General features: G+C 72.7%; 52 protein-coding genes (2 of these 52 running past the window's edge). 33 read left to right on the top strand and 19 right to left on the bottom strand.

The annotated features are described in order from the left end of the window. On the bottom strand, positions 1-1,373 hold the 5' portion of the coding sequence (locus tag D1350_RS04330) for a coiled-coil domain-containing protein (protein WP_125774264.1). The gene continues 184 nt to the left of window position 1, outside the view; the window shows 1,373 of its 1,557 coding nt (coding positions 1-1,373); the start codon lies at positions 1,371-1,373; its stop codon lies off the left edge, out of view. A gap of 298 nt (positions 1,374-1,671) precedes the next feature. On the opposite strand from D1350_RS04330, the gene D1350_RS04325 reads away from it, so the two are divergent. The 3 genes from D1350_RS04325 to D1350_RS04315 all read left to right on the top strand — a co-directional run bounded on the left by D1350_RS04325 (position 1,672) and on the right by D1350_RS04315 (position 5,409). Then, positions 1,672-3,366 carry a hypothetical protein gene (locus tag D1350_RS04325; protein ID WP_125774262.1) on the top strand — a complete coding sequence of 565 codons (1,695 nt, stop codon included), beginning with the start codon at positions 1,672-1,674 and terminating at the stop codon, positions 3,364-3,366. Continuing rightward, entirely contained in the window at positions 3,363-4,376 is a 1,014-nt protein-coding gene (locus D1350_RS04320; RefSeq protein WP_125774260.1) for a DUF8094 domain-containing protein, read from the top strand. Before D1350_RS04325 ends, D1350_RS04320 begins: the two co-directional genes overlap by 4 nt. 88 nt (positions 4,377-4,464) lie before the next feature. Beyond that, entirely contained in the window at positions 4,465-5,409 is a 945-nt protein-coding gene (locus tag D1350_RS04315) for a tetratricopeptide repeat protein (protein ID WP_125774258.1), read from the top strand. Positions 5,410-5,469: 60 nt separating this feature from the next. On the opposite strand, the gene glgB is transcribed toward D1350_RS04315, so the two are convergent. From glgB to D1350_RS04280, 7 genes are all read right to left on the bottom strand, one after another. Next, positions 5,470-7,662: a 1,4-alpha-glucan branching protein GlgB gene (gene glgB / locus D1350_RS04310; protein WP_125774256.1), complete on the bottom strand. Its 2,193-nt coding sequence runs from the start codon at positions 7,660-7,662 to the stop codon at positions 5,470-5,472. A 103-nt stretch (positions 7,663-7,765) separates the two neighbouring features. Beyond that, positions 7,766-8,146, bottom strand: coding sequence for a PIN domain nuclease (locus tag D1350_RS04305; RefSeq protein ID WP_125774254.1), 381 nt, complete (start codon positions 8,144-8,146; stop codon positions 7,766-7,768). Continuing rightward, the gene (locus D1350_RS04300) at positions 8,146-8,442 is read right to left on the bottom strand and encodes a type II toxin -antitoxin system TacA 1-like antitoxin (protein WP_125774253.1); all 297 of its coding nucleotides are present in this window, start codon (positions 8,440-8,442) and stop codon (positions 8,146-8,148) included. The genes D1350_RS04305 and D1350_RS04300 overlap by 1 nt, the downstream gene beginning before the upstream one ends. Positions 8,443-8,575: 133 nt before the next feature. Next, positions 8,576-8,998, bottom strand: coding sequence for a pyridoxamine 5'-phosphate oxidase family protein (locus tag D1350_RS04295; protein WP_125774251.1), 423 nt, complete (start codon positions 8,996-8,998; stop codon positions 8,576-8,578). A 27-nt stretch (positions 8,999-9,025) separates the two neighbouring features. After that, the gene (locus tag D1350_RS24040; protein WP_206074418.1) at positions 9,026-10,675 is read right to left on the bottom strand and encodes a maltokinase N-terminal cap-like domain-containing protein; all 1,650 of its coding nucleotides are present in this window, start codon (positions 10,673-10,675) and stop codon (positions 9,026-9,028) included. Further along, on the bottom strand, positions 10,672-12,597 hold the full coding sequence (gene treS, locus D1350_RS04285) for a maltose alpha-D-glucosyltransferase (RefSeq protein ID WP_125774249.1): 1,926 nt from the start codon (positions 12,595-12,597) through the stop codon (positions 10,672-10,674). Before treS ends, D1350_RS24040 begins: the two co-directional genes overlap by 4 nt. Continuing rightward, entirely contained in the window at positions 12,594-14,714 is a 2,121-nt protein-coding gene (locus D1350_RS04280; protein ID WP_206074417.1) for an alpha-1,4-glucan--maltose-1-phosphate maltosyltransferase, read from the bottom strand. Before D1350_RS04280 ends, treS begins: the two co-directional genes overlap by 4 nt. A 104-nt stretch (positions 14,715-14,818) precedes the next feature. Here D1350_RS04280 and glgP point away from each other — a divergent pair, with 104 nt between their 5' ends. From glgP to D1350_RS04260, 4 genes are all read left to right on the top strand, one after another. After that, on the top strand, positions 14,819-17,404 hold the full coding sequence (glgP, locus tag D1350_RS04275) for an alpha-glucan family phosphorylase (RefSeq protein WP_125774245.1): 2,586 nt from the start codon (positions 14,819-14,821) through the stop codon (positions 17,402-17,404). Positions 17,405-17,555: 151 nt separating this feature from the next. Then, complete coding sequence (locus D1350_RS04270) at positions 17,556-18,374, top strand: MHYT domain-containing protein (RefSeq protein ID WP_164545021.1); 819 nt, start codon at positions 17,556-17,558, stop codon at positions 18,372-18,374. 99 nt (positions 18,375-18,473) lie between these two features. Further along, positions 18,474-19,694, top strand: a complete 1,221-nt coding sequence (locus D1350_RS04265) for a cytochrome P450 (RefSeq protein ID WP_240643874.1) — start codon at positions 18,474-18,476, stop codon at positions 19,692-19,694. A gap of 52 nt (positions 19,695-19,746) precedes the next feature. After that, positions 19,747-19,893 carry a ferredoxin gene (locus D1350_RS04260; protein WP_240643907.1) on the top strand — a complete coding sequence of 49 codons (147 nt, stop codon included), beginning with the start codon at positions 19,747-19,749 and terminating at the stop codon, positions 19,891-19,893. On the opposite strand, the gene D1350_RS04255 is transcribed toward D1350_RS04260, so the two are convergent. Beyond that, positions 19,868-20,143: a DUF6725 family protein gene (locus tag D1350_RS04255; RefSeq protein WP_125774237.1), complete on the bottom strand. Its 276-nt coding sequence runs from the start codon at positions 20,141-20,143 to the stop codon at positions 19,868-19,870. The two genes, D1350_RS04260 and D1350_RS04255, sit on opposite strands and share 26 nt — an antisense overlap. A 112-nt stretch (positions 20,144-20,255) precedes the next feature. Here D1350_RS04255 and fdxA point away from each other — a divergent pair, with 112 nt between their 5' ends. The 3 genes from fdxA to D1350_RS04240 all read left to right on the top strand — a co-directional run bounded on the left by fdxA (position 20,256) and on the right by D1350_RS04240 (position 23,167). Beyond that, positions 20,256-20,573 carry a ferredoxin gene (fdxA, locus tag D1350_RS04250; protein WP_125774235.1) on the top strand — a complete coding sequence of 106 codons (318 nt, stop codon included), beginning with the start codon at positions 20,256-20,258 and terminating at the stop codon, positions 20,571-20,573. Positions 20,574-20,580: 7 nt separating this feature from the next. Further along, a complete protein-coding gene (gene dapC / locus D1350_RS04245) occupies positions 20,581-21,738 on the top strand; it encodes a succinyldiaminopimelate transaminase (protein WP_125774233.1) in 1,158 nt (385 codons plus the stop codon). Between the two features lie 115 nt (positions 21,739-21,853). Next, positions 21,854-23,167 carry a citrate synthase gene (locus D1350_RS04240; protein ID WP_125774231.1) on the top strand — a complete coding sequence of 438 codons (1,314 nt, stop codon included), beginning with the start codon at positions 21,854-21,856 and terminating at the stop codon, positions 23,165-23,167. 32 nt (positions 23,168-23,199) lie between these two features. On the opposite strand, the gene D1350_RS04235 is transcribed toward D1350_RS04240, so the two are convergent. Next, positions 23,200-24,174, bottom strand: a complete 975-nt coding sequence (locus tag D1350_RS04235) for a hypothetical protein (RefSeq protein ID WP_240643873.1) — start codon at positions 24,172-24,174, stop codon at positions 23,200-23,202. A gap of 103 nt (positions 24,175-24,277) precedes the next feature. After that, positions 24,278-25,225: a 2,3,4,5-tetrahydropyridine-2,6-dicarboxylate N-succinyltransferase gene (dapD, locus tag D1350_RS04230; RefSeq protein ID WP_125774229.1), complete on the bottom strand. Its 948-nt coding sequence runs from the start codon at positions 25,223-25,225 to the stop codon at positions 24,278-24,280. A 115-nt stretch (positions 25,226-25,340) separates the two neighbouring features. On the opposite strand from dapD, the gene dapE reads away from it, so the two are divergent. From dapE to D1350_RS04210, 4 genes are all read left to right on the top strand, one after another. Beyond that, positions 25,341-26,411 (top strand): succinyl-diaminopimelate desuccinylase, encoded by a 1,071-nt coding sequence (gene dapE / locus D1350_RS04225; RefSeq protein WP_240643906.1) that lies wholly within the window; start codon positions 25,341-25,343, stop codon positions 26,409-26,411. A gap of 73 nt (positions 26,412-26,484) precedes the next feature. Further along, the gene (locus D1350_RS04220) at positions 26,485-27,306 is read left to right on the top strand and encodes an LOG family protein (protein WP_125774225.1); all 822 of its coding nucleotides are present in this window, start codon (positions 26,485-26,487) and stop codon (positions 27,304-27,306) included. Further along, complete coding sequence (gene folP / locus D1350_RS04215) at positions 27,303-28,271, top strand: dihydropteroate synthase (RefSeq protein WP_125774223.1); 969 nt, start codon at positions 27,303-27,305, stop codon at positions 28,269-28,271. The genes D1350_RS04220 and folP overlap by 4 nt, the downstream gene beginning before the upstream one ends. Positions 28,272-28,394: 123 nt before the next feature. Further along, positions 28,395-28,562, top strand: coding sequence for a DUF3117 domain-containing protein (locus D1350_RS04210; RefSeq protein WP_125774222.1), 168 nt, complete (start codon positions 28,395-28,397; stop codon positions 28,560-28,562). Positions 28,563-28,617: 55 nt separating this feature from the next. Here D1350_RS04210 and D1350_RS04205 read toward each other — a convergent pair whose 3' ends face one another. Continuing rightward, complete coding sequence (locus tag D1350_RS04205; protein ID WP_125774220.1) at positions 28,618-29,190, bottom strand: O-methyltransferase; 573 nt, start codon at positions 29,188-29,190, stop codon at positions 28,618-28,620. A 164-nt stretch (positions 29,191-29,354) separates the two neighbouring features. Between D1350_RS04205 and sigE the strand changes: the two genes are divergently transcribed. The 7 genes from sigE (at position 29,355) to D1350_RS04170 (ending at position 35,512) form a co-directional block, all read left to right on the top strand. Continuing rightward, positions 29,355-29,963, top strand: a complete 609-nt coding sequence (gene sigE, locus D1350_RS04200; protein ID WP_420807797.1) for an RNA polymerase sigma factor SigE — start codon at positions 29,355-29,357, stop codon at positions 29,961-29,963. Continuing rightward, the gene (locus tag D1350_RS04195; protein WP_125774218.1) at positions 29,960-30,907 is read left to right on the top strand and encodes an anti-sigma factor family protein; all 948 of its coding nucleotides are present in this window, start codon (positions 29,960-29,962) and stop codon (positions 30,905-30,907) included. The genes sigE and D1350_RS04195 overlap by 4 nt, the downstream gene beginning before the upstream one ends. Further along, complete coding sequence (locus D1350_RS04190; RefSeq protein WP_125774216.1) at positions 30,904-32,292, top strand: S1C family serine protease; 1,389 nt, start codon at positions 30,904-30,906, stop codon at positions 32,290-32,292. The genes D1350_RS04195 and D1350_RS04190 overlap by 4 nt, the downstream gene beginning before the upstream one ends. A gap of 100 nt (positions 32,293-32,392) precedes the next feature. Then, positions 32,393-32,815: a twin-arginine translocase TatA/TatE family subunit gene (locus D1350_RS04185; RefSeq protein ID WP_125774214.1), complete on the top strand. Its 423-nt coding sequence runs from the start codon at positions 32,393-32,395 to the stop codon at positions 32,813-32,815. A gap of 64 nt (positions 32,816-32,879) precedes the next feature. After that, positions 32,880-33,962 carry a tryptophan--tRNA ligase gene (gene trpS / locus D1350_RS04180; protein WP_125774212.1) on the top strand — a complete coding sequence of 361 codons (1,083 nt, stop codon included), beginning with the start codon at positions 32,880-32,882 and terminating at the stop codon, positions 33,960-33,962. Beyond that, the gene (locus D1350_RS04175) at positions 33,959-34,585 is read left to right on the top strand and encodes a 2'-5' RNA ligase family protein (protein ID WP_125774210.1); all 627 of its coding nucleotides are present in this window, start codon (positions 33,959-33,961) and stop codon (positions 34,583-34,585) included. The genes trpS and D1350_RS04175 overlap by 4 nt, the downstream gene beginning before the upstream one ends. Before the next feature lie 15 nt (positions 34,586-34,600). Further along, positions 34,601-35,512 (top strand): YihY/virulence factor BrkB family protein, encoded by a 912-nt coding sequence (locus tag D1350_RS04170; RefSeq protein WP_240643872.1) that lies wholly within the window; start codon positions 34,601-34,603, stop codon positions 35,510-35,512. Between the two features lie 57 nt (positions 35,513-35,569). On the opposite strand, the gene D1350_RS04165 is transcribed toward D1350_RS04170, so the two are convergent. From D1350_RS04165 to sdhC, 4 genes are read right to left on the bottom strand one after another with little or no spacing between them, the layout of a single operon-like run. Further along, positions 35,570-36,331 carry a succinate dehydrogenase iron-sulfur subunit gene (locus tag D1350_RS04165; RefSeq protein WP_125774208.1) on the bottom strand — a complete coding sequence of 254 codons (762 nt, stop codon included), beginning with the start codon at positions 36,329-36,331 and terminating at the stop codon, positions 35,570-35,572. Beyond that, entirely contained in the window at positions 36,331-38,163 is a 1,833-nt protein-coding gene (gene sdhA / locus D1350_RS04160) for a succinate dehydrogenase flavoprotein subunit (RefSeq protein ID WP_125774206.1), read from the bottom strand. The genes D1350_RS04165 and sdhA overlap by 1 nt, the downstream gene beginning before the upstream one ends. A gap of 48 nt (positions 38,164-38,211) precedes the next feature. Next, positions 38,212-38,679, bottom strand: a complete 468-nt coding sequence (locus tag D1350_RS04155) for a succinate dehydrogenase hydrophobic membrane anchor subunit (RefSeq protein WP_125774204.1) — start codon at positions 38,677-38,679, stop codon at positions 38,212-38,214. Next, on the bottom strand, positions 38,679-39,062 hold the full coding sequence (gene sdhC / locus D1350_RS04150; RefSeq protein WP_125774202.1) for a succinate dehydrogenase, cytochrome b556 subunit: 384 nt from the start codon (positions 39,060-39,062) through the stop codon (positions 38,679-38,681). Before sdhC ends, D1350_RS04155 begins: the two co-directional genes overlap by 1 nt. Before the next feature lie 166 nt (positions 39,063-39,228). Between sdhC and D1350_RS04145 the strand changes: the two genes are divergently transcribed. After that, positions 39,229-40,368, top strand: coding sequence for a mannose-1-phosphate guanylyltransferase (locus D1350_RS04145; protein WP_125774200.1), 1,140 nt, complete (start codon positions 39,229-39,231; stop codon positions 40,366-40,368). A gap of 80 nt (positions 40,369-40,448) precedes the next feature. Here the strand turns inward: D1350_RS04145 and D1350_RS04140 are convergent, their stop codons facing one another. Further along, on the bottom strand, positions 40,449-42,200 hold the full coding sequence (locus D1350_RS04140) for an HNH endonuclease (RefSeq protein WP_125774198.1): 1,752 nt from the start codon (positions 42,198-42,200) through the stop codon (positions 40,449-40,451). 459 nt (positions 42,201-42,659) lie between these two features. On the opposite strand from D1350_RS04140, the gene D1350_RS04135 reads away from it, so the two are divergent. The 11 genes from D1350_RS04135 (at position 42,660) to deoC (ending at position 54,192) form a co-directional block, all read left to right on the top strand. Continuing rightward, complete coding sequence (locus D1350_RS04135; RefSeq protein ID WP_240643903.1) at positions 42,660-43,775, top strand: amidohydrolase; 1,116 nt, start codon at positions 42,660-42,662, stop codon at positions 43,773-43,775. A 170-nt stretch (positions 43,776-43,945) separates the two neighbouring features. Next, positions 43,946-45,034 carry a BMP family lipoprotein gene (locus tag D1350_RS04130; RefSeq protein WP_125774194.1) on the top strand — a complete coding sequence of 363 codons (1,089 nt, stop codon included), beginning with the start codon at positions 43,946-43,948 and terminating at the stop codon, positions 45,032-45,034. A gap of 182 nt (positions 45,035-45,216) precedes the next feature. Continuing rightward, positions 45,217-46,740: an ABC transporter ATP-binding protein gene (locus D1350_RS04125; RefSeq protein ID WP_125774192.1), complete on the top strand. Its 1,524-nt coding sequence runs from the start codon at positions 45,217-45,219 to the stop codon at positions 46,738-46,740. Then, positions 46,737-47,996, top strand: coding sequence for an ABC transporter permease (locus D1350_RS04120; protein ID WP_125774190.1), 1,260 nt, complete (start codon positions 46,737-46,739; stop codon positions 47,994-47,996). The genes D1350_RS04125 and D1350_RS04120 overlap by 4 nt, the downstream gene beginning before the upstream one ends. Further along, complete coding sequence (locus D1350_RS04115) at positions 47,993-49,285, top strand: ABC transporter permease (protein ID WP_170180910.1); 1,293 nt, start codon at positions 47,993-47,995, stop codon at positions 49,283-49,285. The genes D1350_RS04120 and D1350_RS04115 overlap by 4 nt, the downstream gene beginning before the upstream one ends. Before the next feature lie 4 nt (positions 49,286-49,289). After that, the gene (locus D1350_RS04110) at positions 49,290-49,691 is read left to right on the top strand and encodes a cytidine deaminase (RefSeq protein WP_206074416.1); all 402 of its coding nucleotides are present in this window, start codon (positions 49,290-49,292) and stop codon (positions 49,689-49,691) included. A 4-nt stretch (positions 49,692-49,695) separates the two neighbouring features. Then, a complete protein-coding gene (locus D1350_RS04105; RefSeq protein ID WP_125774188.1) occupies positions 49,696-50,994 on the top strand; it encodes a thymidine phosphorylase in 1,299 nt (432 codons plus the stop codon). 36 nt (positions 50,995-51,030) lie between these two features. Next, positions 51,031-51,963 (top strand): hypothetical protein, encoded by a 933-nt coding sequence (locus tag D1350_RS04100; RefSeq protein ID WP_125774186.1) that lies wholly within the window; start codon positions 51,031-51,033, stop codon positions 51,961-51,963. Between the two features lie 84 nt (positions 51,964-52,047). Beyond that, entirely contained in the window at positions 52,048-52,299 is a 252-nt protein-coding gene (locus D1350_RS04095) for a hypothetical protein (protein ID WP_125774184.1), read from the top strand. A gap of 43 nt (positions 52,300-52,342) precedes the next feature. Next, complete coding sequence (locus D1350_RS04090) at positions 52,343-53,488, top strand: adenosine deaminase (RefSeq protein WP_125774182.1); 1,146 nt, start codon at positions 52,343-52,345, stop codon at positions 53,486-53,488. After that, a complete protein-coding gene (gene deoC, locus D1350_RS04085) occupies positions 53,485-54,192 on the top strand; it encodes a deoxyribose-phosphate aldolase (protein ID WP_125774180.1) in 708 nt (235 codons plus the stop codon). The genes D1350_RS04090 and deoC overlap by 4 nt, the downstream gene beginning before the upstream one ends. Before the next feature lie 61 nt (positions 54,193-54,253). On the opposite strand, the gene D1350_RS04080 is transcribed toward deoC, so the two are convergent. Next, on the bottom strand, positions 54,254-56,953 hold the full coding sequence (locus tag D1350_RS04080) for a glycosyltransferase (protein ID WP_125774178.1): 2,700 nt from the start codon (positions 56,951-56,953) through the stop codon (positions 54,254-54,256). 265 nt (positions 56,954-57,218) lie between these two features. Continuing rightward, positions 57,219-57,328 carry the 3' end of a siderophore-interacting protein gene (locus tag D1350_RS04075; protein ID WP_125774176.1) on the bottom strand. Its footprint extends 721 nt past the window's final position, so 110 of the gene's 831 nt are visible here — the last part of the coding sequence; its start codon lies off the right edge, out of view; the stop codon is at positions 57,219-57,221.

Raw genomic sequence — 57,328 nt, 5'->3', positions numbered from 1 at the left:
GGCGGGATCGCGACCGGCCTGGGGGCGTCCGCGTCGTCCGTCGACGGCTCCGCCTGCGAGCCTTCGCCGACGACCGCGAACCGGGCCTGCTGGGCGGGGGTCAGCGCTGAGGGGCTCACCGGTGCCGCGAGGGCCGGAGGCTTGGCCCCGTCGGGCCCCGGGGTGCCGAGCAGCCCGCGCAGCTCGTCCAGGTAGGAGTTGATCGAGTCGTGCTGGCGCGTCAGGTCCTCCAGCTGGCGGGACGCGGCGCTGCGCTGCATCTCGGCCTCGGCCCGGGCGTCCGCGATGGTCTGGTCCGCGAACTCGCGTGCCTCGGCGACGATGCGGTCGGCGGTGCGACGGGCGTCGGCCACGAGGTCCTTGACGTACTGGTCGGACTCGGCGCGGACCTTCTCCGACTGCTCGAGGGCGACCGCGACCCGCTTCTCGGCCTCGGCGGCGTGCTCCTCGGCTGCGCGGACCAGGCGCTCGGTCTCGCCGCGTGCCGTCTCGTGCCGCGCGGCGAGCTCGTTCTCGACGGACTCGCGACGCATGGCGACCTCGAGGTCCGCCTCAGCCAGCGCGGACCGGGCCTGCTCGCGCAGCTCCTCGAGCTCGGTCGTGACGGCGTTCGCGGCCTCGGCGGCCTGCCGGCGCGCCTCGGCGACCTGCTGCTCCACGTCGCGCCGGGTGCGCTCGCGCAGCTCGGCGGTCTCGCGCTCGGCGGCCTCCCGCTGGGCGGCGGTCTCGGCGGCGACCTGGGCGCGCAGCTGGGCGGCCTCGCGCTCCGTGGTGACACGCAGCTCGGTGGTCTCGCGCTCGACCGTGGCACGGAGCGTGCCCAGCTCGCGCTCCAGGCTCGCGCGCCGCTCGCTCTCCTCCGTGGCCAGCCCGCTCGTGATGAGGGCAGCCTCGCGCTCGGCGGACCCGACGAGCTCCTCGGCGCGACGCTGCGCGGCGAGGAGGTGCCCCTCAGCCTCCGCCGTCGTCGTGGTGCGGATCTCCTCGGCCTCGCGACGGGCGCTCGACAGCAGCTCTGCCACCTCGGACTCGGCTCGCGAGCGGACCTGCCCGGCCGAGAGCTTGGCGCGGGCCATCACGTCGGCGGCCTGCTGGTTCGCCTGGGCGAGGATGTCGGCCGACTGCTCCTCGGCGGACCGGAGCAGCTGCTCGATCCGCGAGCCGAGACCCGAGTACGACGGACGGTCGCTCTCCCGGATCATCCGTTTGGCGTCGGTGAGATCCTGCTGGAGCTGTGCGACGCGTCCGTCGGCGGTGTCCACCTGACGGCGGGCCTCCTCCAGGGCGTGGTTGAGACGAGCCATGTGGCTGTCGACCTGCTCGCGGTCGTAGCCGCGCATGGCTGTCGGGAAGAGCGAGCCCTGGTCGGACACGTTGCAGACCTCCGCTGTCGGGACCGATTGTCTCCCGGGTCACATATTTTCCCGGGCACCCGGAAAGGGCGATTGTCCGGCGCCCAGGATACGTTGCAACCAGTCACCTGGATACTCGCCGGGCGATCTCTCACCCCCGACCGTAAGGGCGGCTCGTGCACCAGCGATGTGAGAGATTCGTGTTGATCCTCGCCAGGCGGCCCACGTGGACAGGAGGTCGGGGCACGTCCCTATGCTGGAACGTCCACGTCGAAGGGAATGCTCGGTGTTTCAACGCATACTAGCGACCCTCCTGATCGTGCTCGGCGTCGCCGGGATCGGTCTGGGGGTCGCGTCGGCGACGGTCTGGCGGGGTGACGACACAGTCGTGGCCCGCGCTGTACCTTCCGGCAGCTCCGCGCTCGTCGTCACCGACCCGGGGGTTCTGGACCTGGTCGACGCCGACGTGTCGGTGCGCGCCACGGTGCCCGACGGTCAGAAGGTCACCCTCGCGATCGGCCGCCAGGTCGACGTGCTCGGCTGGGTGGGCAAGGACCCGTACGACAGGGTCACCGGGCTGTCCGACTGGGAGACGCTCACGGTGACCCCTGGCGGGACCCCCGCTGAGGAGGCGCCCGCTGACGGCGCGACCGAGGGCGAGGCGGCGACCGACCCCTCGGCCGAAGCCTCCGCGGAGGCTTCGGCACCCGCTGCCGAGGGTGAGGGCGAGCCGGCCGAAGGTGGCGTGGCCGAGGGCGAGGCCACGGAGACGCCGGTGACGCTCGTCGGCCCGGAGCCTGCGGGCAACGACATGTGGGTCGCAGAGGCGACCGGCGAGTCCTCCGTCACGCTGCGCTGGAGCGACCAGCCCGGCCGGTGGGTGCTGCTCGCTGCTGCAGCGGGCGACGACGTGACGCCGCCCACGATCGAGCTGACCTGGCCGCGCGTCGCGCCGACACCGTACCTCTGGCCCGGTGTGCTCGGTGGTGCGTTCCTCGTCCTGCTCGGCCTTGTCGTGCTGCTCGGCGCCCGCCGGGTGAAGCGCCGGGTGGCCGCCTCGCGTCCGGGACGCGCTGTGAGCTCCGTCGCGTCGGCCGCTCGGTCCCAGGTCTCCCGCGGGGACGGCACGTCCCGGCGGAGCAACCGCGAGAACGGTCCGGCGGACCCGTCGGCGACCCCCGGCGTGGTGCCGGCGGGTCCGGCTGACGACCAGGCCGACGGCGGTGCCCCCGGCGAGCGTCAGAACCCGTTCGCCGCCCCGCCTTTCGTCGGCGAACCGGGACCCGTCCCCGGGCCGCAGCCTGTGGGCGCGGGCGACCCCGGCAACCCGTGGGGTGCCGCACCGTCGGCCGGCGAGACCTCGCAGGGCCCGCTCCGGCGCTTCCGGTCCGAGTCCCCGGCACCTGTGCCCGCGGCCGGCGCGTCCGCCGTGGCCCCTGGCTTCGCGCCCGCGTCCGGTGGCACGGACCAGCAGGCCTACCAGGGCCAGGGCCAGGAGATGCCCGCACCGCCGCTCGCGGCGCCCCCCGAGCAGCCGCTCCGGCCGGGCATCCCGGCCACCGGGCTGCGCCGCAACCGTCGCCGGCTGACCGGGGCAGGAACAGCCCCGGTGGTCCCGCCGGTCGCGCCCCCGGCGCCCGCCCCGGACGCCGCCGGGCCAGACGGAGCCTTCGGCGGTCCGACGCCGTTCGGCGGTCCTCCCGCCGGGCCGCTGTCGCAGGCCGCTCCTCCGCCCGCTCCGCCCGCGCCGGTTCCCGCGCCCGGGCATGCCCCGGGTGGCTTCGACGCCCCGGGCGCCGAGGCGGCGTCGGGCAGGACGCTCACCCGGCGGGAGCTGCGCCTGCGCGAGCAGGCCGAGCGCCGGGCGGCGACGGGCGCTATGCCCGCCGTGCCCGAGGCGCAGGGCAACGAGGCGGCGGAGGCCCAGGAGGTACCGCAGGAGCAGCCCTCCGGCCGCGCCTCGGCGTGGCGGCAGACATGGGGATTCTCAGGCGACGAAGGAGGCGAGCGATGAAGCGCACGATGCGGACGAGGGCCATGGCAGGGGCCGTGACGGTCCTTGCGGCAGGAATGCTCGCCGGCTGCGCCGCGGAGGTGCCGGTGCCCGAGGCCGACCCGGTGACGACCGGGCCTGCCCTGACGGTCGAGCAGGAGGCCGAGGTCGTGACGTCGGTCAGCACCGTGCTCGAGAAGGCGAGCGCCGAGAACAACACCGCCGTGCTGGCCGAGCGGCTCGCCGGGCCTGCGCTCGCCAGCCGGACGAGCCAGCTCACCGTGGCGGCGGCGATCGGCGACGCGAAGTACGTGACCCCTCTGCCGTCGCAGATGGTGCAGATCGTGGTCCCGGTCACCGAGACCTGGCCCCGCACCAGCTACGGCGTGAGCAAGCAGGAGGGCACGAAGACTCCCGCGCTCGTGGTCATGGACCAGCCCACCGCTCGCGACCCGTACAAGCTGTGGGCCTGGGTGCGCCTGATCCCCGGCATCACGCTGCCGCAGTTCGCGCCACCGGACGTCGGCAGCGAGGCGCCGGCCGCGGACGACGCGAGCCTGATCATGACGCCGGCCGACGCTGTTGCGCAGTATGCCGACGTGCTCACCACGGGCGACACGTCCGCGTTCGCCCCGGCGTTCGAGCCGGACGTGTTCCGGAAGCAGGTCACGGACAAGGTCGCGGAGCAGCTGGCCGTCGAGAACTTCGCGGCAGCCGAGGGAAAGTACACCGTGACTTTCACCCCGCGTGGTGACGCCCCCGTGCACGCGGTCCGCACCCTGGACGGCGGGGCGGTCGTCATCGGGGTGCTCGACGCCACAGATCTGGTCACGGTTCAGACTGGGGGAACAGCGCCGCCCAGTCCGAACTTCCCGTCGCAGAAGGTGCACTTCGGGGCCCAGCCGGTGACCAACGTCCTCCGCACCACCTACCTGGACACGGTGGCGCTGTACGTGCCGCCGGCAGGCTCGACGGAGAAGGTCTCGCTGCTCGGCTACGAGCAGGTCGTGGTCGGCGCCAGCAACAAGTGACCCCACGCAGGAGGCCCGTCCGGACGACACGCTCCCGTGTGGTCCGGGCGGGCCTCCGTCGTCCCCGGGACTTCGTAGGATGAGACCCATGAGCAACCCGACCCCGCAGCCGAGCTTCACCGCCCGTGGCGCCGTCGACCTGTCAGCGCTGACCCGCCCGCAGGCCCCGCCGCCCGGAGAGCCTGGTGGCGCACCCGTCGCCGGGGGATACGTGGTCGACGTCACGGACACGAACTTCGAGCAGGTGGTCCGCGACTCGACGCAGTTCCCCGTCGTGGTGCTCCTGTGGATCCCCACCGACCAGGCCAACGCCGAGCTCGCCACGACGCTCGGCACCTTGGCGGACGAGTACGCCGGCCGGTTCCTGCTGGGCCGCCTCGACGCCGAGAAGTACCCGCAGGTCGCCGCGGCCTTCCAGGTGCAGGGCGTCCCGACCGTCGTCGCGGTGATCCAGGGCCAGCCCCTGCCGCTGTTCGCCGGCAACGCCCCCGTCGACCAGGTGCGTGGCGTGATCGACCAGGTGCTGGGCGCCGCGGAGGAGAACGGCGTGACGGGCCGGGCGCCCGCGCAGGGCGGCGAGGCCCCGCAGGAGGAGCCGGAGGAGGAGCAGGAGCCGCCGCTGCCGCCGCTGCACCAGGAGGCGTACGACGCGATCGAGCGCGACGACCTGGACACCGCTGTCGCCGCCTACGAGAGGGCGCTCAAGCAGGACCCGCGCGACTCCATGGCGTCGGCCGGGCTCGCTCAGGTTCACCTGCTGCAGCGCACCCGGGGTGCCGACCTGGCGGCGGTCCGCGCGGCGGCGGCCCAGGCCCCGGACGACGTCGACGCGCAGCTGGCTGTTGCCGACCTGGACCTGCTGGGCGGCAAGGTGGAGGACGCCCTGGGCCGCCTGCTCGACCTGCTCCCCGGGGCGTCGGAGGACGACAAGGAGAAGCTCCGCGTGCGGCTGCTCGAGTACTTCGAGGTGGCGGGTCCCACCGACCCACGGGTCTCGAAGGCCCGCCAGCGTCTGGCGATCAGTCTGTACTGAGCCGTCGCGACGCCGAGGTGGTGCGTCCGCACCACCTCGGCGTCACCATCCCGACGTCGGTCAGGCCGTCTCCGGCACCAGGATCAGCGTCGCCAGCGGTGGGACCCGCAGCGTCACCGACCGGCCGCGGCCCTTGTAGGGCACGTCCTGCGCCTCCACCCGGCCGAGGTTGCCGACACCGGAGCCGCCGTAGTCGGTGGCATCGGTGTTCAGGGCCTCGATCCAGCCACCGGTGCCCCGGGGTGCGTCCGGCAGGGCCACGCGGTAGCCCTCGTGCGGGACGCCGGCGAAGTTCACGACCACCACCACCGGATCACCTGAGCGGGACCGGCGTACGTAGGCGAGCACGTCGTGGTCCGCGTCGTCCGCGTCGAGCCACTCGAAGCCCGCCGGGTCGAAATCGACCTCCCACAGGGCGGGCGTGCGGCGGTACAGGGCGTTCAGGTCGCGCACGAGGTGCTGGACGCCCGCGTGCCCGCCGTCCCCGAGCAGGTGCCAGCGCAGCCCTTCACCCTCCGACCACTCGGTGTCCTGCGCGAACTCGCACCCCATGAACAGCAGCTGCTTGCCCGGGTGCGTCCACTGATAGGCGAGGAACGAGCGCACGCCCGCGAGCTGCTTCCACCGGTCGCCCGGCATCTTGCCGAGCAGCGAGCCCTTGCCGTGCACCACCTCGTCGTGGCTGATGGGCAGCACGAACTGCTCGGAGAACGCGTAGACCAGCGAGAACGTCACCTCGTGGTGGTGGTACCGGCGGTACATGGGGTCCTCGGCCAGATACCGGAGGGTGTCGTTCATCCAGCCCATGTTCCACTTCAGCCCGAAGCCGAGCCCGCCCCCGTCGGTGGGCCTCGTGACCCCCGGGAAGGCCGTGGACTCCTCGGCGATCATCATCACGCCGGGCGTGCGGCGGTACGCCGTGGCGTTGGCCTCCTGGAGGAACGTGATCGCCTCGAGGTTCTCGCGCCCGCCGTGCACGTTCGGGTGCCACTCGCCCGGCCCGCGCGAGTAGTCGAGGTAGAGCATCGAGGCCACCGCATCGACGCGCAGGGCGTCCGCGTGGAACTCCTCGAACCAGTACGTGGCGTTCGCGACGAGGAAGTTGCGGACCTCGCGGCGGCCGAAGTCGAAGACGTACGTGCCCCAGTCGGGCTGTTCGCCGCGCATCGGGTCGGCGTGCTCGTACAGGGGAGTGCCGTCGAACCGGGCGAGCGCGAACTCGTCGCGCGGGAAGTGGGCCGGGACCCAGTCGATGATGACGCCCACCCCCGCCTGGTGGAGCCGGTCCACGAGGAGGCGGAAGTCGTCCGGGTGCCCGAACCGCGACGTCGGCGCGTAGTAGCTCGTCACCTGGTAGCCCCACGAGCCGCCGAACGGGTGCTCGGCGACCGGGAGGAGCTCCACGTGGGTGAAGCCCTGCTCGGTGACGTACTGCGTGAGCTGGTCGGCCAGCTCACGGTAGGACAGGCCCGGCCGCCACGAGCCGAGGTGGACCTCGTACACGCTCATGGGCCCGCTGTGCGGGTCGCCCGCCGCCCGCGCGGCCAGCCAGTCGCCGTCGCCCCACGTGTAGCGGGACTCGACCACGACGCTCGCCGTCGCCGGGGGGACCTCCGTGCCCTTGGCGACGGGGTCCGCCTTGGCACGCCAGACGCCGTCGGCGCCCAGGACCTCGAACTTGTACCGGCTGCCTGGGCCCACGCCCGGCACGAACAGCTCCCACACCCCCGACGACCCCAGCGACCGCATCGGGTGCACCGGGCCCCAGTGGTTGTGGTCGCCGATGACGCGGACCCCGCGGGCGTTCGGCGCCCACACCGCGAACGACGTGCCCGTCACCTCGCCCAGCACGCTCGCGTAGCGGCGGGGGTTGGCACCCAGCACGCGCCACAGCTCCTCGTGCCGGCCCTCGGCGACGAGGTGCAGGTCGACCTCGCCCAGCGTGGGCAGGAAGCGGTACGGGTCGTCGGACGTGCTCTCCGCCTCGCCGTAGCGTGCGCGGACCCGGTAGTCGGGCGCGTGCCCGTCCTCGGTCGGCAGGAGCGCGGCCCAGACCCCCGCGCCCTGGTGCTCCGCGGGGTGCTCGCCGTCGGGCGTCACGACCACCACCTCGTCGGCGAGCGGGCGCAGCGCCCGCACCACGGCCCAGGGGCCGTCCAGCGGGTGCGGACCCAGCACCGAGTGGGGATCGGAGTGGTGACCCTGGGCAACCGCAGTCAGGGCCTCGAGGTCGACATGGGGCAGGTCAGCCATGGGATCACCTTTCCACGGACGGCCATCTCTCGCTCCCACGGCGCGCGCACCGAGCCCACCGGTGCCCGACGACGCCCCGTTGACCCCGGGCGATGGGCGCGCCTCAGACGGTGACCAGCTCGAGCGCACCTCCGAGGGCGTCCGACAACCGGCCGATGTCGTCCGGGTCGCTCGTCACGACGACGGCGCCGAGCAGGGCGGCGGTCGTGACCACGAGGGCGTCGACGACATCCGAGGAGCCGGCCATCCCGCAGACCACCCCGGCCGTCCGGCCGGTGCGTTCGTCGTCTGCTCGCACCTGGCATCCCTTGAGGAGCCGGGAGATCCCGTCCTGCGGCCCGCCGCGCCAGGCTTGTGCCAGGACGACGACCGGGACGACCGGGTGCACCCCGGCCCGTAGGAACTCCGCGTGCATAGCAAGAAACCGCACGTCCCGGCGCTCCGCCGCAAGGAGCGCGCCCGTGTCATAGACGATGCCCGCCATCAGCCGGCCGAACGGAAGTCGTCGACCGCGTCGCCGAGGAGCCCGTTGCGGCGCAGCAGGTCCCGCGCCTCGGACCGGTAGGCGACGACGTCCTGCCCACCATGCTCGGCCACCGCTTCGGCAAGGAGTGCCTCCGCCGCCGCGACGCCTTGGGCGTCTCGCGCCGCCTGACGAGCTCTGGCGACCGCCGCGTCCGCGAGCCACGCGGACACGCTCGTGCCCTGCGCCTCGGCGGCCGCCTTGATGAGCTCCTCGACCTCCGGCGGCACCGAGATCGACAGCTTGCGTACGGTCATGTCGCCCACGATACGCGCCGGTAGGATCGTCGTCCTACCGGCGCGAGCGCGGCTCCCTCGAGTCGTCATGCCACGAGCCTCGCGTATCCGGCCCGGTCCGGCCGGAGGTCCTCCACAGGGCTGTGGACAATGGTTACGCCAGCAGGTCGACGTCCCGCAGCACCGGCACGTCCCCGCGGAAGTCCCCGTGTCGCGCCCAGGACGGCGTGATCCGGACGAGGACGATGCCGTCGTCGGCCAGCGAGGCGGCGAACTGCGGGAAGGCGGCGACGTACGCGGCGGCGCACCGCTCGCGGTCGTCGCCCTCCGGGAGATCGGCCAGGCCCTCGCACTGCAGCGTCGTGCCGTCCGGCCCGCCCACCACCACGGCGACCCGGGCGTCGGCCCGAAGGTTGACGACCTTGCGCGACGACGCCCGGGCGTCGAGCACCAGCTCGCCCCGGTCGGTGGCGGCCAGCGAGAGGTACGCCGCCTGCGGTGCCCCGCCGGGCCCGGTCGTGGCCACGACGCCGTCCGCCTGCGATCGCACGTACGCCACCAGCTCTGCGGTATCCACGGAAGGACGGTACCCGGGGCGACGACCTCACGCGCTCAGCGCGCGCGACACCGCCGCCAGCGGGATGTGGGTCCACGTGGGCCGGTGGCGCGTCTCGTAGACCACCTCGTAGAGCGCCTTGTCGACCACGAGCGCCCGCAGCACAGCCTCGGCCGTCGCGAGGTCGAGTCCGCTCGGCTCCTCGGCGGGCACCGCTGCGCTCCGCTCCGGGCGCGTGCCTCGTTCCTCGGCCCCCACCCTCTGCTGCGCTTCGCGGTACCCCTCCGGGTCGTCGGGTCGGGGCACCGCTGCGCTCCGCTCCGGGCGCGTGCCTCGTTCCTCGGCCCCCACCCTCTGCTGCGCTTCGCGGTACCCCTCCGGCTCGTCGGGTCGGGGCACCGCTGCGCTCCGCTCCGGGCGCGTGCCTCGTTCCTCGGCCCCCACCCTCTGCTGCGCTTCGCGGTACCCCTCCAAGAACGAGAGCTGCGCGTTCTCCGTCCAGCCCCGGTCCGCCGCACCGCCCACGGCCGCCGCGTAGTCGAACGACCGCAACAGGCCCGCGACGTCACGCAGCGGCAGGTCCGGGGCCGTGCGCTCCGCGACCGGCCGCTGCGGCTCGCCCTCGAAGTCCAGCAGCTTCCAGCCGTCGTGCGCGTACAGGGCCTGCCCCAGGTGCAGGTCACCGTGGATCGCCTGGAGCCGTACACCGTCGGGGAGCGCCGCGAGGCGCTCGCGGACGTCGTCGTAGAGGGCGGTGATCGGGCCGCGGAACGGCGCGAGCTCCCGTACGTCGGCGATCGCCTCCGCCGCCCGGCGCCGCAGCACCCCCACGAAGGCCGCCGGGTCCAGGGTGGTGTGCCCGTCGGGCAGGGCGGCCCGCAGGGCGACGTGCAGCCCGGCCACGACCGCGCCCAGCTCGTGCGCGCGCTCGCCGAAGTCCTCCCCACGGGCCGCGTAGTCGCAGGCCAGCCGGAACCCGTCGTGGGCGTCGGTGACCAGCCGCGAGACCACAGCGAGGTGCGCCATCGAGGGCGGCCCGGCGGCGCCCGTCCCGTGCGCGGCCGCGGGCTCGTCCCCCCACGACACCGGGACCGCGCCGAGGAACTCCGGCACCCCGTGCCACCCGGCCCGCGTCAGCGCCTCGGGGATCGTGACGTCGGGGTGCGGCCCGAGCGCGACGGTGCGGAGGATCTTGAGCATCGCCCCGCCCGCGACCCCCGGCACCACGACCGACGTGTTGGACTGCTCGCTGGTGAGGGGGCGTGCGCCGTCGAGCAGCGCCGTCCCGGCGCCGAAACCGCCGCCCTCGCTGGTGGTCACCACGCCCGAGGCCCGCAGGAAGGCGAGCCAGCAGACCGGGTGAGCGCCGCCGTCGGACACCGTGACCGTGCCCGCCGCCGTGGCGACGGTGCCGATCACGCCCGGCCCGTCGCCCGGCTCCGCCGTCGGCGTGAGGACGAGCGGGACCTGGACCACCAGCGACTCCACTCCCTCGGGCAGGCCCGGGCCTGCGAGCCGCAGCAGCGGCACCACCACGTCGGGCGTGTGCGGGAAGGTCACCGTGAGCCACGGGACGTTCACCACGCCGGCGCCCGGGACGGGGTACCAGCGCCGTCCCGGCAGCCAGCCGTCGAGCAGCCGGAGCACCTCCGGCGGGAGGTGCCCGGCCCCGGGCCGGACCTCGACGGCGCCGCTCACGCTCCTCCCGCGGTGTTCGCCCGGAGGGCGGCGTCGGCTGCGGCCGCACTCGCCGCGGCGTCGGCGCGCGGCCCGGCCATCGGTGGTGCGAGCACGAGCCAGTAGAAGTCCCGGGCACCCCAGGTGAGCGTCACCGTGCCGTCCTCCCCGATCGTGGGGAACCCGGCTCCGCCGAACACGTCGGTCAGCGTCCACCCGGCGAAGCCGGGCAGCTTGAGCGTCGCGGACCGCGCCGTGGCGCCGAGGTTCACGGCCACGAGCAGCGTCTCCTCGCGCGACGACCGGGTGAACGCGACGACCCCCTCGTCGTCGCAGTCGCGGATCATGAAGTCGCCCGTGCCGAACGTGGGGTGGAGGCGGCGCACCGCCAGCATCCCGTGGACCCAGTGCAGCAGGGACGTGGGCTGCGCGAGCTGAGCCTCCACGTTCACGTGGTTGTAGTGGTGCACGAGCGACTGGATCAGCGGCAGGTACAGCTTGCCGGGGTCGGCGGCGGAGAAGCCGGCGTTGCGGTCCGGGGTCCACTGCATCGGGGTGCGGACGGAGTCGCGGTCGGGCAGCCAGATGTTGTCGCCCATGCCGATCTCGTCGCCGTAGTACAGGCACGGCGAGCCGGGCAGCGACAGGAGGAGCGCGTGCGCGAGCTCCATCTCCTTGCGCGAGTTGTCGAGCAGGGGCGCCAGCCGGCGGCGGATCCCCACGTTCGCCCGCATCCGGGGGTCGGGGGCGTACCAGCCGTACATGCTGGCGCGCTCCTCCGTGGAGACCATCTCGAGGGTCAGCTCGTCGTGGTTGCGCAGGAACGTGCTCCACTGGCCGTTCGCCGGGATGGTCGGCGTGTCGGCGAGGATCTCGAGCAGCTGGCGCGACCGCTGGTCGCGGATCGCGTAGAAGATGCGCGGCATCACGGGGAAGTGGAAGCACATGTGGCACTCGGGGTCCTGCTCGGTGCCGAAGTACTCCACGACGTCCTGCGGCCACTGGTTCGCCTCGGCCAGCAGGATGCGGCCCGGGAACTCGGTGTCGACCATGCGCCGGACGCGCCGCAGGAACCCGTGGGTCTCCGGGAGGTTCTCGCAGTTGGTGCCCTCGGCCTCGAAGAGGTACGGCACGGCGTCGAGGCGGAAGCCGTCCACGCCGAGCTGCAGCCAGAACCGCGCGACGTCGAGCATGGCGTCCTGCACCCGCGGGTTCTCGAAGTTCAGGTCGGGCTGGTGCGAGAAGAACCGGTGCCAGAAGTACTGCCGCCGTACCGGGTCGAACGTCCAGTTGGACGTCTCGGTGTCCACGAAGATGATGCGCGCGTCCTGGTAGCGCGTCGCGTCGTCGCTCCACACGTAGAAGTCGCCGTACGGGCCCTCGGGGTCGGCGCGCGACGCCTGGAACCACGGGTGCTGGTCGCTCGTGTGGTTCATGACGAGGTCGATGACCACCCGCATGCCGCGCTCGTGCGCTGCCGCGACGAGCTCGCCGAAGTCCGCGATGGTGCCGTACTGCGGGGCGACGGCCGTGAAGTCGGCGACGTCGTACCCGCCGTCGCGCAGGGGCGACGGGGAGAACGGCGGCAGCCACAGGCAGTCGATGCCGAGCCACTCCAGGTAGTCCAGCCGGTCGATGAGACCGCGCAGGTCGCCCGTCCCCGTGTCGTTGGAGTCGGAGAAGGAGCGGATCATCACCTCGTAGAAGACGGCCTTCTTGAACCACTCGGGGTCCGGCGGCAGACCACGGCGCAGCCGCTCCGGCGGCTGCGGCTGCCGCCGTGGCGGCAGGGCCTGGACCGGGATGGGCGCGGTCTGGGGCCGCGGCACGCTCGGCCGCACCGTGGGCGTGGGGGCCGACGACGCCCGCTCGCCCACGTGGGGCGGACCGCCTTGCGTAGCAGGGCCGCCAGGCCCGTAGAGCGGGCCCGTGGGGGTCGTCATGCCAGGCCCACCTGGAGCACGTGCGCCACCTGCGCGCGCGGGTCGAGGCGCACGAACGGTTGCGCCCCCCAGCCGTAGGTCTCGCCCGACAGCAGGTCGTGGGCCACGAAGAAGGGCGAGCCGTCGTCGTCCGAGGGGGCAGCGAGGCCCAGGGCGTCAAGGTCCAGGTGCACTACCGACTCCTGTGTGTTCCAGGGATCAAGGTTGACCACGACCACTATCACGTCGTCGTGACGGGGCCGTCGCATGCCCCCAGGTCTCATGGTGGGGCCGGACGAACCGTTTCGCGCGCTGTGCTGGACATCTCCCGAGGCCAGGGGCAGGTGGTCGGCCGAGATCCGGCGGGAGTAGGCCAGGACCTGGCCGTTCGTGGTGCTGTGCACCGTCAGGTTGCGCAGCTGGCGCAACGCCGGGTGCGCCCGGCGGACCTCGTTGAGCCGGGTGAGGAGGGTGGCGATGCCGATCTCGTCGGCGAGGGCCCAGTCGCGGGGCTTGAACTCGTACTTCTCGTTGTCGATCTGCTCCTCGACCCCGGGTCGCGGCACGTTCTCCACGAGCTCGTAGCCGGAGTAGATGCCCCACGTGGGGGCGCCCGTGGCGGCGAGCACCGCGCGCACGGCGAAACCGGCGACACCGCCGTGCTGCAGGTAGGGCGGGAGGATGTCGTGCGTGGTGGGCCAGAAGGAGGGCCGCATCACGGAGCCCTGCGGCCCGCTCACCTCCTGGAGGTACTCGGTGAGCTCCTCCTTGGTGTTGCGCCAGGTGAAGTACGTGTACGACTGGTGGAAGCCGATCCTGGCCAGCGTCTGCATCATCGCCGGCTTGGTGAACGCCTCGGACAGGAAGATCACGTCGGGGTGCGCGTCGTGCACCTGGGCCAGCGCCCACTCCCAGAAGTTGAGCGGCTTCGTGTGCGGGTTGTCGACGCGGAAGAGCGTGACGCCGCGGTCGATCCAGGTCAGCAGCACGTCCAGGACCGCCTGGTAGAGGCCGTCCGGGTCGGTGTCGAAGCTCAGCGGGTAGATGTCCTGGTACTTCTTCGGCGGGTTCTCTGCGTACGCGATGCTGCCGTCGGCGCGCACCACGAACCACTCGGGGTGCTCGGTCACCCAGGGGTGGTCGGGCGAGCACTGGAGGGCGATGTCGAGGGCGACCTCGAGGCCGGCGTCGCGCGCCCGGGCCACGAAGTCCCGGAAGTCCTCCTCCGTGCCCAGGTCGGGGTGGATCGCGTCGTGCCCGCCCTCGGCGGACCCGATGGCGTACGGGCTCCCCGGGTCGCCCGGCTGCGCCTCGAGCGTGTTGTTGCGGCCCTTGCGGAAGGTGGTGCCGATGGGGGAGACGGGGGTCAGGTAGACCACGTCGAAGCCCATCGCGGCGATCGCCGGGAGGCGCTCGGCCGCGGTCGCGAACGTCCCCGAGGCCCAGGTGCCGTCGGGCCTGCGGTGGGCGCCCTCGGAGCGGGGGAACATCTCGTACCAGGCACCGGCCAGGGCCAGCCGGCGGTGCACCCGCAGGGGCTGCTCCGCCGAGGCGGACACGAGCTCGCGGAACGGCGCCCGGTCCAGGACCGCGCGGACCTCGGGCGACGTCGCCGCCGCCAGGCGGGCCCCGGCCGGCCGCTCGGCGTCGGACAGCGCGTGCCGGGCGTCGTTCAGCACGCGGGCGTCGCGGGCCTTGCGCCGTGGCGCGACGATCCCGTCCGGCGCCTGCCCGCAGATGCGGTCGAAGATCCGCACGCCCTCCGCGAGCATCAGGTCGACGTCGATCCCCGCCCCGATCTTGATCGTCGCGTCATGGACCCAGCTGGCGTAGGGGTCGGACCAGCCCTCCACGCGGAAGGACCAGTCGCCCTCGGCGTCCGGCTGGAGGAAGCCCCGGAAGCGGTCCAGGCCGGGGGCGACGTCGACCATCGGCGCCCAGGCGCGGTCCCGGCCGTCGGGGCCGACCAGGACGGCCGTGGCGCCGACGGCGTCATGGCCCTCGCGGAAGACGGTGGCCTCGATGGGCACCACCTCGCCGACGGAGGCCTTCGCAGGCCACCTTCCGCCCTCGACGACGGGGGAGACCTCGAGGACGGGGATGCGCCCGACAGGCGTTTTCGTGCTCACGCCGCCCACGCTAGCGAGGGTGCGGCCCGGATCGCGCGCCGACGTGCGGGAGGCATCTGTCACAACAAAGTCACCAGGTGTGTCCGGCCGCGCGAGTGCGTAGTCTTCCGTCCGTGAGAGCGATCCGACGATTCACCGTCCGCACGGTCCTGCCGGCTCCGCTCGCCGCACTGGACGAGCTCGCCCAGAACCTCCGCTGGTCGTGGCACGCGCCCACGCGCGAGCTGTTCGCGAGCATCGACCCGGAGCTGTGGGCCGACGTGAAGGGCGACCCGGTGGCCCTCGTGGCCGCCCTCGGCGGCGACCGCCTCGCCGCCCTGGCCCGCGACGAGGCCTTCGTCGGCCGGGTGCGCGCCGCGTCCGACGACCTGCACCGCTACCTCCACGACCCGCTCTGGTACCAGGGCCAGGTCTCCGCGTCCGGGGACGTCCTGCCGCGGGCGGTCGCCTACTTCTCGCCGGAGTTCGGCATCACGTCGGTGCTGCCCCAGTACTCGGGCGGCCTCGGAATCCTCGCGGGCGACCACCTGAAGAGCGCCTCCGACCTCGGCGTGCCGATCGTCGGCGTCGGCCTCCTCTACGGGGCGGGCTACTTCCGTCAGGCCCTGACCCGTGACGGGTGGCAGGTCGAGAGCTATCCGCTGCTCGACCCGGACGGCCTGCCCCTCGCGATCCTCCGGGAGGACGACGGCACCCCGGCCTCCGTCTCGCTCGCCCTCCCGGGCGGGCGCCGCCTCGTGGCCCACATCTGGGTCGCGGCCGTGGGGCGCGTGCCGCTCCTGCTCCTCGACTCGAACGTCCCCGAGAACGACGAGCAGGCGCGCAAGGTCACCGACCGCCTCTACGGCGGCGGCGGCGAGCACAGGCTCCAGCAGGAGCTGCTGCTCGGCGTGGGCGGCGTGCGGGCGCTGCGCACCTGGTCGCGCCTCACCGGGGCCCCGGAGCCTGAGGTCTACCACACGAACGAGGGCCACGCGGGGTTCCTCGGTGTGGAGCGCATCCGCGAGCTGGCGGCCGACGGGCTGACGATGGAGGAGGCCGCCGAGGCCGTCCGCGCAGCCACCGTCTTCACCACGCACACGCCGGTGCCCGCCGGTATCGACCGGTTCCCCCGGGACCTGGTCTCCCAGTACTTCGGAGGCGACAACGCCATGCCCGGCGTGCCGCTCGAGCGGGTGCTCGCGCTCGGTGCCGAGGACTACGAGGGGGGCGACCCCACGGTCTTCAACATGGCGGTGATGGGCCTGCGGCTCGGCGGCCGCGCCAACGGCGTCTCGCTGCTGCACGGCCAGGTCTCGCGCCAGATGTTCGAAGGCCTGTGGCCGGGGTTCGACGCCCGCGAGGTGCCGATCACGTCGGTCACCAACGGCGTGCACTCGCCCACCTGGGTGGCCCCGCGGCTCGCGGACCTCCAGTCGGAGCGGCTGGGGCTCGACGAGCTGACCGCGGCGACGGCGTCGTCCGGGTGGCTCGACCCCGCGAAGGTGAGCGACGTCGAGCTGTGGCAGATGCGCCGCACCCTGCGCGGCGAGCTCGTCGACGAGGCAAGGCGCCGCGTCTACTCGTCCTGGCGGGAGCGCGGCGCGTCGCCCGCCGAGCTGGGCTGGGTCGACGAGGTGCTCTCCCCGGACGTGCTGACCATCGGCTTCGCCCGGCGCGTGCCCACGTACAAGCGGCTCACCCTGATGCTCCGCGACCCGGTGCGCCTGAAGGAGCTGCTCCTGCACCCGGAGCGGCCCGTCCAGCTCGTGGTGGCCGGCAAGTCGCACCCTGCGGACGACTCCGGGAAGCGGCTCATCCAGCAGCTCGTCCGCTTCGCGGACGACCCGGCGGTGCGGCACCGCATCGTCTTCCTGCCGAACTACGACATCGGCATGGCGCAGTCCCTGTACCCGGGCTGCGACGTGTGGCTCAACAACCCGCTGCGCCCGCTCGAGGCGTCCGGCACGTCGGGTATGAAGTCCGCGCTGAACGGCGGGCTCAACCTGTCCATCGAGGACGGCTGGTGGGCCGAGTGGTACGACGGCGAGAACGGCTGGGGCATCCCGACGGCTGACGGCGTGGACGACCCCGACCGCCGGGACGACCTCGAGGCGGCCGCGCTGTACGACCTCGTCGAGGCCCAGGTCGCCACCCGCTTCTACGAGCGCAACGGCGAGGGCGTCCCGCTCCGGTGGCTCGAGATGGTCCGGCACACGCTGGCGACGCTCGGGCCCAAGGTGCAGGCCACACGCATGGTCACCGAGTACGTGCAGGGCCTCTACGCACCCGCCGCGCAGGCCGGCCGGACCCTGGTGGCAGACGGGTACACCGCGGCCCGGGAGCTCGCGGGCTGGAAGGCGGACGTGCGCTCCGGCTGGCCGGGCGTCCGGGTGGACCACGTGGAGTCGGGTGGCATCGGCGACGCGGTCCAGGTGGGCGACCACCTCGGCGTCCGTGCCTACGTCTCGCTCGGAGCCCTCGCCCCCGAGGACGTGGACGTGCAGGTGGTCCACGGACGGGTCACGGAGCACGACCTCATCGAGGAGTTCACCGTGGACTCGCTGGCGCTCGCGGAGTCGTACGAGGCGGGACGCCACGCGTTCGCGGGAGACCTGAGGCTGGAGACGTCGGGCCCCTTCGGCTACACCGTGCGGATCGTGCCCAAGCACCGTGGGGTGGCGAGCGTGGCGGAGCTGGGGCTGGTCGCCAACGCTTGAGTGTGACGTACGTCACGCCGAACCGGCGGATCTGACGATATAACCGTTTTCACCGAGATGTCGGGCGTTCGGCACATCTGAAAGTAGTTGCTCCGGTCGTACGATGACGCGCATCTTCACGCTCCACATGCGCTCATCAGGGGACCCCTATATGATCGACCACTTTTCGACCGGCTACGTCATGCCGGCGATCTCCTTCGTCATGTCCTGCCTCGGCTGCGGTGTCGGCTTGGCAGCGATCGCCCGGGCACACATCCCCCGCAGCCGCTACCGCGTGCTGTGGCTGGTGCTGGGCGGCTCGGCCATCGGCGCCACCGGCGTCTGGGCCATGCACTTCGTGGCCCTCCTGGGCCTCGCTCTCGAGGGTGCCCGGATCCGGTACGACGTCGCGGGCACGATCATGTCCCTCGTCGTCGGGGCCGCCGCCCTGGTGGTCGGCGCGATCGTGGCCGACGGCGCGAAGGGCCGAAACCCGCGGCTCCTCGTGGGTGCCGCGATCGCGGGCCTGGGACTCGCCGCGTCGGTCCACCTCGGGATGGGTGCCATCCAGGTGGGCCTCGGCGTGAGCCTCGACTACGCGCCCTTCCTGGGCATCCTGTCCTACGCCGCGGCGCTCCTGTCCGCCCTGCTGGTGCTCTGGTTCGCGAACAACCTGCGCAGCGTGTCCGCGGGCGCCGGCGCCATGGTCCTCGTGGCGGCGGCACTCTCGGGCGTGCACTACATCGTGATGTCCTCGATGAGCCTGCACCGGGTGGGCACGGGTCCCATCCCGCCGTCCACGCGGGGCATGGCCCCCGAGGAGCTGGTGCTGCCGATCGCCGTCGGGCTGGCGGCCGCGACGCTGGTGCTGATGGTCGTGCTCATGGCGCTGCCGAGCGCCCGGGAGATCAAGGCGCAGGCGAAGTTCGACGAGTGGCGCGAGCGCAACCGCGCCACCGTCCAGCAGCCGGTGCGCAGCAAGCTCCTCTGATCGGTTCCGGGCGGTAACGGATGCGTATTTTGCCCCGGATTGACGGTGATGCTCCGCTACCGCTTGGATTGCCGTGGTTTTCCCCACTTGGAGGTCACGGTGTCCACTGAAACGCTGCCCCCTTACCCGTTCCCGATGCGCAGCGCGCTCGAGCCCCCAGAACAATGGGCAGAGCTACGCGCACAGTGTCCTGTCGCCCACGTCCGGCTCGCCTCCGGCGACTCCGCGACCCTGCTCACGCGGTACGACGACGTGCGCGCCGTCCTCTCCGACCCGCGGTTCACCCGCCAGCTCGACGCCGCCGCAGGTGCCGCGCGTGTCACGGCCAACGAGTCGGGCGGCGTGTTCGCCTCGAGCGCCGACCAGATGGGCGTCCTCGACAGCCGCGAGTCGCACCAGCAGTGGCGCCGCCTCGTCGGAGCCACGTTCACGGCGAAGCGGGTGCAGGCCCTCGCGCCCGGGATGCTGGCCAAGGCGGAGGAGCTGCTCGACGGGCTCACGGCAGCCGACGGTCCCGTGGACCTGGTCTCCGCGTTCAACTTCCCGCTGCCCATCTGGGTGATCTGCGAGCTGCTCGGGGTCCCGGAGTCCGACCGGAGCAGCTTCGGCCACTGGTCCGACACGATGATGAGCCTGTCGCGCTTCACCCAGGCGGAGATCGACACCGCGCAGGCCGACTTCGCCGGGTACCTGGGCGGGCTCGTCGCCTCGAAGCGTGAGACGCCCGGGGACGACCTGGTCTCCGCCCTGATCGCGCTGGTCGACGCCGCCGACCCGCGGGTCACGGAGCCGATGGTGATCGCCACGGCCCGCGGCCTGCTCGTGGCCGGGCACGAGACCACGGCGAACATGATCGGCAAGATGCTCGCGATGCTCCTGTCGGACCGCTCCCGGTGGGAGGCGCTCGTCGCCGACCGGTCCCTCGTGCGGAACGCCGTCGAGGAGGTCCTGCGCTTCGACGCGAACGCCGGCTTCGGCCTGCCGCGCTTCATCTCCGAGGACCTCGAGCTCCCCGACAGCACGACGATCCCGGCCGGGACGACGGTGGTGGTCAGCATGGCCTCCGCCAACCGGGACGAGGAGGCGTTCGCCGCCGCCGACAGCATGGACCTGACCCGCTCGCCGAACCCGCACCTCGCCTTCGGTGCCGGCCCGCACTCGTGCATGGGTCAGGCGCTGGCGCGGACCGAGCTGCAGGTGGTCCTCGAGGTGCTGCTCGACAGGCTCCCGGCGCTCGAGCTCGCGGTCGACCCCGCTATGCTCCGGACGCGTGAGGACATGCTGGTTGGCGGTCTCGTCGAGCTCCCTGTGAGGTGGTGACATGAAGGTAAACGTTGATAGGCATGCCTGCTGTGGCGCGGGTCAGTGCGTGATGCTCGCACCCGACATCTTCGACCAGGACGACGAGGGCATCGTGGTGCTCCTCGACGACCGTCCCGGCGAGGACCAGGAGCACGCCCTCCAGGAAGCCGTGAGCATGTGCCCCACGGGCGTCATCTGGGTGGACCGGAGCGCCTGACCGGGCGCTCCGGGACAGGCTTCGCCGTCTCGATCTCCTCCGCACGGACCCGTACCTCCTCGGGCGACCCACGCCCGGGGCGCGGGTCCGTGCGGAGGAGGAGACCGGCGTCGGACACCTCGAGGACGTACCCGATCAGGTCCGTCCACACGTGACCGGCGCCCGCCGCGAGGCGGCGCCGGACCACGGCGCGCGCGCCGACCGGGAGGCTCCGCCAGCCGGGCTCGGCGGCGGGTGTCGTGGAGGTCACACTCTGCTCCTGTCATGAGGTGAGACGGTGCACGCTCCTGCGCACGGGCTTTGCGATACTAGAGTCACGTGCGCAGGGACTCTGCGCCCCAGGTGGAAGGGACACCCTCGAAGTGACCTACGTGATCGCTCAGCCGTGCGTCGATGTCAAGGACAAGGCGTGCATCGAGGAGTGTCCCGTGGACTGCATCTACGAGGGCCAGCGCTCCCTGTACATCCACCCGGACGAGTGCGTGGACTGCGGTGCGTGCGAGCCGGTCTGCCCCGTCGAGGCCATCTACTACGAGGACGACGTCCCCGACGAGTGGAAGGGCTACTACGACGCGAACGTCCAGTTCTTCGACGACCTGGGCTCGCCGGGCGGCGCAGCGAAGATGGGCCTCATCGAGAAGGACCACCCGCTGATCGCCGTGCTGCCGCCCCAGGCCTGACCCAGCGATGGGCCTCGCTGACCTTCGCGACCTGCCGTATCCCTGGGACACGCTGGACGACCTCACGGCGACCGCCCGCGCGCACCCCGGCGGCCTGGTCGACCTGTCGATGGGTACTCCGGTGGACCCCACACCCGCGGTCGTCCGCGAGGCCCTCGCCGCGGCGTCGGACGCCCCGGGCTACCCGCTGACGGCGGGCACGCCCGCGCTGCGGGCCTCGGTGGCCGCGTGGTTCGCTCGCCGCCGGGGAGTGCCGGGCCTGTCGCCCGACGGCGTGCTGCCCACCATCGGCTCGAAGGAGCTGGTGGGCCTGCTCCCGTCGCTGCTGCGCCTGGGCCCGGGCGACGTGGTGGTCCATCCCGAGATCGCGTACCCGACCTATCTCGCCGGCATCCGCGCGGCGGGGGCCACGGCGCTCGCCACGGACGACGTCGAGACGTGGGCCGGGCGCGACGACGTGCGGCTGGTCTGGGTCAACAGCCCGAGCAACCCCACGGGCCGTGTGCTGGGTGTCGACGCCCTGCGGCGCGTGGTCGAGGCCGCGCGGGCGATCGGCGCGGTCGTGGTCAGCGACGAGTGCTACGCCGAGCTCGCCTGGGAGTCGCCCTGGTCCGAGGAGGGCGTGCCGAGCATCCTCGACCCGCGCGTGTGCGGCGGGTCGCACGACGGCCTGCTGGCCGCCTACTCGCTCTCCAAGCAGTCGAACCTGGCCGGCTATCGCGCGGCGTTCCTCGCGGGGGACACCGCCCTGGTGGCCGACCTGCTCGCCACCCGCAAGCACCTGGGGCTCATCGTCCCCGCGCCCGTGCAGGCCGCGATGGTCGCGGCGCTGGACGACGACGCGCACGTCGCCGTCCAGCGGGAGGCCTACGGCGCCCGGCGGCGGGCGCTCGCCCCCGCGCTGGAGCACGCGGGGTTCGTCGTCGACCGGTCCGAGGCAGGCCTGTACCTCTGGGTGACGATCGCCACACCGCCGTCGGACGCTCCGGGCGGGGCGGACCATCCGGGGGCCGGCCGGCAGGCTGCCGCCGCGCTCGCCCGGCACGGGATCCTCACCGCGCCGGGGTCTCTGTACGGGCCTGCCGGTGCGGGCCACACCCGGGTGGCCCTGACGGCGGGCGACGCTGCCATCAGGGATGCTGTGTCGCGCATCACACGTCCTTGACCTGCAAGTTGGAATGACAATGCTTTCTCGGGGTACTGTCGATTCCTGGTCGACGCTGCCCGCGACCTCCCCCCTGGGTAGCGCCCCGTCCCCCGCGCGCCCCTGGAAGGAAGCCATGACGTCCACCACGCAGGCAGACAGCACCCGGCCCACCGTCGAGCTCGTCGTCGACGGAACCGCCCGAAATCTCCCCGTCGTCCCGTCGAGCGAGGGGAATGACGGGATCGTGGTCTCGTCCCTGCTCAAGGACACCGGCCTGGTCACCGTCGACCCCGGGTTCATGAACACCGCCTCGTGCGAGTCCTCGATCACGTACATCGACGGCGACCAGGGCATCCTGCGCTACCGCGGGTACCCGATCGACCAGCTCGCGGAGAGCTCGTCGTTCCTCGAGGTGGCGTACCTGCTGATCTACGGCGGACTGCCGGACGCCCCGACGCTCGAGTCGTTCGTCGAGCGCGTCAACCGGCACACGCTGGTCCACGAGGACTTCCGCACCTTCATGGGGACGTTCCCGCGCTCCGGGCACCCCATGGCCGTGCTCGCGTCCGCGGTGAACGCGCTGTCCACGTTCTACCCGGAGTCGCTCGACCCGCACGACGACGAGCAGGTCGACCTGGCGACGGTGCTGCTGCTCGCCAAGACGCGCACCATCACGTCGTACCTCCACCGCCGCCGGGTGGGCGAGCCGCTGCTGTACCCCGACTACTCGCGCGGCTATGTCGAGGACTTCCTCCGCATGACGTTCGCGACCCCGTACGAGGCGTACGAGGCCGACCCGGTGGTGGTGGACGCGCTCGAGAAGCTCCTCATCCTGCACGCGGACCATGAGCAGAACTGCTCCACCTCCACGGTGCGCGTCGTGGGCTCCTCCAACGCGAACCTCTACGCGTCGGTCGCGGCGGGCGTGAACGCGCTGTCGGGCCCGTCGCACGGCGGCGCCAACGAGGCGGTGCTCGACATGCTCGAGAAGATCCGGTCCGGCGGCGAGACCGTCGAGACGTTCATGGAGAAGGTCAAGGCCAAGCAGGACGGCGTACGCCTCATGGGCTTCGGCCACCGGGTGTACAAGTCGTACGACCCGCGCGCCGCGATCGTGAAGAAGAGCGCGGACGAGGTGCTCGGCAAGCTCGGCGCCAAGGACGAGCTGCTGGAGATCGCGCGCGGCCTCGAGGAGATCGCCCTCTCCGACGACTACTTCGTGGAGCGCAAGCTCTACCCGAACGTCGACTTCTACACGGGCCTGATCTACAAGGCCATGGGCTTCGACCCGGCCATGTTCACGCCGCTCTTCGCGCTCGGCCGCATGCCCGGCTGGATCGCCCAGTGGCGCGAGATGATGAAGGACCCGCAGACCAAGATCGGCCGCCCGCGCCAGGTCTACACCGGCGCCACGGAGCGCGACTACGTGCCCGTCGCGGCGCGCTGACCTCCGTACGTCGCGGCGCCCGGCGGACCCGGCTAGGGCGCCGCGACGGCCTGGGTGATCGTGACCTGGCCCGTGGGCAGCGCGGAGTCGGCCGGCGTCCACGCCGCCTCCTCGCGGGTCCACACCCGGTCGGACACCCGGACCTCGATCACGTGCGTCGCGGCCGCCGTCGCCACAGCCCACTGGCCGGTGGCCCAGGCGCCCCGGGCGGGGTCGTCGGGTGCCAGGGGCGACGCGTCGACGACGACCCGGCCCACGGTGCCGTCCGTCGCGGAGCCGCCGGGCGCCGGGGCGAGGCCGAGGTCACGGCCGAGCCGGCCGGCCAGCAGGTCGCCGGCCTGTGCGGCCGACAGCATGGAGTCCCCAGGCACGTCCGCCAGCTCACAGCTCAGTGCCGCCGCGGAGTTGCCGGTCAGGGCCGAGGCCCAGGCGCGTGACCGCGTCTCGTGCTGCGCGTACGCGTCCGGGTAGCCGGACCGCTGCACGGTCTGCGCCGCGACCGTGATCTCCATGTCCTCGTACCCCGCCACCTTCACGAGGCCGTCGTAGAAGGCGTTCGTCGAGTACACGGGGTCCATGATCTGCTCCACGCTGCCCCAGCCCTGCGACGGCCGCTGCTGGAACAGGCCGACCGAGTCCCGGTCGCCGTACGTGATGTTGATGAGCTTGGACTCCTGCAGGGAGGTGGCCAGGCCGATCGTCGCGGCCCGGGCCGGGAGCGCGCGCCGGAGGCTGATGCCGGTGATCAACGCGGCGTTGTCCGCCTGGGCGGGCGAGAGGTACCACTCCGTGCCGTCGAGGACGGACCCGCACCGCTCGGTCGCCGGGTTCACGCTGTCGAAGTGGTTGAGGGCAGCCAGGACCAGCCCCGTGCCCGTGGCGCCCAGGAGCGCGACCCCGACGGTCCAGCCCACGGCACGGCGCACCCGCCGGCCGCGTCGCTGCCCCGGTGTACCGGGGCGCGACGGGAACGGCGAGGCCGTGTCGTTCTCGGCCAGGAGGACCATGCGGGTTCCGTCGCTCTCCGGGGTCGGTGTCTCTCGGGGTCGGTGCTTCGAGGACACGAGAGTCTAGGGCACCCACCTGGACATCCGTCGAGAGCCGGTGACCTCAGTTCGCGTGCAGGGCCGCGTTCAGCTCGATGCCCACCCCGCCCCGCGCCAGCACCTCGACGGCGCCGGTCGTGGAGTTCCGCCGGAACAGCAGGCCGTCCCGGCCGGCGAGCTCGCGGGCCTTGACGACCACCGGGCCGTCCTCCGAGGCCGCCGCGCCCAGCACGACCACCTTGGTGCCCGCCGTGACGTAGAGGCCCGCCTCGACGACGCAGTCGTCGCCGAGGGGGATGCCCAGGCCCGCGTTGGCGCCCAGCAGGCACCGCGCGCCCAGGCTGACCACCTCCTTGCCGCCGCCGGAGAGGGTGCCCATGATCGAGGCGCCGCCGCCGACGTCGGACCCGTCGCCCACCGTGACGCCCGACGAGATCCGGCCCTCCACCATCGAGGTGCCGAGGGTGCCGGCGTTGAAGTTGACGAAGCCCTCGTGCATCACGGTGGTGCCGGCGGCGAGGTGGGCGCCCAGGCGGACGCGGTCGGCGTCGGCCACCCGGACGCCCGCGGGCACCACGTAGTCGACCATGCGGGGGAACTTGTCCACCCCGTAGACGGTGACCGGGAAGCCGGTGGCGCGCAGGCGCATCCGGGTCTCCTCGAAGCCGTCGACCGCGCACGGGCCGGCGCTGGTCCAGACCACGTTGGCGAGGACGCCGAAGATGCCGTCCAGGTTGAGGCCGTGCGGCCGCACCAGGCGGTGCGACAGGAGGTGGAGGCGCAGGTAGGCGTCGGAGGCTTCCTGCGGCGGCGCGTCCAGGTCGATCTCCGTGCGGACCAGCGTCACCTCGACCCCGCGGACCTCGTCACGCTCGGCCAGCGCCACGAGGGACGCCGGGGGCGTCGCCCCGTCCGGGGCCGAGCCGAGCGCGGGGCTCGGGTACCAGGTGTCGAGGGTGGTGCCGTCGCCGGCGATCGTGGCGAGGCCGAAGCCCCAGGCGCTCGTCGTCATGCACCCACCCTATCGAGGACGGCGTACGGGCAGCGCCTAGCATCGGACCGTGGACACCGCTGCGACCTTCCTCGACCCCGCCCTCCTCGACCCGGCCGGGGCCACGGCCGACCAGCTGGTGGCGCTGACCGCCGCCATCTGCGACATCCCCTCGGTGAGCGGCGACGAGACCGCGCTCGCCGACGCGATCGAGGCCGTGCTCCGCGCCCAGCCGCACCTCGACGTGGTGCGCGACGGCGACGCGCTCGTGGCGCGCACGTCGTTCGGGCGGGCCCGGCGGGTCGTGGTCGCCGGCCACATCGACACGGTGCCCGTCGCCGACAACCTGCCGACGCGCCTCGTCGGCCAGGGCGAGGACGCCGTGATGTGGGGACGTGGGACCGTCGACATGCTGGGGGGCGTGGCAGTGGCGCTCGCGCTCGCCGTCGAGCTGGGCTCGCCCGGCCGCGAGCCGGCGCAGGACCTCACCTGGGTCTTCTACGACCACGAGGAGGTGGACTCGGCGCTGAACGGCCTCGGTCGTCTCGTGCGGAACCACCCCGACCTGCTCGCGGGCGACTTCGCGATCCTCGGTGAGCCGAGCAACGCGGGCATCGAGGGCGGCTGCAACGGCACGCTGCGCGTCGAGGTGCGCACCCACGGCGTGACCGCGCACTCCGCGCGCGCCTGGATGGGTTCCAACGCCATCCACGCCGCGGCCGAGGTGCTGACCCGGCTCGCGGACTACGAGACGCGCGACGTCGAGGTGGACGGGCTCGTCTACCGCGAGAGCCTCAACGCCGTGGGCATCACCGGCGGCATCGCCACGAACGTGATCCCGGACGCCTGCACCGTGACGGTGAACTACCGGTTCGCGCCGTCGAGCACCGTGGCCGACGCCGAGGCGCACGTGCGCGAGGTCTTCCACGGCTTCGACGTGGTGGTGACCGACGCCGCGGGCGGCGCGCGCCCCGGGCTCGACGACCCGCTCGCCGTCGAGTTCGCCGCGTCGGTGCTGGCCACGACGGGTGGCGCACCGGCGCCCAAGTACGGCTGGACCGACGTGGCGCGCTTCTCGGAGCTGGGCGTCCCCGCCGTGAACTTCGGCCCGGGGGACCCCACCCTGGCGCACAAGGACGACGAGCGCGTGCCGGTGGCGCAGCTGGCGTTGTGCCACCGGGCGTTGCGCACCTGGCTCCTCGGCTGAGCCGGACCTGAGGTTCACCCGGCCGTCACCGCACGGACGGCGAGCGGCCCGCGAGCGGCGATAGGTTGGGCGCATGAGCGACGACGGCTTCCCGCAGACGGGCCGGGGCTACCGCAAGGGTCCCGTGCTCCTGCGCGGCTCCAAGATTCCCGCGACCACCACCGACCAGCGGCTCCTCGCCCCCGGCGAGGGCGCCGAGTGGGTGCACTCCGACCCCTGGCGCGTGATGCGCATCCAGAGCGAGTTCGTGGAGGGCTTCGGCGCGCTGGCCGAGGTGGGCCCGGCCGTGTCCGTGTTCGGCAGCGCCCGCACCAAGCCCGACCACCCCGACTACGCCCTCGCCCAGGAGGTGGGCCGCCTCTTCGTCGAGGCCGGCTTCGCGGTCATCACCGGCGGCGGCCCGGGCATCATGGAGGCCGCGAACAAGGGCGCCTCGGAGGCGCACGGCACATCCGTGGGCCTCGGGATCGAGCTGCCCTTCGAGCAGGGCATGAACGAGTTCGTGAACCTCGGCATCAACTTCCGCTACTTCTTCGCCCGCAAGACCATGTTCGTCAAGTACGCCCAGGGCTTCGTGGTGCTGCCGGGTGGTTTCGGCACGTTCGACGAGCTCTTCGAGGCGATCACCCTGGTGCAGACGCACAAGGTGACGGAGTTCCCTCTCGTCCTGATCGGCACGGAGTACTGGGGCGGTCTCCTGCACTGGATCCGTACGGCGGTCGCCGACCGCGGCATGATCAGCCCGGCCGACCTGGACCTGCTGCACCTGACCGACGACCCCACGGAGGCCGTGGACTACGTCCTGCGGCGGGGCGAGGCGCTCGCGGCCAAGGAGCGCGAGTCCCTGGAGGAGCTCGTCGAGGACCAGGGCGAGGCCGCGGCGGCCGGCGCGTGACCTTCCCGGCCCCGCGCGGCGTGCCGCCGGCCGGGGCACGGTTCGTCCTGCGCGGCCGGGAGGTGGGCCGCGGCGCCGACGGCGCGCTGCGCCCCGTCGTGATGGCCGTCCTCAACCGGACCACGGACTCCTTCTACGCCCCGGCCCGGGTGCCCGACGCCGGTCGCGCGGCCCGGGCGGCGGAGGTCGCCTTCGCGGAGGGGGCCGAGATCGTCGACGTGGGCGGGGTCCGGGCCGGCACCGGGCCCGAGGTCGACGAGGCCGAGGAGCTGCGGCGGGTGATCCCGGTGGTCGAGCTGGTCCGGGCCGAGGTGCCGGACCTGCTCGTCTCGGTGGACACGTGGCGGTCGGGCGTGGCGCGGGCCGCGATCGAGGCCGGGGCCGACCTGGTCAACGACACGTGGGCGGGGCACGACCCGGCGCTCGTGGGGGTCGCCGGTGCGGCCGGGGTGGGCGTGGTCTGCTCCCACACCGGCGGCGCCGTACCTCGCACCGACCCGTACCGGGTGGAGTACCCGCCCGGGCCGGCTCTTACCCCGGGCGGCGACGGTGACGCGGACCCGCGGGACGGCGTCGTGCTGGACGTGCTGACGACGCTGCGCACGGCTGCCGAGCGGGCCGTCGCGTGCGGCGTCCCGCGGGAGTCGGTGCTCGTGGACCCCACGCACGACTTCGGCAAGAACACCTGGCACTCGCTGCACCTGCTGCGCCGCACCGACGCGCTGGCGGGCCTCGGCTTCCCGCTCCTCATGGCGCTGAGCCGCAAGGACTTCGTGGGGGAGACGCTCGGCCTGCCGCCCGAGGAGCGGCTCGAGGGCACCCTCGCGGCCACGGCGGTGGCGGCCTGGCTGGGGGCCCGGGTCTTCCGTGCGCACGACGTGCGCGCCTCCCGGCGCGTGCTCGACCTGGTGGCCGCGGTCCGCGACGACGCACCGCCCCTCGCGGCGCTCCGGGGGCTGGCGTGACGCCCCGGCGGCTCCGCCCGGGACTGTGCGTGGTGTGAACTAGAATGGGGCGGTGCGCCCGGTCACTCATTCGGGGGCACCGCACGGCGTGAGTTACCGGACAACGGAATGGGAGAGCCACAGATGGCTGCGATGAAGCCGCGAACGGGTGACGGGCCGCTGGAGGTCACCAAGGAGGGGCGCGGCATCGTCATGCGGGTCCCGCTCGAGGGCGGAGGTCGCCTGGTCGTCGAGCTCAACGCGACCGAGGCCAGCGAGCTCGGCGAGGCTCTCCAGGCCGTCGTCTCCTGACGGACGATCCGTTCACCGCGCCCTGGCCGTCCCCGTCGCTCCGCCTCGCGGAGCGTCAGCGGCGGACGGCCAGGAGCAGCCCGTCCCCGCTCGGGACCAGGGCAGGCAGCACCCGCTCGTCGCTGCGCAGCGAGCGGCCCACCTCCCGCACGATGGTGGTGAGCTCGTCCCGCCGGGCGGGGTCCGGCACCCGGTCGTGGTGGAGGGCGCCGTCCACGGCGAGCACACCGCCGGGACGCAGCAGGCGCAGCGCCTCCTCCACGTGCTCCGGGTAGCCGTGCGGGTCCGAGGCCACCAGCACCAGGTCGTACGCGCCGTCGGTCAGCCGCGGCAGCACCTCGCTCGCCCGCCCCGGGATGATGCGGGTACGTCCCGGCCGGATCCCGGCCTCCGCGAACGCCGCGCGCGCCGCGCGCTGGTGCTCCACCTCCAGGTCGATGGTGGTGAGCTGGCCGTCCTCGGGCATGCCGCGCAGCAGCCAGAGGGCCGCGACGCCGGCCCCCGTGCCGACCTCGACCACGGCCTTCGCCCCCAGCGCGGCCGCCATCACCCGCAGCAGGGCGCCCGCTCCGGGAAGCACCGAGGCGCAGCCCAGCTCGGCGGCCCGGTCGCGGGCACGGAGCAGCACGTCGTCCTCCGGGACGAAGGACTCGCTGTAGACCCAGCCCGCGGCCTTGCCGTGGGCGGTCTCGAGGTCCGTGGTGATGGGGAGCCTCCGGGTGGCGTCGATGTGTGTCGCCAGGCTACCGCCGGGCGGGAACCCCTGGAGCGACTGACGCGTTGTGGGAGACGATGAACCCCGTGAGCATCCCCGAGCGTCCCCTGGCCCAGGCAGGCCCGGTCGTCGCGCCCGTCCCCTGGGAGCCTCCGTCGTGGGAGGCGATCGTCCGGGAGCACTCGGCGCGCGTGTACCGGCTCGCCTTCCGCCTGACCGGCAACAAGCAGGACGCGGAGGACCTCACGCAGGAGACGTTCATCCGGGTGTTCCGCTCCCTCTCCAGCTACACCCCGGGCACGTTCGAGGGGTGGCTGCACCGCATCACGACGAACCTCTTCCTGGACTCCACGCGGCGCAAGCGCCGCATCCGCATGGAGGCCATGGGGGACGACGACGGGGCGGTCGCCGACACCGGCGACCTCGGCCGGCCGGAGCGCGGCTTCGAGCACGCCAACCTCGACCACGACGTCCAGAAGGCGCTCGACGCGCTGCGGCCGGAGTACCGGGCGGCGGTGGTGCTGTGCGACATCGAGGGTCTGAGCTACGAGGAGATCGCCGTCACGCTCGGCGTCAAGCTCGGCACCGTGCGCTCGCGCATCCACCGCGCGCGGGCGCAGCTGCGTGCGTCCCTGGAGCACCGTGCGCCGGGCGCGTCTGCAGACGACGCGGGACGGCGGTCGTGAACGGCCACCTCGGGGCCTGGCTGAGCGCGCTCGCGGACGGCCAGCTCAGCCCCGCCGAGACCGAACGGGCGCTCGCCCACGTGGCGGTCTGCCGCACCTGCGCCCGCGAGCTGGACGCGGAACGGTCCGCCCGGCGGGCCCTCCTCTCCGCGGGTGACGTCGTTCCCGACCCGGCGCTCATGGCCCGGCTCATGGCCCTGCAGGCCAGCATCCCCCCGGCCGACGCCGACCCCCTGCGCAGCCCGGAGCGGTACGCGGCGGTCTGGACGCCCGCCTACCCCGGGGAGGGCGACTTCTCGGGCAATCTCACGCGCTCGGCCCGGCGGCGCCGCACCGCGCGTGTGACGGCACTCGGCGCGGGAGGCCTCGGCGTGCTCGGGATGGCGCTCTTCGCCCTCGGCGACGCTCCCGTGGTGGACCCCGACCTGTCGGTGCAGGCGTCGATGACGCTCCTCGGCCGGGTAGGCCCCCACGAGAACGCCGCCGGCGAGGACGTGCTGGCGGGCCTCGGCACCCCGGCGGCGACCGACCCGACCTCCGGCGCGCTCGGCTGGATCGAGCAGAACGGCTGGGTGGCCCCCGAGTCGCTGCCGCACGGTTTCGAGGTCACCGCGCTGCGGCTCGTCGGCGCGGAGGGCCAGGTGCTGGAGATCGACCTCGCCGGGCCGCAGGGGGAGGCGGTCGTGCGCGAGCAGGTGGGGCGCCTCGCCGAGGGCGCCGAGGCGTACGACGTCGCAGGCCGGGACGCCGTCCTGCTGACGACCGAGCCGGCGCACGTGGCGTGGCAGTCGGAGGACCTCGTCGTCGACGTGGTGGCGCACGTCCCGGACCACGTCCTCGAGGACCTCGTGGCAGCGTTTCCCGGGCACGGCTACGATGCCGGGGTCCTGCCTCGCATCGCCCGCGGGTGGACCACCGTGACAGGAGCCATCGCGAGTCCATGACCGAGCACACCCCGTTCGCGCCCCCCACGCCGCCGCGCCCGCAGGTTCCGCACGCCGGGAACCCCCTCGACGCGGAGGTCCCGGCGACGGGAGCCCCGGGGCTGGAGGCGCCCGCGGTCCCGGCCGCCGTCCCGGCCGGGGGCGAGGTCCCTGGCGGGTCGCGTGACGGCAGCGTCTGGACGGTCACGGCACCGGCTCAGGAACCGGCTCACGGGCCGGACCTTGCCGCCGAGCCCGCCGCCCCGGCCCGCGCCGACGTCGTGCCGGGCGACCGCGGGGGCGCTCGCCCGGGCCTGGGCGCCCGCGGCGGGGTCGCCGTGGTGGTGCTCGGGCTGCTGGCCGGCGCCCTCGGTGGCACCGGCGCGTACTCGTTCCTCGACTGGCGCGACGGCTCGCGCCCCGCCGAGGCGAACCTCCCGGTGCCCGTGGGTGGCGGCACCGTCGTGGACCGGCCGGCCGGCACCGTGGCCGCCATCGCCGAGCAGGTGCTGCCGAGCGTCGTCTCGATCCAGGTGCAGGCGGCGCAGGGCGTGGCGACCGGCTCCGGCATGGTGCTCAAGGAGGACGGCTACATCCTCACGAACAACCACGTGGTCGCCGAGGCGGGGAGCGGCGCGCAGATCATCGTCGGCTTCTCCGACGGGCACGAGCTGCCCGCCACGATGGTGGGTGCCACCGCCGACTACGACCTGGCGGTCATCAAGGTCGACGAGGCGGGGCTCGTCCCGCTGATCCTGGGCAACTCCGACGAGGTCGTCGTGGGCGACTCGGTGCTGGCCGTGGGCTCCCCGCTGGGCCTCGACGCCACCGTGACGACAGGCATCGTCAGCGCGCTGCACCGGCCGGTCAAGGCGGGCGAGGATGCCGAGGCGGCATTCATCGACGCGATCCAGACCGACGCCGCGATCAACCCCGGCAACTCCGGCGGCCCGCTCGTGAACGCGGCGGGCGAGGTGATCGGCATCAACTCGGCGATCGCGCAGCCTCCGGGCACGTCCGCCGCCACGGGCAACATCGGCCTCGGCTTCGCCATCCCGTCCAACCAGGCCCGGCACACCGCCGAGCAGCTCATCGAGACGGGCAAGGCCACCTTCCCCGTGATCGGCGTGCTCCTCGACCCCACGTACCAGGGGGAGGGCGTGCGGGTCAGCACGGAGGCCGTCCAGGGCCAGCCGCCGGTCTCGCCGGGCGGCCCTGCCGACCAGGCGGGCATCCGGGCGGGCGACGTCATCCTGTCGATCGACGGCCGGCCGGTCTCGGTGACCGACGAGCTCATCGTCGCGATCCGCGCGAAGGCGCCGGGCGACCCGGTGACGCTCCGGGTCCGGTCGGACGACGACGAGCGTGACGTGCGCGTGGTGCTCGACGAGCGGACGAGCGGCTGAGCCACCGGCGGGTGCGTGTCGCGGAGCTGTCGCCCGGACGACACCTCCAGGACACCTCGCGTGCACCGGAGGCCTCCGGCAGGGCCTGTAGTCTCTAACCGTGTTCGGCATCAACGGCTGGGAATTCGTCGTGATCCTTGTGGTCGCGGTCCTCGTCGTGGGTCCCGAGCGGCTCCCGGCCTATGCGGAGCAGCTCGCCCGCGGGGTACGCCGTGCCAAGGTCCTGATGCAGGACGCGAAGTCACGGGTGGACTCCGAGCTCGGCCCGGAGTTCCAGGACGTGGACTGGTCCAAGCTCGACCCGCGGCAGTACGACCCGCGGCGCATCGTCCGTGACGCCCTGCTCGAGGACACCCCTCTGGGGTCCGCCTCCGCACCCGCGTGGAGCTCCGGCACGGTGTCGCGTACGGCCGCCGCCGCAGGAGCCACGGCAGGGACCACGGCCGCGGCGCCGTCGGACGCCGGCGGCACGGCGACGGGTGGCGGCGCCGCCCGCGTGCCGTTCGACGACGAGGCGACCTGACGCCCGAAGCCGCCGTCATCCTGCGGATTCGGTGCTGCACGGCCGACCTGCCAGAATGAGGGGCATGTCGTCTGAACCCTCGACCGCTCCTGCACCGACGGCGGTCGCAGAGCGCCCTGTGAAGCAGCGCATCTTCTCGGGCATGCAGCCCACCGACGGCTCGTTGCACCTCGGCAACTACATCGGCGCGCTGTCGCAGTGGGTGGCTCTGCAGGAGTCCTACGACGCGCTGTACTGCGTGGTCGACCTGCACGCGCTGACCGTGAACCCGGACCCGGCGCAGCTGCGCGAGCGCACGCGGCGTACGGCGGCCCAGTACCTGGCCGGCGGGATCGACCCGGAGCGGTCGATCCTGTTCGTGCAGTCCCACGTGGCGGAGCACGCGCAGCTGGCCTGGCTGCTGTCGTGCCAGACCGGCTTCGGTGAGGCCGGCCGCATGACGCAGTTCAAGGACAAGTCGGCCAAGCAGGGCGCCGAGGGCACCACGGTGGGGCTGTTCACCTACCCCGTCCTCATGGCGGCCGACATCCTGCTGTACGACGCTGCGCTCGTGCCCGTGGGCGAGGACCAGCGCCAGCACCTCGAGCTGACGCGCAACCTGGCCGAGCGCCTCAACGTCCGGTTCGGCGAGGGCACCGCGGTGGTGCCGGAGCCCCACATCGTGAAGGCTGTGGCCAAGATCTACGACCTGCAGGAGCCCACCGCCAAGATGAGCAAGTCCAACGCGGGCGGCAAGGGCGTCGTCTGGCTGCTGGAGGACCCGAAGAAGGCCGTCAAGGCCATCAAGGCCGCGGTGACCGACGCGGACGAGTCCTACGGCGTGCGGTACGACCCGGCGGCCAAGCCCGGCATCTCGAACCTCCTGACGATCTTCTCGGCGGTCACGGGCCGCGGCGTGGACTCCCTCGCTGCCGAGTACGACGGCCGGGGGTACGGCTACCTCAAGGTGGACCTCGCCGACGCCGTCGTCGCCTTCCTCGAGCCGTTCCAGAAGCGTGCCGACACGTACCTCGCCGACCCGGCCCAGCTCGACGCCGTCCTTGCCGACGGTGCGGAGCGGGCGCGGGAGATCGCGCGGCCCGTGATCGACCGGGTCTACGAGCGCTTCGGCCTGCTGCCGGCGGGCGTCGCCAGGGGCCGACGGTGAACATCCCGGACCGCGCGGCGGGCCAGGTCCGGATCGGGATCGCCGTCGAGATCCCCGAGCCGTACTCGTCCCAGCTCTCCGCGGCGCGGTTCGCCTGCGGCGACCCGCTCGCCTCGACGGTCCCGCCGCACATCACGCTCCTGCCACCCACGGTCCTCGACGAGGAGGACCTCCCGGCGGCGTGGTCGCACCTCGAGGCGGTGGCGGCCGAGGCCACTCCTTTCCGGATGCGCCTGCGGGGCACGGCGACGTTCCGTCCCGTGTCGCCGGTGGTGTTCGTGGCGGTGGCCCAGGGCATCGGGGAGTGCGAGCGGCTGGAGACGGCCGTGCGCTCGGGCGTCCTGGCCCAGGAGCTGCGGTTCAACTACCACCCGCACGTGACGATCGCGCACGAGGTCCCCGACGAGCAGCTCGACGACGCCTTCGACGCCATGGCCGGCTACGAGGCGGACTTCGACGTGACGGCGTTCTGGCAGTACGAGCACGGCGACGACGGCGTGTGGCGCCCGCAGCGCCGGTTCGACCTGCGTGGTCTGCCCGACGACGCCGGCACGCGCCCCGCGCAGTCCGGCGTCGGCCTCGTCGAGCGTGCCCTGGGCGCGTGGAGCAGGCGCCGAGGCTGACCTAAGGTCGGGAGCGTGAACCGACTCGTCGACCGTGGCAAGGTCCTGTGGGAGCGCTGGCAGGCCTCGCGGCCGGGCCGGACGCTGGAGCGGTACGACGAGCGCAACGGCTCGCTCCTGTGCGGCGGCATGGCCTACGCCGCCCTGTTCTCGCTCTTCGCGGCACTGGCCATCGGGTACACGATCCTCATGCGCGTCCTGGGCGGTAACCCGACCCTGCGCGACGCAGTGCTCGACGAGGTGGACCTGTGGGTCCCCGGCCTCGTCGACAGGGGCGGCGGCGGAGCCCTGGAGCCCGAGGACCTGATGGTGACGACGGCGCTGAGCGTCACGTCCGTCGTCGCAGTGCTGGTGCTGCTGTTCTCCGCGACCGGGTTCATGGGTGCCCTGCGGACCGCGATCCGGGCGATGTTCGACCTCGGCGACGAGACGCCCAACCCCGTGGTCACCCGGCTCGTCCAGCTCGCCGGCTTCCTGCTGCTCGGGGTGGCGGTGCTGACGTCCGCCGGCCTCAGCGTGGCCGTCTCCAGCCTCACCCCGCTGCTGCTCGACCTCGTGGGGGTCCCGGACTCCGTCTCCACGGTGACGGTGCGCGTGCTCGGGCTGCTCGTCGGGCTCGTGCTCGACGCGCTCGTCGTGCTGGGGGTGCTCCGCCTCGTGGGCGGGGTCCGGCCCCCCTCGCGAGAACTGCTGCTGGGCTCGCTGTCCGTCGCCGTGGTGGCGGGCGGGCTGCGCTACCTCGGGACGGCGGCGATCGTCGGTGTGGCGTCGCGGAACGCGCTGCTCGGGTCGTTCGTCGTGGTGGCGACGGTCCTCGTGCTGGTCAACTTCCTGGGGCGCGTGCTGCTGCTGGCGTGCGCCTGGATGGCAGAGCACTCAGCCGAGATAGTGCCTTCGTCGGACGAGCCGACTACCTCGGCGGGCTGAAGCCCGCGACGTAGTCGGCTCGTCCGACGAAGGCACTATCTCGGCGTGGGAAGGACGTCAGAACGCGCGGGTGATCATCGCGCGCTTGACCTCCTGGATCGCCTTCGTGACCTCGATGCCGCGGGGGCACGCCTCGGTGCAGTTGAAGGTCGTGCGGCAGCGCCACACGCCCTCCTTGTCGTTGAGGATCTCCAGGCGCTGCTGGGCGCCCTCGTCACGGCTGTCGAAGATGAACCGGTGGGCGTTCACGATCGCGGCGGGGCCGAAGTACTGGCCGTCGGTCCAGAACACCGGGCAGGACGACGTGCACGCCGCGCACAGGATGCACTTGGTGGTGTCGTCGAAGCGCGCGCGGTCCTCGGGGGACTGGATGCGCTCCTTCGTCGGCTCGTTCCCGTTGGTGATGAGGAACGGCATGATCTCGCGGTAGGAGGCGAAGAACGGCTCCATGTCGACCACGAGGTCCTTGACGACCGGCAGGCCCTTGATGGGCTCGACGGTGATCGGCTTGTCGGGGTTGACGTCCTTCAGGAGCGTCTTGCACGCCAGGCGGTTGCGGCCGTTGATCCGCATCGCGTCCGAGCCGCACACGCCGTGCGCGCACGAGCGGCGGAACGTGAGCGAGCCGTCGTGCTCCCACTTGATCTTGTGGAGCGCGTCCAGGACGCGGTCCGTCCCGTGCGCGGTGACGGTGTACTCGTCCCAGAAGGACTCCTCACCGTGCTCCGACTCGGGGTTGTAGCGGCGCACGCGCAGCGTGACCTCGAAGGAGGGGATGGCTCCGGCCTTGGTCTCCGGCGCCTCGAGGGTGGCAGTCATCAGTACTTACGCTCCATCGGCTCGTACCGGGTCTGGGTCACTGGCTTGGAGCCCAGGACGACCTTGTAGCCGTCGAACTCCTCGACGTGGTCGAAGTAGCCCTTGACGTGCCCTTCGGCCTGGTCCGCCGCCGCCGTGGGGCGACGGTAGGCCATGGTGTGCAGCATGTAGTTCTTGTCGTCGCGGTCCGGGAAGTCCTCGCGGTAGTGGCCGCCGCGGGACTCCTTGCGGTTGATCGCCGCGACGACCGTCACCTCGGCGATGTCGAGCAGGAAGCCCAGCTCGATCGCCTCGAGGAGGTCCGTGTTGAAGAGGCGGCCCTTGTCCTGGACCGACACGTTCTCGTAGCGCTTGCGGAGCTCGCGGATGTCGGCCAGCGCCTGGTTGAGCGACTCGCCGGTGCGGAACACCTGCGCGTTGGCGTCCATGGTCTCCTGGAGCGCCCTGCGCACGTCGGACACCCGGTCCCCCTCGGGGCGGTTGCGCATCTCGTCGAGCTGCGACACCACGGCCACCGTGGGGTCCACCGGCAGGTCCCGGAACTCGGCGATCTTCGCGTACGCGGCGGCCGAGCGGCCGGCGCGCTTGCCGAAGACGTTGATGTCGAGCAGCGAGTTGGTGCCGAGGCGGTTGGAGCCGTGCACCGACACGCACGCGACCTCACCGGCCGCGTAGAGGCCCTTGACGACGTCCTTGCCGTTGCGCAGGACCTCGCCCTGGACGTTGGTGGGGACGCCGCCCATGGCGTAGTGGGCGGTGGGGTACACGGGCACAGGCTCCGTGTACGGCTCGATGCCCAGGTAGGTCCGCGCGAACTCGGTGATGTCCGGGAGCTTGGCGTCGATGTGTGCCGGCTCGAGGTGCGTCAGGTCGAGCAGCACGTAGTCCTTGTTCGGTCCCGCGCCGCGGCCCTCTCGCACCTCGTTGGCCATGGAACGGGCGACGATGTCTCGCGGCGCCAGGTCCTTGATGGTGGGGGCGTAGCGCTCCATGAAGCGCTCACCGTCCGAGTTGCGGAGGATGCCGCCCTCGCCGCGCGCCGCCTCCGAGAGGAGGATGCCGAGGCCGGCCAGGCCCGTCGGGTGGAACTGGAAGAACTCCATGTCCTCGAGGGGCAGGCCGCGGCGGTAGGCCAGGGCCATGCCGTCACCGGTGAGGGTGTGGGCGTTCGAGGTGGTCTTGAAGATCTTGCCGGCGCCGCCCGTGGCGAAGATGATCGCCTTCGCCTGGAACACGTGGATCTCGCCCGTCGCGAGGTCGTAGGCGACCACGCCGGTGGCGTTGACCTCCACGCCCTCCGGCACGTCCTCTGCCGCGAGGTCGTGGTCCGTGATGAGGTCGAGCACGTAGAACTCGTTGTAGAACTCCACCTCCTGCTTCACGCAGTTCTGGTAGAGCGTCTGCAGGATCATGTGGCCCGTGCGGTCCGCGGCGTAGCAGGCGCGGCGCACGGCCGACTGGCCGTGGTCACGCGTGTGTCCGCCGAACCGGCGCTGGTCGATCTTGCCCTCGGGCGTGCGGTTGAAGGGCAGGCCCATCTTCTCCAGGTCGAGGACGGACTCGATGGCCTCCTTCGCGAGGATCTCGGCCGCGTCCTGGTCGACGAGGTAGTCGCCACCCTTGACGGTGTCGAAGGTGTGCCACTCCCAGTTGTCCTCCTCGACGTTCGCGAGGGCCGCAGCCATGCCGCCCTGGGCGGCACCGGTGTGGGACCGGGTGGGATAGAGCTTGGAGATCACAGCGGTGCGGGCGTCCTTGGACGCCTCGAGGGCGGCGCGCATCCCGGCGCCGCCGGCGCCGACGATCACGACGTCGTACTGATGGGTCTGCATCGGGCTCGATGCCTCCTGCTAGTGAAGAGTGGGGCTGGGGAGGTTTGCTCAGCGCGCAGGGCAGAACGAGGCGATGAGGTGTTCCGGGGCATTCACCGGGCACGGGTCGAACGTGAAGATGACGAGCGTGCCGAGCACCACGACGATGACGAACGCCAGGTAGAGCAGGCTCTTGAGGACGCCGCGCGTGAGGTCCTTCTGCGCGTAGTCGTTGATGATGGTGCGGACGCCGTTGGTGCCGTGGATCATCGCGAGCCACAGCATCAGCAGGTCCCAGACCTGCCACAGCGGATTGGCCCACTTGCCGGCGACGAAGCCGAAGTCGATCGCGTGGACACCCTCGCCCACCATCAGGTTGACGAAGAGGTGCCCGAAGATCAGCACGATCAGCACCACGCCGGACGCCCGCATGAAGACCCAGGAGTACAGCTCGTAGTTGCCGCGCGTCGTCCTGCGACGGACGTAGGGGGAGCGGGGCGCGTCGACCTTGGCCACCGCAGAGGTCCCGTAGGCCATCAGTGGCCACCTCCGAACACGTTCATGAGGTGACGCGGCAGGAAGCCCGCCATCGTCACGGCGAAGAGGCCCAGGACGACCCAGAGCATGACCCGCTGGTACTTCGGGCCCTTGGCCCAGAAGTCCACGAGGATGATGCGGAGGCCGTTGAAGGCGTGAAACACGATGGCGGCCACGAGGCCGGCCTCTCCCAGCCCCATGATCGGGGTCTGGTACGTGCCGATGACGGCGTTGTACGCCTCGGGCGACACGCGCACCAGCGCGGTGTCGAGCACGTGCACGAGCAAGAAGAAGAAGATCAGCACGCCTGTCACGCGGTGCGCGACCCACGACCACATGCCTTCGCGGCCGCGGTAGAGCGTGCCTGCTGGTGCGGTAGGCACTGTGAAAGCCTCCAATGGCTTCGTCCGAGCGGGCGATCCCACTGTAATGACATCCGGTCCTGTCAATCGCCGCTGAAGGCCGTTCTCAGGCGATACCGCGTCGCTTTTGTGACCTAATCCACAGGGGAGATGTCGGAGCAAAAACGGGCGTCACTATGATGCCGACATGACCACCGACGCCCGCGGGTCTTCCGACGCGCCCATCGACGACTTCTACGCCGTGATCCCGGCCGGTGGTGCGGGCACCCGCCTCTGGCCGGTGTCGCGGAGCCGGTCGCCGAAGTTCCTGCACGACCTGACCGGCTCGGGACGGACGCTGCTCCAGGCGACAGTGGACCGGCTGACCCCCCTCACCGGGTCGGCGGGCGTGGTGCTGGTGACGGGCGACCACCACGTGGCAGCCGCGCGGACCCAGGTCCCCGAGCTGCGGGAGGACGCGATCCTGGCCGAGCCGTCGCCGCGCGACTCCATGGCGGCGATCGGCCTGGCGGCGGCTGTCCTCCAGCAGCGCCACGGCGACGTGGTGATCGGTGCGTTCGCGGCGGACCAGGTGCTCTCCGGCCAGGCCGCGTTCGAGCAGGCTGTGCGGGAGGCCGTCGCGGCCGCGCGGGCCGGCTACTTCGTGACTGTCGGCATCGCGGCGTCGCGCCCCTCGACGGCCTTCGGCTATGTCCGCAGCGGCGCCTCCCTGGGGGTCGAGGGCGCGCCGACGGCGATGCACGCTCGCGGCTTCACCGAGAAGCCGGACGCCGAGACCGCTCGCGAGTACCTGCGGTCCGGCGAGTACCGCTGGAACGCCGGGATGTTCATCGTCCGCACGTCGGTGCTGCTCGGGCACCTCGCGGAGCAGCGGCCGGAGCTCCACGACGGTCTGCGCGAGATCGCCGCCGCCTGGGACACGGAGGACCGGGCGAGGGTCGTGGCCGACGTGTGGCCCGGGCTCGAGCGCATCGCGATCGACCACGCGGTGGCCGAGCCGGTCGCCGCCACCGGCGGCGTCGCCGTGGTCCCGGGCACGTTCGGCTGGGACGACGTGGGCGACTTCAACTCCCTCGCGGCCCTGCTGCCGTCGGCCGACGACGGCGGGTCGAAGGTGCTCGGCGACCCGTCGGACGTGATCCGGGTCGACAGTGCGGGCTCCGTCGTGGTCCCGGCGGCCGGTCGGCTCGTGGCGGTGCTCGGCCTCGACGACGTGGTCGTCGTGGACACCCCCGACGCCCTCCTCGTGACCACGCGCGCCCGCGCGCAGCAGGTGAAGTCCGTGGTGGACGCCGTCAGGGCCCGGGGGCTCGACGAGCTGCTCTGAGCTGGTCGGTGCTCGTCGGTCAACCTGTCGTCGCTCGTCGGTCAACCCGTCGTCAGACGCGAACGGGTTGACCGACGGCCCTAGAAGGGTGGTTCGCCGGGGTCCGGTGCTGGTGCCGGTGGGCTGGTGGTGGGGTCTTTGGGGGATGGTCCGGTGAGGCGTGCTCGGTCGTGGGCGTGCAGGGTCGCGGGCTTGCGGCCTGTGGTTGCCGGGATTGTGCCGGGGGTCGCGGTGCCGGGGGTCCGTGGGCCGTGCTGGGTGGCTGGGCGGGTGTAGGTGTGGGCGGTCGGTGCGGTCCAGGTCGTGGTCCCGGTCGTGGGGTCGCGGTGGGCTGTCCAGCCGTGGTGGGTCTTGGCGTTGTGATGCCGTCGGCACAGGAGCTGCAGGTTCGCTGCCCGGGTCTGCCCAGGGGTCCCGGGCGGGAGGGTGGTGGGATCGGCGGTGTGGTCGAACGTCTGGAGGTGGTCGAGGTCGGCGGTGGTGCCGGGCCGGTCGCACTGCAGGAACTGGCAGCTGCCGTCCCGGGCCATGACCGCGGCGCGCAGCACCGGGCCCGGGACGTAAGTGTGGGTGGAGTGGTCGGTCAGGATGCCGGTGACCGGGTCGGTCACCAACCGCTGCCACGTCCCACCCGTTCCGCCGGTCGTGCCGGAGTCGCCCGGGGCGGCGAGCAGGGCGGCGGTGTCGGCGTCGATGGGTCCGTACCCGTCCAGGAACCCGGGCTCGTCGTCCTGCCCGAGCAGGGTCGAGGCCGCGACCGTGACCCGGATGACCGGACGCACCGGCAGGACCGTGACCCGCACACCTTCCCCGGGCACCGGCTCCGGCTCAGGTTCAGTGGGCTCAGGGGCCGGGACACCCGGTGTGGGCAGGCCCGGCTGGGACGTCGGCGCCGAGCCGGCGGGCTTGGTCGTCTCGACAGCCTCGGTGGCCTCGGGGTCGGTGGTGTCGGTGGTGTCGGTGGGCAGGATGAGGCGCCCGGTCAGGATGCCGGTCAGGACGTCGGCGCGAGCCTGGGCCAGGGTGCGGTCCTTGCCCGCCCGCTTCACGGTCCGTCCGGCGGTGTCCAGGGTGTCCCACACCGCGGCCGCGTCGGCGGCCGGGAGCAGCGCGGACAGCCATGCCATGGTGCCGCCCTCAACCGGGTCCAGGTACACCGCCCGCCGGTCCCGCTCGGCCCGGACCACCTGCGCCGGGGTCAGGTGACGGCGGGCGTGGGCCCGCATCTGGTCCCGCACCCAGGACCGGGACCGTTGCCCGGCCTGCGGCAGGACCTCGGCGATCGCCTCGACCCGCTGCTCAACGGTCATCGTGCTGCCCGCGGTCAGCAGCAGGTCCACCTTGACCACGTCGATCCGCCCACCCGCCAACGCCGCGGCGACCTGCGGGTGGTGGGCCAGGCCCGCCCCGCGGGCCATGACCTTGTCCGCCTCGAACGTCGGCACCCCGAGCCGGGCACCGAGCTCCACCGCAGCCTGGGCCTTGGGGACCGACCAGCCCCGCCGCCGACCGAGCTCGCCCACGACCGCAGCCTGACGAGTCGTGGCCCAACCGATCAACCGCGACCACCCCGCCGCAGCATCCAGCAGGACCACGTCGTCCAGACGCCTCAGATCCGCGCCGCCACCGTCCGCGCCGCCACCGTCCGCGCCGCCACCGTCCGCGCCGCCGGTGTCGGCGCCGCCGGTGTCCGCGCCGCACAGGGCGGCCAGGGCCGCCGCGAGCCCCGGACCCCCACCAAGCCCGCCCAGCCCGTCCGGCCCGTCCAGCCCGTCCAGCCCGTCCAGCGGCGTGCCGGGACCACCCGCGCCCGAGCGTGCGCCGTCGGGCACCCTCGTTGCCGAAAGCACCACCACGACCACCCCCCAGCGACCGGGAACGGGCCGCGAATCGGCCCCGCCGGGCCCCCTGCCCGACCCTCACAGCCTATCGAACAAGCGTTCTTTTCGCTCGCTGACCTGCGAAGATGTGGACAACCACGTCGTCCACAACCCCGGGGTCGGCCTCCAACCCGCACATCCCCGTCACGGGCGCCGCTCAAGAGCCGAGGCGGCCAGTCACCGCCCTGTCCAGGACCGCGTCCCACCATGCGGAACGTTGTGACGCGAGTCACCGCGCCGCGGAGTACCCTCGTCCGGGTGAACCCTGTGACCCTCGCGGAACTGGATCAGATCGTTTCGAGCGACCGGTCGGCGAACGCCGACGACAGCACCCTGGCAGCCATCGCGCAGGAGGCGCGCGACGCGCTCGCCGGTCGCGTGCGCACGCTGGCCGCCGGCCTCGAGGACGAGATGGTCGCGTTCCGCAGGGACATGCATGCCCACCCCGAGATCTCGCGCTACGAGGTGCGCACCACCGCGGCCCTGGCGGACCGGCTGCGAGCGGCCGGGCTCGAGCCCCGGCTCCTCGACGGGTCGGGCCTCGTCTGTGACGTCGGCCCGGCGGGTCCCGGCCGGTTCGGCCTGCGGGCCGACCTCGACGCGCTGCCGCTGCAGGAGACCTCGGGTGTCGCCTGGGCGTCGACCACCCCCGGCGTGACGCACGCCTGCGGCCACGACGTGCACACCACGGTGGTGCTCGGCGCGGGGCTCGTGCTCGCCCGCCTGCAGGAGGAAGGGCTGCTCACCCGCGGGGTCCGGCTGTTCTTCCAGCCCGCGGAGGAGGTGTTCCCCGGTGGCGCGCTCGACGTGCTCGCGTCGGGCGAGCTCGACGGCGTCGACCGGGTGGCCGCCGTGCACTGCGAGCCCAAGCTCGACGTGGGCCAGGTCGGCACGCGGATCGGCCCCATCACCTCGGCCTCCGACTCCGTGTCCGTGACCGTGTCGTCGACGGGTGGGCACACGTCCCGGCCGCACCTGACGGGCGACGTCGTCTATGCGCTGGGCCAGGTCATCACGCAGGTGCCCGCGGTCCTCGGCCGGCGTCTCGACCCGCGCTCCGGCGTCAACCTCACCTGGGGTGCGGTGCGGGCGGGGAGCTCGCCCAACGCGATCCCCTCCACGGGCACCGTCAAGGGAACGCTGCGCTGCCTCGACGTGCGGGCCTGGGAGCAGGCCGGGCGCCTGCTGCGTGACGTCGTCGAGCAGGTCGTGCGCCCCTACGAGGTGGACGTCACGGTGCACCACACGCGCGGCGTGCCGCCGGTGGAGAACGACGCCGAGGTGACGGGCGACCTCGAGGCCGCGGTGCGCGAGGCGGTGGACCCGGCCGCGGTGGTGCTGACGGAGCAGTCCATGGGCGGCGAGGACTTCGCCTGGTACCTCACGAAGATCCCCGGGTCGATGGCGCGGCTCGGCACGCGCACCCCCGGCGGGGCGACGCACGACCTCCACCGCGGCGACCTCGTGGTGGACGAGCGCGCGATCGGCGTGGGCGTACGGATGCTCGCCCAGCTCGCTGCGCGCTGAGGGTCCGTTCCTGAACCGTCGCCCGAATTCACCCAGATACTGATGACGCTTCGGTAACGACTCGTCCCCGTTACCGTCCCGAAACGCGAGACGCCCGATGTGCTGGCTAGGCTCGGTGCGGTATGGGGCCTGACCGTGGCCCCGCTGAACCTCATCGACAGGAGCATCAGGTGAAGAAGGCTGTTGCGCTCACCGCGCTGGCCGGTGTGGCCGCTCTCACGCTCGCCGCGTGCGGCGCCGCCCCCGAGGAAGAGCCCGGTGCCGGAACGACCTCGGCGGCTGCGTCCGACTTCGTCCCGTGCATGGTGTCCGACGAGGGTGGTTTCGACGACAAGAGCTTCAACCAGCTCGGCTTCGAGGGTGCCACCAAGGCGGCCGACGAGCTCGGCACGGAGCTGACGTCCGTCGAGTCGGCCTCGGCGGCCGACTACAAGGGCAACCTGGAGTCTCTCGTGAGCGAGGGCTGCGACACGATCGTGACGGTCGGCTTCGCGCTCTCCGCCGACACCGTCGAGTCCGCCACGGCGAACCCCGAGGTCGAGTACGTCCTCATCGACGACGCCGCGGACAACGACTTCGACGGCCAGAAGGACGCGGAGAACATCAAGCCGCTCCTGTACAACACGGCTGAGGCGGCGTTCCTCGCCGGCTACCTCGCCGCGGGCTACTCGGAGGCCGGCAAGGTCGGCACCTTCGGCGGCCAGAACTTCCCGACCGTGAGCATCTTCATGGACGGCTTCAAGCAGGGCGTCGACCACTACAACGCCGAGAAGGGCACCGCGGTCGAGGTCATCGGCTGGGACGGCACGGACGGCTCCTTCACCGGTGGCTTCCAGGCCAACGAGACGGCCAAGACGACGGCGAAGAACATCATCGACCAGGGCGTCGACGTGATCCTGCCCGTCGGCGGCCCCATCTACCAGTCCGCGATCGCCGCGATCGAGGACTCCGGCCGCGAGATCGCGCTGATCGGCGTGGACGCCGACTTCTACGAGACCGACCCCACCACCCAGGAGATCGTCCTCACGTCGATCCTCAAGGGCATGGACGTCTCGGTGTACGAGGCCGTCCTGGCCGCGGGCCAGGACGAGTTCGACGCGGAGGCCTACGTCGGCACCCTCGAGAACGGCGGCGTCGACCTCGCTCCGCTGCACAACTTCGAGGACAAGGTCGACCCCACGCTCGTCGAGGAGGTGGCCGCTCTCAAGGAGGCCATCATCGCCGGCGAGGTCGAGGTGACCTCCTACCTGGCCGAGTGACGTTCGTCGCTCGCTAGTGCACCAACGGTCCCGGGGGGACCGGCCTAGGCTTGTCCTGCGCCGGACCCCCCGGGACCTGACGTTGTTTCCCGCGGGGTCCGCGCACGACACGGCCGCGGAAACCCAGAGAACACTGCCATGACCGGGCTCTCCCACGAGGACGAGCAGGGAAGGACGAGAGAATGCGGCTCGAGCTGCGTGGCATCACCAAGCGCTTCGGTGCGCTCGTCGCCAACGACCATATCGACCTGGTGGTCGAGCCGGGCGAGATCCACTGTCTCCTCGGCGAGAACGGCGCCGGCAAGTCGACGCTGATGAACGTGCTGTACGGCCTGTACACCGCCGACGAGGGCGAGATCCTCCTGGACGACGCCGTCCAGAGCTTCTCCGGCCCCGGCGACGCGATGGCGGCCGGCATCGGCATGGTGCACCAGCACTTCATGCTCGTCCCCGTGTTCACGGTGGCGGAGAACGTCATGCTCGGCCACGAGCAGGTCAAGGGCGGAGGCGTCCTCGACCTGGACGCCGCACGCGCCCGGGTGCGGGAGATCTCCGCCCGCTTCGGCTTCCACGTGGACCCCGACGCCGTCGTCGAGGACCTCCCCGTGGGAGTGCAGCAGCGCGTCGAGATCATCAAGGCGCTCTCGCGCGACGCGGACGTCCTCGTGTTCGACGAGCCCACCGCGGTGCTCACCCCCCAGGAGACGGACGAGCTCATGGGGATCATGCGCCAGCTGCGCGACGACGGCGCGGCCATCGTCTTCATCACCCACAAGCTCCGCGAGGTCCGCGAGGTGGCGGACAAGATCTCCGTGGTGCGGCTCGGCAAGATCGTCGGCGAGGCCAGCCCCACCGCCACGGACGCGGAGCTCGCGTCCCTCATGGTGGGTCGCGCGGTGTCGCTCACCGTGCACAAGGACGCGCCGGTCGTCGCCGAGACCGGCCTCACCGTGGACAACCTCGTCGTGACGAGCGAGACCGGTGCCGTCCTCGTGGACGACGTGTCGTTCGACGTGCGCGGCGGCGAGGTCCTCGTGGTCGCGGGCGTCCAGGGCAACGGCCAGACAGAGCTCACCGAGGCGCTCATCGGCCTCCAGCCGAACGTCACGGGCAGCATCCTGCTCGACGGCAAAGAGCTCGCCGGCCGCTCCGTGCGCGAGGTCCTCGACGCCGGCGTCGGCTTCGTCCCCGAGGACCGCACCCACGACGGCCTCGTCGGCGAGTTCACGATCGCCGAGAACCTCATGCTCGACCGCGCCGACGGACCGCCGTTCGTCCGCAAGGGCGCGCTGCAGCTCGCCGAGCGCGACCGGTTCGCGCGCGAGAAGGTCGCCGAGTTCGACGTGCGGACCCAGGGCATCGAGGCCGCGGTGGGCCGCCTCTCGGGCGGCAACCAGCAGAAGGTGGTCCTGGCGCGGGAGCTCTCCCGCGACCTGCGCCTGTTCGTCGCCGCGCAGCCCACGCGAGGCGTGGACGTCGGGTCCATCGAGTTCATCCACAAGCGCATCGTCGCCACGCGCGACGCCGGCGTGCCGGTCGTCGTGGTCTCCACCGAGCTCGACGAGGCCGTGGCGCTCGCCGACCGGATCATGGTCATGTACCGCGGCCGCGTCGTCGGCATCGTCCCGGCCACGACGCCGCGTGACGTGCTCGGCCTGATGATGGCGGGCATCCTGCCCCAGGACGCAGAAGGGGGCGCCGCATGACCGCGGGTCCGGACACCGAGCACGAGCCGACCCAGGACCGCTGGGCCACCGCGCTCCAGGAGATCGCCTCGGCGCGCTGGACGGTGGCCGTGGGGGCCGTCGTCCTCGCCGTCCTGGTGGGCTCCGTGATGATCGCGTTCACCGACGAGGGCGTGCAGGAAGCCTCCGTCTACTTCTTCAGCCGCCCGAGCGACACCTTCGCCGCGCTCGGCGACGCCATCGGCGGTGCGTACTCGGCGCTGTTCCGCGGTTCCGTCTACAACAACCGGGCCGAGACCTTCGCCCAGGCGATCCGGCCCCTCACCGAGACGCTGAACTACGCGACCCCGCTGATCGCCGCGGGCCTCGGTGTGGCCGTCGCGTTCCGGGCGGGCCTCTTCAACATCGGTGGCCAGGGGCAGATGCTCCTGGCGGCCGCGGCCGCGGGCTGGGTCGGCTTCGGCGTGAAGGGGCTCCCGTTCCCTCTGCACCTGCTGCTCGCGCTCGTCGCCGGGATCGCCGCCGGCGCGGTCTGGGCGGGCATCGCGGGCCTGCTCAAGGCGCGCACGGGTGCCCACGAGGTGATCGTCACGATCATGCTCAACTACGTCGGCTTCTACCTGGTCTTCTACATGCTGTCGACGCCCGGCCTGCTGCGGGCCCCCGGCTCGGCCAACCCGAAGACCCCGCCCACCGCCGAGTCCGCCCAGCTGCCGCACCTGGTGGGCGAGCGGTTCACCCTGCACTGGGGCTTCGTCCTGGCGCTGCTCGCGGTCGTCGGCGTCTGGTGGCTCCTCAACCGGTCGAGCCTGGGCTTCCAGTTCCGCGCCGTCGGGCAGAACCCGCGGGCCGCCCGGGTCGCGGGCATCGACGTCCCGCGCGCGACGACCATCGCCATGCTGTTCGCGGGCGGGCTCGTCGGCCTGGCCGGGGCGAGCCAGGTCCTGGGCTCGGTGACCAACGGGTTCAGCTCCGACATCGACGCGGGGATCGGCTTCGACGCGATCACGGTCGCGCTCCTGGGCGGCTCCGGCCCCTGGGGCGTGCTCGCGGCCGGCATCCTGTTCGGCGCCTTCAAGGCGGGCGGCTCCACGATGCAGGTCTCCGAGGGTGTCCCCGACGAGATCGTGCTCGTCGTCCAGTCGCTCATCGTGCTGTTCATCGCCGCACCGCCCCTCGTCCGCGCCATCTTCCGTCTCCCGCACCCGGGCACGCGGAAGCGCCCGGGTGCGGGAGACCGGCGTCGGGCAGCGAAGAAGAAGGAGGTGACGGCGTGACCGCCGCGACCGTGGAGGCGCCGAAGGCGCCCGAGGCCGAGAACCGCCGCATCGCGCCGGTCTCGTGGAAGTCCGCCGTGACGCTCGGTGTCGTGACGGCGCTGTTCGCCGTGCTGCTGCTCGTCGCGCCGCACGCGGGGGACGCGCGGTTCGCGCTCTCCACGTCGGGCGACTTCTTCATCATCCCCGTGATCGTGGTGCCCGCGATGGGCACCGCCTGGGGGTGCCTCGTGCTCGCCGCCCTCGCGGCGGTCGGCGCCGGGCTGTTCACGGCGCGCGGCCTGCGCACCCCCGCCTGGGTGCCGGGGGTGGCCGCGTTCGCGATCCTCCTCGGCTTCCTCTCCTGGGCCGCTGCCGGCAGCCCGCGCGACCTGTCGATCGTCGGCCTGCTCAGCGGTGCCGTGCTCCTCTCGGTGCCGCTCGTCTACGGCGCCCTCGGCGGCGTGCTGAGCGAGCGCGCGGGCATCGTCAACATCGCGATCGAGGGGCAGCTGCTCGCCGGGGCGTTCACCGCCGCGATCGTCGGGTCCCTGACGGACTCGCCCTATGCGGGCGCCCTCGCCGCGGTGCTGGCCGGCATGCTCGTCTCGTTGGTGCTCGGCCTGTTCACGATCACGTACCACGTCAACCAGGTCATCGTCGGTGTGGTGCTCAACGTGCTGGTGATCGGCCTGACGAGCTTCCTGTACTCGCAGGTGCTCGTCCCCGACGCGGCGACGCTGAACACGACCACGCGCTTTCCCCGGGTGGGGATCCCGCTGCTGGAGAACATCCCGGTGATCGGCCCGGTGCTGTTCGACCAGACGATCATCGTGTACCTGATGTTCGTCGCCGTCGGCCTGGTGTGGTTCGCGTTGTTCCGCACCCGCTGGGGCCTGCGCGTCCGGGCGGTGGGGGAGCACCCGCTCGCCGCCGACACGGTGGGCATCGACGTGGTCCGCACGCGCTACAACGCGCTGCTGTGGGCCGGTGCGGTGGCAGGCCTGGGCGGCGCCTTCTACACGGTGGTGTCGCTCAGCCAGTTCAACCGCGAGATGACCGCCGGTGCGGGCTTCATCGCGCTCGCCGCGGTGATCTTCGGCAAGTGGCACCCCGTGCGCGCCGCCCTGGCCGGCCTGCTGTTCGGCTTCGCGTCGAACCTCCAGAGCGTGCTGTCCGTGGTGGGCTCGCCGGTGCCGAGCCAGTTCATGCTGATGGTGCCGTACGTCGTGACGATCCTCGCGGTCGCCGGGCTCGTGGGCCGGTCCCGGCCGCCCGCCGCCGAGGGCATCCCCTACGTGAAGGGGTGACGCGGTGACGATCGACTGGGACACCCTGCGGGAGGCCGCGCGGGACGTGATGCTGCGCGCGTACGCGCCGTACTCCGGCTTCCCGGTGGGCGCCGCGGCCTACGCGGACGACGGTCGGCTCCTCGTGGGCTGCAACGTCGAGAACGCGGCCTACGGCGTGACGCTGTGCGCCGAGTGCTCGCTCGTCTCCGCCCTCATCACCGGCGGGGGCGGCCGGCTGGTCGCCTTCGCCTGCGTGAACCGCGACGGCACGGCGATCATGCCGTGCGGCCGCTGCCGCCAGCTGCTCTGGGAGCACGGCGGTCCGGAGCTGCTCGTGGACACGCCGCGCGGCATCCTGCCGATGAGCGACGTGCTCCCGCAGGCCTTCGGTCCGGAGGACCTCGCGGTCCGTGAAGGAGAGTAAGGGAATGGGCACCGAGCAGTTCGACGCCGTCGACGTCATCCGCACCAAGCGTGACGGAGGCGTCCTCGCCCCCGAGCAGATCGACTGGGTGGTGGACGCCTACACCCGCGGCGTCGTCGCCGAGGAGCAGATGAGCGCCCTCGCGATGGCGATCCTCCTCAACGGGATGACGCGGGCCGAGGTGGCCCGCTGGACGGCCGCCATGATCGCGACCGGCGAACGGATGTCGTTCGCCGCGCTCTCGCGTCCCACGGCGGACAAGCACTCCACCGGCGGCGTGGGCGACAAGATCACGCTGCCGCTCGCGCCACTCGTCGCGGCGTTCGACGTGGCCGTGCCGCAGCTGTCCGGCCGCGGCCTCGGCCACACGGGTGGCACGCTCGACAAGCTCGAGTCGATCCCGGGCTGGCAGGCCGCGCTGTCCAACGACGCGCTGATGGCGCAGCTCGACTCCGTGGGCGCGGTGATCTGCGCGGCGGGCTCCGGCCTCGCCCCCGCCGACCGCAAGCTGTACGCCCTGCGCGACGTGACGGGCACGGTCGAGGCCATCCCGCTCATCGCGTCGTCGATCATGTCCAAGAAGATCGCCGAGGGCACGGGCGCGCTCGTGCTCGACGTCAAGGTCGGGTCGGGCGCCTTCATGAAGACCGTGGCGGACGCGCGCGAGCTGGCCCGCACCATGGTGGACCTCGGCACCGACGCCGGCGTGCGGACCGTCGCCCTGCTCACCGACATGTCGGTGCCCCTGGGCCTGACCGCCGGGAACGCCCTCGAGGTGCGGGAGTCGGTCGAGGTGCTCGCCGGCGGGGGCCCGGCCGACGTCGTGGACCTGACCGTCGCCCTCGCCGTGGAGATGCTCGCCGCCGCCGACCGCCCCGTGGGGGCCGACGAGGTGCGCGCCGCCCTCTCCGACGGCCGCGCGATGGACGCCTGGCGGGCCATGATCGCGGCCCAGGGCGGGGACGCCGACGCCACGCTGCCTGTCGCGAAGGAGACCGAGACGGTGGTGGCGCCGTCGTCCGGCGTGCTCGCCACGCTCGACGCGTACGGCGTCGGGGTCGCGGCCTGGCGCCTCGGGGCGGGCCGCGCCCGCAAGGAGGATCCGGTGCAGGCCGGGGCGGGTGTCGAGTGGCACGCCCGGCCGGGCGACGCCGTCGTGGCCGGGCAGCCGCTGCTGACCCTGCACACCGACACCCCGGAGCGGTTCGACCGCGCCCTGGCGGCGCTCGACGGCGCCTGGTCCGTGGTGCCGGAGGGTACCCCGGTGGAGACCTCGCCGCTGATCCTCGACCGGATCGCCTGACAGGCGCGCCACCTCGGCGGCGGATATGGTCTCGCCGTGAAGTCCAGCCTGCGTATTTCGTCCGTCCTGCGCGCCCTCGGCGCCTTCTCGGGCGCGCTGCCCACCCTCCCGCCCGTGGCGGCCTTCGCGGAGGGCGTCGCCGGCGTGGTCGGCCGGTCGCTGCCCGACGACGTCGCGCCCCTCCTCGAGGCCGTCCCCCCGGCCCGGCGCACGGCCGTCCTCGACCCGCTCGCGAGGCGGAAGGGCGCCGGCGTCGTGGGGAAGCCCCGTCGCCTGACCCTGCCGTCGCTGGACGGGACCAGCGTCCCGGCGAAGCAGGTGGACGGGACCACCTGCGGCTCCGCGGTGCTGTCGATGCTTGCGCTCGCCGGCGATCCGCGGCTGGCCGCGCGACTCGCTGCCCGGGACGTGGAAGAGGGCTGGACGGCGCTCCAGCGGGCGACGAAGAAGGCCTCCAACCGGCGCGGCCTGGTCGTGACCCGCTGGCCCGAGCGGTTCGGGACGCCGCCGTGGGGCGCCGCGGCGGTGGCCCGGTTCGGTGAGGTGCGGTACACGCACCGGGTTGTGGGTCGGCCGGAGCCGGCGGGTCGGCCGGAGCCCGCGGGCCGGCCGGAGCCGGTGGGGCGGGCTCGCCGCCGCGGCCGCGGGCGGCCGTCGACCCGCGACGTGCTCGCGACGGCGGTCGACGCGGCGCGGGCCGGGCTGCCGGTCCCGCTGTTCACCGGGGGCGACGTGGGCCGCGGCCTCGGCACGGCGGTCCCTCGCCACGTGGTGCTGCTCACCTGGGCCGACGGCGCGGGCGAGGAGGGCGACGCGGTGGTCTACGAGCCGTCGTCGGCCGCGCTGCACACCGTCCCCGTCCGGGCGCTGCTGGACCCGCCGGAGACCGGCGAGGTCCGGGACGCGCTGACCGCCGCGCTCGGCGGGTGGCCGCACGTGGCGTGGGCGCTGCTGCCGACGGCGCGGTAGCGAGCCGGTGGCCCGGGCGGGTGGCGAACCCGCCCGTGGCGGGACACGATGGGGACGCATCCCACCGACCTGCGAGGAGGCACCATGAGCACGGTCCCCGGAGACGACGCCTGGCGGGACGCGGGCCTCGACAAGCTCGAGGAGACGCCCGGCGTGCTGGACGCGACGCTCGGCGAGACGGACGAGGAGCAGCCCGACGAGCACGAGGCCGACGAGTACAGGCCGCCCGTGCCGCGCCCCGACCGCGCGGGCGCCGCCAACGAGGCGGACGTGGTGGAGCAGGCACTCGAGGTCCCTGACGACGACGAGGGCCGCTCCGACCCGGAACAGGCCTGAGGGCCGGGCCGCGCGGGCCCCCGTCGCCGGGTAGGTTGGTCGCATGACCACGCTCGACGTCGCCACGGGCTCGCGCCCGACGGCGGACACCATCCGCGCCCTCCCGAAGGTCGTGCTGCACGACCACCTCGACGGCGGCCTGCGCCCGCAGACCGTGCTGGAGCTCGCCGAGGAGGCCGGCCACACCCTGCCCGCCGCCGACGCGGACTCGCTCGGCACCTGGTTCCAGGAGGCGGCCGACTCCGGCACGCTCGTCCGGTACCTCGAGACCTTCGACCACACCACCGCGGTCATGCAGACCGCGGACGCCCTGGCCCGCGTGGCTCGGGAGGCCGTGCTGGACCTGGCGGCCGACGGCGTCGTGTACGCCGAGCAGCGCTGGGCCCCCGAGCAGCACGTGGCCAAGGGCCTGTCGCTCGAGGAGACCGTCGAGGCCGTGCAGGCGGGCATCGACGAGGGCATCGCCCTGGCCGCGGCCGAGGGCCGGATCATCCGGGTGGGCCAGCTCGTCACCGCGATGCGCCACGCCGACCGCTGGCAGGAGATCGCCGAGCTGGCCGTGGCGTACCGCGACCGCGGCGTCGTCGGCTTCGACATCGCGGGCGCGGAGGACGGCTTCCCGCCGTCGCGTCACGGCGAGATCTGGGACTACCTGGCCCGGAACAACTTCCCCGTGACCATCCACGCGGGCGAGGCCGCCGGGCTCGACTCCATCGCCGAGGCCGTGCACCTGGGCCGCGCGGACCGCATCGGCCACGGTGTGCGCCTCATCGAGGACATCGCCTTCGTCCTGGAGGGCGACGAGGCGGACGGCGACTCCGACGGCGGCTACGCCGAGCTCGGCCCGCTGGCCCACTGGGTGCGTGACCACCAGATCGCGCTCGAGCTGTGCCCGGTGTCGAACCTGCAGACGGGCGCCGCGGAGTCGATCGCCAAGCACCCGATCACCCGTCTCAAGGAGCTGGACTTCGCGGTCACGCTCAACACGGACAACCGCCTGATGTCGCGCACCTCGATGTCGCACGAGATGGAGCTCCTCGTGGCCGAGGCCGGCTGGACCATCGACGACCTGGTGGACGTCACGGTCACCGCCGCCTGGAGCGCGTTCATGCACCACGACGAACGCCGGGCGCTCGTCGACGACGTGATCGTCCCCGGGTACCAGGCCGTCCAGGGAGCCGTGCGATGACGCTCGACCGGACCACCCTGGCGACGTTCGTGGACCACACCCTCCTCAAGGCGGAGGCCACCACCGACGACGTCACGGCCCTGGTCGAGGAGGGCGCCTCGCTCGGCGTCTTCTCGGTGTGCGTCTCGCCCACGTTCGTCTCCCATGCGGTGGCGACGGCGGCCGGCCGGCTCGCCGTGGCGACGGTCTGCGGCTTCCCTTCGGGCAAGCACCGCAGCGCCGTGAAGGCGTACGAGGCGGCGCAGTCGGTGGCCGACGGCGCGGACGAGGTCGACATGGTGATCGACGTCGGCGCCGCCAAGGCCGGCGACTTCGACACCGTGCAGGCCGACATCGCCGCCGTCCGCGCGGCGGTGCCCGCGGGGAAGATCCTCAAGGTGATCATCGAGTCGGCCGCGCTGACCGACGACGAGATCGTCGCCGCGTGCCGGGCCGCGCAGTCGGCGGGCGCCGACTTCGTCAAGACGTCCACGGGCTTCCACCCGACCGGGGGCGCCTCGGTGCACGCCGTCCGCCTGATGGCGGAGACCGTGGGCGGACGCCTCGGCGTCAAGGCCTCGGGCGGCATCCGCACCCTCGAGGACGCGCTCGCCATGGTCGACGCCGGCGCCACGCGCCTCGGCCTGTCGGGCACCGCCGCGGTCCTCGACGGCTTCGACGCGGCCGGCGGCGGCGCAGGGCAGCCGGGCGACGCGGGCTACTGAGTGCGAGCGAGCCGGCCAGGGACCGAAGGTCTCTGGCCGGCTCGCTCGGCGTTCAGGTAGGTCAGCGGGTCGCGCGGCGTTCCGCCACGAAGCCCTCGGCGTCCTGCCAGTGCTGCCGCAGGTGGATGTAGTTCTCCGTGCTCCACGGCTTGACCGGTCCGGCCCAGTGGACCAGGGCGGGCTCGGTCACGACCTCCTGCGTGGGCCACGCGTTCCACCGGTCGTCCATGACGAGGTACCGGGAGCCCGCGTAGGCGTTGAGGATGTCCTGGTCGTTGAGGCCGTAGCGCTCGGCGTAGGGCACGAACTCCGCCGTGAAGCCGTCCCCGCGCATGACCGCGAGGTTGAGCAGCAGGATTCCGGCGTTGAAGCCCCGGAAGCCGTGCCGGTGCCGCTGCGCGGTGCTGCGGACCAGGTCGCGGGCGGCGGCCGGGTCGTGGCGCAGCAGGCGCGTGGACCGGATGACGTTCCCGATGCCGTGCCGGTAGTTGTACGAGATCGACGGGCGGGCCAGGAGCGGGGCCTCACCCAGGTCGACGTCGTACAGCGGCGTCAGGTCCGTGACCGCCAGGGCGTCGAGGTCGTGGTAGAGGACCTTGTCCAGGTGCGGCAGGAGCTCAGGCAGCAGCAGGCGGTCCATGGTCGCGACCGTGATGTGCTTGAGCATGCCGAGCACCGACCCGTAGTCGACGTCGTCGCAGGCGTACCACTCGAAGGTGACCTCGGGGAAGAGGGCGGTGAGGCGCGCGTGGTCCGCGGTGCCGTGCTCGCGCGTCAGGGCGACGACGCGGACGGGGCGGTCGGTGTGGCGCACGACGCCGCCCACGACCACCTCCATCTGGGACCGCAGGTTGCCGTCCAGGGCGACGGCGACGTTGACGGGTTCGCCCGGGCGCGGCCTGGTCGCCTCGACCAGCACACGCGTGGCCCGGACGCTCTCGACGGCGGCGTGGACGTCGAACGACGCCACCGGCGCCGGGACCGGCTCGGCGTGCACGCGGCGTGCGTGCTCCACCAGTGCCACGGTGGTCTCCTGCCAGAGGCCGTAGACCTCGTCACGGGAGGCGCCCGCGAGGATGCGGCCCATGACGGCGGCCACCAGGTCGCGGATCCGCGCCTGCATGGCCAGACGGTCCTCCTCGGTGGCGTCGAGGAGGCCGGCGAAGCGGATGTCCGCGTCGTTCTTCGGCGTGAAGTCGACGTTGGCGCCGATGGCCCACGCCGGGAGGAAGCAGTGCAGGCGCGACGTGACGACCTTGGAGTAGTCCGTGCGGTACGAGTCGAGCAGGGCGACGGCGTCGTAGAGGTTGCGGCTGAAGGACGCGCTCCGCACCTCGGGATAGGAGTGGGTGACCACCGCGTCGTCGATGCTCGGTGCGGCCGTGTCCACGTAGACCCTCGGGGCGCCCGACGGGGCCGGCGCGTGCTCCGCCGGGAAGACGGTGCTCACCGTGGTGGTGAGGCAGCCCGAGAAGAAGGCCGGCACGCCGGCGTTCAGGAGCAGGTGCACGGTGGTCCAGTCGCGGCAGCCGATGGGGCCGTGCGCCTTGAGGTAGTCCACCGCGGTGGGCGTGAGGACCGCGTACTTGTTCAGGTGGAACGAGACGAAGACCGGGTTCAGGTTCTCGTGGAAGGGGAAGCCGAACCGCAGGTCGAACTGGTTGTGCATGTACCAGCCGAAGGCCAGCATCCACGTGTTCTCGGGCACCGAGTCCAGGTAGGTCACGTCCCGCTGCACCACCGTGAGGTGGACGTCGGCGCCGGGGCCGGTGATCTTCAGCTCGGGGCGCACGCGCCCGGCGAGGAAGGAGACCGGCTCGGTGACCTCGGGGTCGCCATGCAGGCGCACGCCCTCGTGCCGCACCAGGTGGCCGAGGCTCGCGACCGTCTGCACGTTGTCGCCGATGTTGCTCGACGAGACCACCTCGTCGGGGGCCTTGTAGTCGATGACCGCGAACGACACGTGGCCGGTGGGGATGCGCGGGGCGGGCGCCGGGTAGGCGGCCTTCCGGATCCACGGCTCCAGGTAGTCGAGCGACGTCTCGGTGACGTCGCCCAGCCCGGGCGCCTTGCGGGCTGCGTCGACGGCGGCCTGGGCGAGGTCGTGCTCGTCGGCCACGAAGAAGAGGCGGGCGAGCTCGAGCAGCACGGCGGGGTCGCCGACCGCTCCGGTCTCCAGCCAGCGGGCGGCCACCGGGACGGCGCGCGGGTCGCGGGCGGCGATGCCCGCGCGCAGGTACTCGGCGGGTGCCAGGCGGGCGGCGTCGGCCACGTCGAGGGCGGAGAGCAGGTCCCAGGCCAGGTCACGGAGCCCGGAGCGCTGGGCCAGGAGGGCTGAGCCCACCATGCCCGCGCTGCGGGTGGCCGGCTGCTCGGCGAGCGAGTGGCAGAGCGCCCGCCACTCGGCGGCGTTGATCCCGGTGGCCTCGCGCACGGAGGTGGCGACCGCCTCGTCGAGCGGCAGGCCGCGGCGGATCGCCTGGGTGATCAGGACGTCGCTCGTGGGCGTCTCGACGACCTCGACGAACGGCTTGTCCCAGGAGCGGTTGGGCGCGGACCACGCCTCGCGCGGCTGGCGGTTCTCTTCTTTGGCGGCGGTCCAGGACTGCTGGTCCGACGGCGTGACCGGGCGCAGCTCGGAAGCGTGGTGCTCGGTGTGCTGGAGGGTGTCGAGCGCACCCTCGGCGGCCTCATGACTGAGCGCCGCATGCGCCTCCTCACTCGTGTGGAACCCGGTGAGACGGCGGCTGACAGGGGACATGGCTTCTCCTTGCGAAGTAGATGTGGACAGGTCCGTCGTCCCGGGTCGGGGGCTCACGGTGGCGCGAGTGTACGGCAGACTCGTTACGAGAATGAGTTGCGGATCTGCGGGCTTTCCGGGGCCTTCGCGATCGCGCTCCCGAGCCTGACTCTAGGCGTCTAGAGGCAGGGTCGCACCTGATGCCCTTTGCACACGACGAAGTGCGCATCCTGGTGCGCCACGCCCCGGCGTGGCCTTCAGGAATGCGCACTCGGTGAGTCGAATCCTAGTGGGCTGCGACCAGTGCTAGGTCATCCCGCTCGACGGCTGCCTTCCAGTCCTGCTTCTCGGCGCGCCAGCCCTCGTCGGTGCGCCCGCGGCGCCAGTACCCGGAGG

It is taken from the genome of Antribacter gilvus (assembly GCF_003946865.1).
Classification (GTDB): Bacteria; Actinomycetota; Actinomycetes; order Actinomycetales; family Cellulomonadaceae; genus Antribacter; species Antribacter gilvus.
The sequence above is the reverse complement of the archived record's forward strand: the minus strand, read 5'-3'. Positions and strand labels throughout refer to the sequence as shown.

Bases quoted from the DNA above. Each gene is read 5' to 3' on its own strand.
- D1350_RS04320 (WP_125774260.1), top strand. From the start codon at position 3,363: ATGAAGCGCACGATGCGGACGAGGGCCATGGCAGGGGCCGTGACGGTC.
- D1350_RS04315 (WP_125774258.1), top strand. From the start codon at position 4,465: ATGAGCAACCCGACCCCGCAGCCGAGCTTCACCGCCCGTGGCGCCGTC.
- glgB (WP_125774256.1), bottom strand. From the start codon at position 7,662: ATGGCTGACCTGCCCCATGTCGACCTCGAGGCCCTGACTGCGGTTGCC.
- D1350_RS04305 (WP_125774254.1), bottom strand. From the start codon at position 8,146: ATGGCGGGCATCGTCTATGACACGGGCGCGCTCCTTGCGGCGGAGCGC.
- D1350_RS04300 (WP_125774253.1), bottom strand. From the start codon at position 8,442: ATGACCGTACGCAAGCTGTCGATCTCGGTGCCGCCGGAGGTCGAGGAG.
- treS (WP_125774249.1), bottom strand. From the start codon at position 12,597: ATGACGACCCCCACGGGCCCGCTCTACGGGCCTGGCGGCCCTGCTACG.
- D1350_RS04270 (WP_164545021.1), top strand. From the start codon at position 17,556: ATGATCGACCACTTTTCGACCGGCTACGTCATGCCGGCGATCTCCTTC.
- D1350_RS04260 (WP_240643907.1), top strand. From the start codon at position 19,747: ATGCTCGCACCCGACATCTTCGACCAGGACGACGAGGGCATCGTGGTG.
- dapC (WP_125774233.1), top strand. From the start codon at position 20,581: ATGGGCCTCGCTGACCTTCGCGACCTGCCGTATCCCTGGGACACGCTG.
- D1350_RS04240 (WP_125774231.1), top strand. From the start codon at position 21,854: ATGACGTCCACCACGCAGGCAGACAGCACCCGGCCCACCGTCGAGCTC.
- D1350_RS04235 (WP_240643873.1), bottom strand. From the start codon at position 24,174: ATGGTCCTCCTGGCCGAGAACGACACGGCCTCGCCGTTCCCGTCGCGC.
- dapD (WP_125774229.1), bottom strand. From the start codon at position 25,225: ATGACGACGAGCGCCTGGGGCTTCGGCCTCGCCACGATCGCCGGCGAC.
- D1350_RS04220 (WP_125774225.1), top strand. From the start codon at position 26,485: ATGAGCGACGACGGCTTCCCGCAGACGGGCCGGGGCTACCGCAAGGGT.
- D1350_RS04210 (WP_125774222.1), top strand. From the start codon at position 28,395: ATGGCTGCGATGAAGCCGCGAACGGGTGACGGGCCGCTGGAGGTCACC.
- sigE (WP_420807797.1), top strand. From the start codon at position 29,355: ATGAACCCCGTGAGCATCCCCGAGCGTCCCCTGGCCCAGGCAGGCCCG.
- D1350_RS04190 (WP_125774216.1), top strand. From the start codon at position 30,904: ATGACCGAGCACACCCCGTTCGCGCCCCCCACGCCGCCGCGCCCGCAG.
- trpS (WP_125774212.1), top strand. From the start codon at position 32,880: ATGTCGTCTGAACCCTCGACCGCTCCTGCACCGACGGCGGTCGCAGAG.
- D1350_RS04165 (WP_125774208.1), bottom strand. From the start codon at position 36,331: ATGACTGCCACCCTCGAGGCGCCGGAGACCAAGGCCGGAGCCATCCCC.
- sdhA (WP_125774206.1), bottom strand. From the start codon at position 38,163: ATGCAGACCCATCAGTACGACGTCGTGATCGTCGGCGCCGGCGGCGCC.
- D1350_RS04155 (WP_125774204.1), bottom strand. From the start codon at position 38,679: ATGGCCTACGGGACCTCTGCGGTGGCCAAGGTCGACGCGCCCCGCTCC.
- D1350_RS04145 (WP_125774200.1), top strand. From the start codon at position 39,229: ATGACCACCGACGCCCGCGGGTCTTCCGACGCGCCCATCGACGACTTC.
- D1350_RS04135 (WP_240643903.1), top strand. From the start codon at position 42,660: ATGGTCGCGTTCCGCAGGGACATGCATGCCCACCCCGAGATCTCGCGC.
- D1350_RS04125 (WP_125774192.1), top strand. From the start codon at position 45,217: ATGCGGCTCGAGCTGCGTGGCATCACCAAGCGCTTCGGTGCGCTCGTC.
- D1350_RS04120 (WP_125774190.1), top strand. From the start codon at position 46,737: ATGACCGCGGGTCCGGACACCGAGCACGAGCCGACCCAGGACCGCTGG.
- D1350_RS04105 (WP_125774188.1), top strand. From the start codon at position 49,696: ATGGGCACCGAGCAGTTCGACGCCGTCGACGTCATCCGCACCAAGCGT.
- D1350_RS04095 (WP_125774184.1), top strand. From the start codon at position 52,048: ATGAGCACGGTCCCCGGAGACGACGCCTGGCGGGACGCGGGCCTCGAC.
- D1350_RS04090 (WP_125774182.1), top strand. From the start codon at position 52,343: ATGACCACGCTCGACGTCGCCACGGGCTCGCGCCCGACGGCGGACACC.
- deoC (WP_125774180.1), top strand. From the start codon at position 53,485: ATGACGCTCGACCGGACCACCCTGGCGACGTTCGTGGACCACACCCTC.
- D1350_RS04080 (WP_125774178.1), bottom strand. From the start codon at position 56,953: ATGTCCCCTGTCAGCCGCCGTCTCACCGGGTTCCACACGAGTGAGGAG.